Origin of the sequence: Stenotrophomonas sp. NY11291 (assembly GCF_023277365.1) — a bacterium.
Classification (GTDB): Bacteria; Pseudomonadota; Gammaproteobacteria; order Xanthomonadales; family Xanthomonadaceae; genus Stenotrophomonas; species Stenotrophomonas geniculata.
In genome coordinates, this window is the sequence record NZ_CP096975.1 from 4,009,828 (window position 1) to 4,066,067 (window position 56,240).

The 56,240-nt window shown below is 66.0% G+C and carries 53 protein-coding genes (1 of these 53 running past the window's edge); 10 read left to right on the forward strand and 43 right to left on the reverse strand.

Annotated elements, in window-relative coordinates; genetic code table 11:
• Positions 1-621: the end of a glutamate-1-semialdehyde 2,1-aminomutase gene (gene hemL / locus M1L61_RS18705; protein ID WP_191849955.1), read on the forward strand. The gene continues 669 nt to the left of window position 1, outside the view; the window shows 621 of its 1,290 coding nt (coding positions 670-1,290); its start codon lies off the left edge, out of view; it ends in the stop codon at positions 619-621.
• A gap of 141 nt (positions 622-762) precedes the next feature.
• Here the strand turns inward: hemL and azu are convergent, their stop codons facing one another.
• Positions 763-1,212, reverse strand: a complete 450-nt coding sequence (gene azu, locus M1L61_RS18710) for an azurin (RefSeq protein WP_019338772.1) — start codon at positions 1,210-1,212, stop codon at positions 763-765.
• A 123-nt stretch (positions 1,213-1,335) separates the two neighbouring features.
• Here azu and M1L61_RS18715 point away from each other — a divergent pair, with 123 nt between their 5' ends.
• Complete coding sequence (locus tag M1L61_RS18715; protein ID WP_248853905.1) at positions 1,336-1,938, forward strand: HAD-IA family hydrolase; 603 nt, start codon at positions 1,336-1,338, stop codon at positions 1,936-1,938.
• Between the two features lie 93 nt (positions 1,939-2,031).
• Here M1L61_RS18715 and M1L61_RS18720 read toward each other — a convergent pair whose 3' ends face one another.
• The gene (locus M1L61_RS18720) at positions 2,032-3,258 is read right to left on the reverse strand and encodes an acetylornithine transaminase (RefSeq protein WP_049453664.1); all 1,227 of its coding nucleotides are present in this window, start codon (positions 3,256-3,258) and stop codon (positions 2,032-2,034) included.
• 63 nt (positions 3,259-3,321) lie between these two features.
• Here M1L61_RS18720 and M1L61_RS18725 point away from each other — a divergent pair, with 63 nt between their 5' ends.
• Positions 3,322-4,194 carry an ion transporter gene (locus M1L61_RS18725; protein ID WP_010484015.1) on the forward strand — a complete coding sequence of 291 codons (873 nt, stop codon included), beginning with the start codon at positions 3,322-3,324 and terminating at the stop codon, positions 4,192-4,194.
• 55 nt (positions 4,195-4,249) lie between these two features.
• On the opposite strand, the gene M1L61_RS18730 is transcribed toward M1L61_RS18725, so the two are convergent.
• Both M1L61_RS18730 and M1L61_RS18735 read right to left on the reverse strand, forming a co-directional pair.
• Complete coding sequence (locus M1L61_RS18730) at positions 4,250-5,242, reverse strand: YiiG family protein (RefSeq protein WP_049453662.1); 993 nt, start codon at positions 5,240-5,242, stop codon at positions 4,250-4,252.
• Positions 5,243-5,333: 91 nt separating this feature from the next.
• Positions 5,334-6,152 carry an NAD(P)-dependent oxidoreductase gene (locus M1L61_RS18735; protein ID WP_191863593.1) on the reverse strand — a complete coding sequence of 273 codons (819 nt, stop codon included), beginning with the start codon at positions 6,150-6,152 and terminating at the stop codon, positions 5,334-5,336.
• A gap of 108 nt (positions 6,153-6,260) precedes the next feature.
• Between M1L61_RS18735 and M1L61_RS18740 the strand changes: the two genes are divergently transcribed.
• A complete protein-coding gene (locus tag M1L61_RS18740) occupies positions 6,261-6,944 on the forward strand; it encodes a hypothetical protein (RefSeq protein ID WP_054172452.1) in 684 nt (227 codons plus the stop codon).
• A gap of 74 nt (positions 6,945-7,018) precedes the next feature.
• On the opposite strand, the gene M1L61_RS18745 is transcribed toward M1L61_RS18740, so the two are convergent.
• The 3 genes from M1L61_RS18745 to M1L61_RS18755 all read right to left on the reverse strand — a co-directional run bounded on the left by M1L61_RS18745 (position 7,019) and on the right by M1L61_RS18755 (position 8,704).
• Positions 7,019-7,381, reverse strand: coding sequence for a DUF4288 domain-containing protein (locus M1L61_RS18745; RefSeq protein ID WP_043400269.1), 363 nt, complete (start codon positions 7,379-7,381; stop codon positions 7,019-7,021).
• 157 nt (positions 7,382-7,538) lie between these two features.
• Positions 7,539-8,045, reverse strand: coding sequence for a DUF2867 domain-containing protein (locus M1L61_RS18750; protein WP_171954700.1), 507 nt, complete (start codon positions 8,043-8,045; stop codon positions 7,539-7,541).
• A complete protein-coding gene (locus M1L61_RS18755; protein WP_248853906.1) occupies positions 8,042-8,704 on the reverse strand; it encodes a serine/threonine-protein kinase in 663 nt (220 codons plus the stop codon). The genes M1L61_RS18750 and M1L61_RS18755 overlap by 4 nt, the downstream gene beginning before the upstream one ends.
• Before the next feature lie 85 nt (positions 8,705-8,789).
• Between M1L61_RS18755 and M1L61_RS18760 the strand changes: the two genes are divergently transcribed.
• Positions 8,790-10,787: a bifunctional DedA family/phosphatase PAP2 family protein gene (locus tag M1L61_RS18760; RefSeq protein ID WP_248853907.1), complete on the forward strand. Its 1,998-nt coding sequence runs from the start codon at positions 8,790-8,792 to the stop codon at positions 10,785-10,787.
• A gap of 177 nt (positions 10,788-10,964) precedes the next feature.
• On the opposite strand, the gene M1L61_RS18765 is transcribed toward M1L61_RS18760, so the two are convergent.
• From M1L61_RS18765 to M1L61_RS18775, 3 genes are all read right to left on the reverse strand, one after another.
• Complete coding sequence (locus tag M1L61_RS18765) at positions 10,965-11,543, reverse strand: LON peptidase substrate-binding domain-containing protein (RefSeq protein ID WP_010484006.1); 579 nt, start codon at positions 11,541-11,543, stop codon at positions 10,965-10,967.
• The gene (gene mpl / locus M1L61_RS18770; RefSeq protein ID WP_248853908.1) at positions 11,540-12,904 is read right to left on the reverse strand and encodes a UDP-N-acetylmuramate:L-alanyl-gamma-D-glutamyl-meso-diaminopimelate ligase; all 1,365 of its coding nucleotides are present in this window, start codon (positions 12,902-12,904) and stop codon (positions 11,540-11,542) included. The genes M1L61_RS18765 and mpl overlap by 4 nt, the downstream gene beginning before the upstream one ends.
• A 328-nt stretch (positions 12,905-13,232) precedes the next feature.
• Entirely contained in the window at positions 13,233-13,796 is a 564-nt protein-coding gene (locus tag M1L61_RS18775) for an adenylate kinase (protein ID WP_010484004.1), read from the reverse strand.
• Between the two features lie 136 nt (positions 13,797-13,932).
• Between M1L61_RS18775 and M1L61_RS18780 the strand changes: the two genes are divergently transcribed.
• The 3 genes from M1L61_RS18780 to M1L61_RS18790 all read left to right on the forward strand — a co-directional run bounded on the left by M1L61_RS18780 (position 13,933) and on the right by M1L61_RS18790 (position 16,700).
• Positions 13,933-15,189 (forward strand): 6-phosphofructokinase, encoded by a 1,257-nt coding sequence (locus M1L61_RS18780; protein WP_049412081.1) that lies wholly within the window; start codon positions 13,933-13,935, stop codon positions 15,187-15,189.
• A gap of 205 nt (positions 15,190-15,394) precedes the next feature.
• Complete coding sequence (locus M1L61_RS18785; protein WP_010484002.1) at positions 15,395-16,189, forward strand: hypothetical protein; 795 nt, start codon at positions 15,395-15,397, stop codon at positions 16,187-16,189.
• Between the two features lie 121 nt (positions 16,190-16,310).
• The gene (locus tag M1L61_RS18790) at positions 16,311-16,700 is read left to right on the forward strand and encodes a DUF488 family protein (protein ID WP_029550884.1); all 390 of its coding nucleotides are present in this window, start codon (positions 16,311-16,313) and stop codon (positions 16,698-16,700) included.
• Positions 16,701-16,769: 69 nt separating this feature from the next.
• On the opposite strand, the gene M1L61_RS18795 is transcribed toward M1L61_RS18790, so the two are convergent.
• On the reverse strand, positions 16,770-17,273 hold the full coding sequence (locus tag M1L61_RS18795) for a hypothetical protein (RefSeq protein ID WP_010484000.1): 504 nt from the start codon (positions 17,271-17,273) through the stop codon (positions 16,770-16,772).
• 332 nt (positions 17,274-17,605) lie between these two features.
• On the opposite strand from M1L61_RS18795, the gene M1L61_RS18800 reads away from it, so the two are divergent.
• Positions 17,606-19,633: a sodium-translocating pyrophosphatase gene (locus M1L61_RS18800; protein WP_248853909.1), complete on the forward strand. Its 2,028-nt coding sequence runs from the start codon at positions 17,606-17,608 to the stop codon at positions 19,631-19,633.
• Between the two features lie 86 nt (positions 19,634-19,719).
• On the opposite strand, the gene M1L61_RS18805 is transcribed toward M1L61_RS18800, so the two are convergent.
• The 5 genes from M1L61_RS18805 to M1L61_RS18825 are packed head-to-tail and all read right to left on the reverse strand — an operon-like array spanning position 19,720 to position 22,672.
• Positions 19,720-20,439 (reverse strand): energy transducer TonB, encoded by a 720-nt coding sequence (locus tag M1L61_RS18805; protein ID WP_049453647.1) that lies wholly within the window; start codon positions 20,437-20,439, stop codon positions 19,720-19,722.
• Positions 20,436-20,861 (reverse strand): TonB system transport protein ExbD, encoded by a 426-nt coding sequence (exbD, locus tag M1L61_RS18810; RefSeq protein ID WP_043400240.1) that lies wholly within the window; start codon positions 20,859-20,861, stop codon positions 20,436-20,438. Before exbD ends, M1L61_RS18805 begins: the two co-directional genes overlap by 4 nt.
• A 9-nt stretch (positions 20,862-20,870) precedes the next feature.
• A complete protein-coding gene (exbB, locus tag M1L61_RS18815; protein WP_049437203.1) occupies positions 20,871-21,599 on the reverse strand; it encodes a tonB-system energizer ExbB in 729 nt (242 codons plus the stop codon).
• Complete coding sequence (locus M1L61_RS18820; RefSeq protein ID WP_043400233.1) at positions 21,586-22,053, reverse strand: YbaN family protein; 468 nt, start codon at positions 22,051-22,053, stop codon at positions 21,586-21,588. Before M1L61_RS18820 ends, exbB begins: the two co-directional genes overlap by 14 nt.
• 31 nt (positions 22,054-22,084) lie before the next feature.
• Complete coding sequence (locus M1L61_RS18825; RefSeq protein ID WP_053443478.1) at positions 22,085-22,672, reverse strand: biliverdin-producing heme oxygenase; 588 nt, start codon at positions 22,670-22,672, stop codon at positions 22,085-22,087.
• A 106-nt stretch (positions 22,673-22,778) separates the two neighbouring features.
• Here M1L61_RS18825 and M1L61_RS18830 point away from each other — a divergent pair, with 106 nt between their 5' ends.
• Positions 22,779-23,036, forward strand: a complete 258-nt coding sequence (locus M1L61_RS18830; protein ID WP_029550886.1) for a DUF2789 domain-containing protein — start codon at positions 22,779-22,781, stop codon at positions 23,034-23,036.
• Positions 23,037-23,186: 150 nt separating this feature from the next.
• Here M1L61_RS18830 and M1L61_RS18835 read toward each other — a convergent pair whose 3' ends face one another.
• The 27 genes from M1L61_RS18835 to M1L61_RS18965 all read right to left on the reverse strand — a co-directional run bounded on the left by M1L61_RS18835 (position 23,187) and on the right by M1L61_RS18965 (position 56,178).
• The gene (locus M1L61_RS18835; protein ID WP_248853910.1) at positions 23,187-26,105 is read right to left on the reverse strand and encodes a TonB-dependent receptor; all 2,919 of its coding nucleotides are present in this window, start codon (positions 26,103-26,105) and stop codon (positions 23,187-23,189) included.
• A 228-nt stretch (positions 26,106-26,333) separates the two neighbouring features.
• On the reverse strand, positions 26,334-27,269 hold the full coding sequence (locus tag M1L61_RS18840) for a FecR domain-containing protein (RefSeq protein ID WP_248853911.1): 936 nt from the start codon (positions 27,267-27,269) through the stop codon (positions 26,334-26,336).
• Positions 27,270-27,373: 104 nt separating this feature from the next.
• A complete protein-coding gene (locus M1L61_RS18845) occupies positions 27,374-27,874 on the reverse strand; it encodes an RNA polymerase sigma factor (protein WP_248853912.1) in 501 nt (166 codons plus the stop codon).
• A gap of 266 nt (positions 27,875-28,140) precedes the next feature.
• Positions 28,141-28,761 (reverse strand): hypothetical protein, encoded by a 621-nt coding sequence (locus tag M1L61_RS18850; RefSeq protein WP_248853913.1) that lies wholly within the window; start codon positions 28,759-28,761, stop codon positions 28,141-28,143.
• A gap of 187 nt (positions 28,762-28,948) precedes the next feature.
• On the reverse strand, positions 28,949-30,916 hold the full coding sequence (locus M1L61_RS18855; RefSeq protein ID WP_248853914.1) for a hypothetical protein: 1,968 nt from the start codon (positions 30,914-30,916) through the stop codon (positions 28,949-28,951).
• Between the two features lie 6 nt (positions 30,917-30,922).
• Entirely contained in the window at positions 30,923-31,114 is a 192-nt protein-coding gene (locus M1L61_RS18860) for a hypothetical protein (RefSeq protein ID WP_248853915.1), read from the reverse strand.
• Positions 31,115-31,164: 50 nt separating this feature from the next.
• The gene (locus M1L61_RS18865) at positions 31,165-36,804 is read right to left on the reverse strand and encodes a carbohydrate binding domain-containing protein (RefSeq protein WP_248853916.1); all 5,640 of its coding nucleotides are present in this window, start codon (positions 36,802-36,804) and stop codon (positions 31,165-31,167) included.
• Complete coding sequence (locus M1L61_RS18870) at positions 36,801-41,774, reverse strand: tape measure protein (protein WP_248853917.1); 4,974 nt, start codon at positions 41,772-41,774, stop codon at positions 36,801-36,803. Before M1L61_RS18870 ends, M1L61_RS18865 begins: the two co-directional genes overlap by 4 nt.
• Positions 41,771-41,932, reverse strand: a complete 162-nt coding sequence (locus M1L61_RS18875; RefSeq protein WP_345779124.1) for a hypothetical protein — start codon at positions 41,930-41,932, stop codon at positions 41,771-41,773. Before M1L61_RS18875 ends, M1L61_RS18870 begins: the two co-directional genes overlap by 4 nt.
• Before the next feature lie 185 nt (positions 41,933-42,117).
• Positions 42,118-42,477, reverse strand: coding sequence for a hypothetical protein (locus M1L61_RS18880; protein WP_100552836.1), 360 nt, complete (start codon positions 42,475-42,477; stop codon positions 42,118-42,120).
• Positions 42,478-42,633: 156 nt separating this feature from the next.
• Positions 42,634-43,614: a hypothetical protein gene (locus M1L61_RS18885; RefSeq protein WP_248853919.1), complete on the reverse strand. Its 981-nt coding sequence runs from the start codon at positions 43,612-43,614 to the stop codon at positions 42,634-42,636.
• Positions 43,615-43,786: 172 nt separating this feature from the next.
• A complete protein-coding gene (locus tag M1L61_RS18890; RefSeq protein WP_100552834.1) occupies positions 43,787-44,239 on the reverse strand; it encodes a hypothetical protein in 453 nt (150 codons plus the stop codon).
• Positions 44,236-44,742 carry a DUF1320 domain-containing protein gene (locus M1L61_RS18895; protein ID WP_100552833.1) on the reverse strand — a complete coding sequence of 169 codons (507 nt, stop codon included), beginning with the start codon at positions 44,740-44,742 and terminating at the stop codon, positions 44,236-44,238. The genes M1L61_RS18890 and M1L61_RS18895 overlap by 4 nt, the downstream gene beginning before the upstream one ends.
• Positions 44,742-45,098 carry a hypothetical protein gene (locus M1L61_RS18900; protein ID WP_100552832.1) on the reverse strand — a complete coding sequence of 119 codons (357 nt, stop codon included), beginning with the start codon at positions 45,096-45,098 and terminating at the stop codon, positions 44,742-44,744. The genes M1L61_RS18895 and M1L61_RS18900 overlap by 1 nt, the downstream gene beginning before the upstream one ends.
• Before the next feature lie 67 nt (positions 45,099-45,165).
• Positions 45,166-46,059: a Mu-like prophage major head subunit gpT family protein gene (locus M1L61_RS18905; protein WP_248853920.1), complete on the reverse strand. Its 894-nt coding sequence runs from the start codon at positions 46,057-46,059 to the stop codon at positions 45,166-45,168.
• A 37-nt stretch (positions 46,060-46,096) separates the two neighbouring features.
• Entirely contained in the window at positions 46,097-46,504 is a 408-nt protein-coding gene (locus M1L61_RS18910; RefSeq protein WP_100552830.1) for a hypothetical protein, read from the reverse strand.
• A 32-nt stretch (positions 46,505-46,536) separates the two neighbouring features.
• Positions 46,537-47,664, reverse strand: a complete 1,128-nt coding sequence (locus tag M1L61_RS18915) for a phage protease (protein WP_248853921.1) — start codon at positions 47,662-47,664, stop codon at positions 46,537-46,539.
• A 258-nt stretch (positions 47,665-47,922) separates the two neighbouring features.
• Complete coding sequence (locus M1L61_RS18920; protein ID WP_100552828.1) at positions 47,923-48,474, reverse strand: phage virion morphogenesis protein; 552 nt, start codon at positions 48,472-48,474, stop codon at positions 47,923-47,925.
• Between the two features lie 138 nt (positions 48,475-48,612).
• Positions 48,613-49,854: a PBECR2 nuclease fold domain-containing protein gene (locus tag M1L61_RS18925; protein ID WP_248853922.1), complete on the reverse strand. Its 1,242-nt coding sequence runs from the start codon at positions 49,852-49,854 to the stop codon at positions 48,613-48,615.
• The gene (locus tag M1L61_RS18930; RefSeq protein WP_248853923.1) at positions 49,805-51,388 is read right to left on the reverse strand and encodes a DUF935 domain-containing protein; all 1,584 of its coding nucleotides are present in this window, start codon (positions 51,386-51,388) and stop codon (positions 49,805-49,807) included. Before M1L61_RS18930 ends, M1L61_RS18925 begins: the two co-directional genes overlap by 50 nt.
• On the reverse strand, positions 51,382-52,950 hold the full coding sequence (locus M1L61_RS18935; protein WP_248853924.1) for a hypothetical protein: 1,569 nt from the start codon (positions 52,948-52,950) through the stop codon (positions 51,382-51,384). Before M1L61_RS18935 ends, M1L61_RS18930 begins: the two co-directional genes overlap by 7 nt.
• Complete coding sequence (locus tag M1L61_RS18940) at positions 52,947-53,525, reverse strand: phage protein Gp27 family protein (RefSeq protein ID WP_248853925.1); 579 nt, start codon at positions 53,523-53,525, stop codon at positions 52,947-52,949. Before M1L61_RS18940 ends, M1L61_RS18935 begins: the two co-directional genes overlap by 4 nt.
• 5 nt (positions 53,526-53,530) lie before the next feature.
• Positions 53,531-53,836 carry a hypothetical protein gene (locus M1L61_RS18945; RefSeq protein WP_049436663.1) on the reverse strand — a complete coding sequence of 102 codons (306 nt, stop codon included), beginning with the start codon at positions 53,834-53,836 and terminating at the stop codon, positions 53,531-53,533.
• A complete protein-coding gene (locus tag M1L61_RS18950) occupies positions 53,836-54,114 on the reverse strand; it encodes a hypothetical protein (RefSeq protein ID WP_049436662.1) in 279 nt (92 codons plus the stop codon). Before M1L61_RS18950 ends, M1L61_RS18945 begins: the two co-directional genes overlap by 1 nt.
• Positions 54,115-54,515: 401 nt before the next feature.
• Positions 54,516-55,181, reverse strand: coding sequence for a hypothetical protein (locus tag M1L61_RS18955; protein WP_248853926.1), 666 nt, complete (start codon positions 55,179-55,181; stop codon positions 54,516-54,518).
• A complete protein-coding gene (locus M1L61_RS18960) occupies positions 55,172-55,861 on the reverse strand; it encodes a transglycosylase SLT domain-containing protein (protein ID WP_248853927.1) in 690 nt (229 codons plus the stop codon). Before M1L61_RS18960 ends, M1L61_RS18955 begins: the two co-directional genes overlap by 10 nt.
• Positions 55,858-56,178 (reverse strand): hypothetical protein, encoded by a 321-nt coding sequence (locus tag M1L61_RS18965; RefSeq protein WP_049436660.1) that lies wholly within the window; start codon positions 56,176-56,178, stop codon positions 55,858-55,860. The genes M1L61_RS18960 and M1L61_RS18965 overlap by 4 nt, the downstream gene beginning before the upstream one ends.
• Between the last annotated feature and the right edge of the window lie 62 nt (positions 56,179-56,240).

The window sequence follows — 56,240 nt, forward strand, 5'->3', positions numbered from 1 at the left end:
CACCTGCGCGAACTGTGCACGAAGCATGGCGCGCTGCTGATCTTCGACGAAGTGATGACCGGCTTCCGCGTCGCCCTCGGCGGTGCGCAGGCGCACTACGGCATCACCCCGGACCTGACCACCTTCGGCAAGATCATCGGCGGCGGCATGCCGGTGGGCGCCTACGGCGGTCGTCGCGAGCTGATGCAGCAGATCGCCCCGGCCGGCCCGATCTACCAGGCCGGTACGCTGAGCGGCAATCCGGTGGCAATGGCCGCTGGCCTGGCGATGCTGGAGCTGATCCAGCAGCCGGGTTTCCACGCCGACCTGGCCGAGCGCACGGCGCGCCTGTGCGCCGGCCTGGAAGCCGCCGCCGCCGACGCCGGCGTGGCGGTGACCACCACCCGCGTGGGCGCGATGTTCGGGCTGTTCTTCACCAACGAGAAGGTGGAGACCTATGCACAGGCCACCGCCTGTGACATTCCGGCGTTCAACCGCTTCTTCCACGCAATGCTGGACCAGGGCGTGTTCCTGGCACCGTCTGCGTACGAGGCCGGCTTCCTGTCCAGCGCGCACGACGATGCCGTGATCGAAGCAACGCTGGCCGCTGCACGCGTGGCGTTCAAGGCCGCCAAGGGCTGAGCCCTGCTCTGGTAGGTGCCAAGCTTGGTTGGCACTGCCGCATCTGGTGGGTGCCAAGCTTGGTTGGCACTGCCGCATCTGGTGGGTGCCAACCTTGGTTGGCACAGAGCAGTCGAGCATGGCTCGACTCTACAAACGGCATCAACCGAAGACGAACTTGCCCTTCATCATCGCGAAGTGGCCGGGGAACGAGCAGAAGAAGGTGTAGTCACCGCCCTTCTGCAGGCCCTGGGTAGAGAAACGCACGCGCGTGGTCTCACCACCGCCGATCACCTTGGTGTGCGCCAGCACGCGCTTGTCGGCCTTCGGCAGGTAGCTGTCGGCCAGGGTCATGCGCATGCCCGCCATCGCCACCGGCTGATAGTCGGCGGTGCGGGTCAGCACCCAGTTGTGTCCCATCGCGGTAGTGGCCAGCTTGCCCGTGTGGCGCAGGGTCAGGTCCACGGCGGTGCAGTCGGCGGCGACCTTGATCTCGCGGCTGCTGAAGCTCATCTGGTCGGTGCTGTCGATGCTCACCGCACACACCCGCGCCATCGCCGACGGCGCCAGCATCAGCGCGCCCACTCCCACTGCCACCCTCCAAGCCTTCATCGTTGCATCTCCTGCGGATTCAAGCGCCATTCTAGGCAGGCCCCTGTGGCCGCGTCTGCGACCGTCTGTCGCATGGCTGCTCCAGGGTTTCCCGAGTGTTCACTGCAATGGCATGCTCGGCCGATGCGTATCGATCTGTTGCTGTTGGATGTGGATGGCGTGCTGGTGCAGTACCAGCGCGCGCAACGCGTGCTGCACCTGGCCCAGGCGCTGCAGGTTCCGGCGCAGGCCGTGCAGGCCGCGCTGTATGACAGCGGACTGGAAGCGGCGCATGACAATGGCACGCTGGATGGCCCGGCCTATCTGGCGCAGCTGGGGGAGCGTATGGGCACGACGGTCGATGTGGCTGCATGGACCGCGGCGCGGCGGGCCGCCAGCCATCCGCAGGCTGCCGTGCTGCAGCGGCTGCAGGCCCTGCAGCTGCCGATGGCGGTGCTGACCAACAACGGCGCGCTGATGCAGCAGGCCTTGCCCGCCCTGCTGCCGGAACTGTTCCCGGCCCTGCGGGAGCGCGTGTTCTGCAGCGCCGGTTTCGGCCTGCGCAAACCCGCACCGGAAGTCTTCCTGCGCACGCTTGAGGTACTCGGCGTGGCGCCTTCGCACACGCTGTTCATTGATGACCTGTTCGCCAATGTGCGCGGCGCACGCGCTGCCGGCCTGCACGCGGAAACCGTGCGCGATGGCCGGGGATTGGGCAAGGTGTTGAAGCGCTATCGGATCGCATGACGCGCTGTAGAGCCGAGCCCATGCTCGGCTCCTGTTGCCTGACATCGCGATGAGCCGAGCGTAGGCTCGGCTCTACAGATGCCTCTGCAGGCTTCAGCGCGCGGCGATGAAAGCAGCAATCGCTGCGCGCAGGCGCTTGAGGCCTTCGGCCACTTCTTCGTCGGTGATGTTCAGCGACGGCACGAAGCGCAGCACGTCCGGGCCGGCCTGCAGGGTCAGCAGGCCCTGCTCGGCGGCGTGGTCGAGGATCGCACCGGCCTGGCCGGCAAAGTCCTTGCTCAGCACCGCGCCCAGCATCAGGCCACGGCCACGCACGTCGCTGAACACGCCGAATTCTTCGTTGATGCGCGCAAAGCCATCGCGCAGCGCCTTCGACTGGCGGCTGACATTGGCGGCGATCTCCGCAGAGGCCAGCTTGCGCAGCGCAACGCGTGCGACCGCAGCGGCCAACGGGTTGCCACCGAAGGTGGTGCCGTGCGCACCGAACTGCATGGTTTCGGCCACCTTCGGGCCGGCCAGCATCGCACCGATCGGGAAGCCGCCACCCAGCGCCTTGGCCAGGGTGACCATGTCCGGCACCACGTCGTCCTGCCAGTGCGCGAACAGCGTGCCGGTGCGGCCCATGCCGGCCTGGATCTCATCCAGCACCAGCAGCGCGTTGTGCTGGTCGCACAGCTCGCGCACGCGCTTAAGGAAACCGGACTTGGCCGGCATCACGCCGCCCTCGCCCTGGATCGGCTCCAGCATCACCGCTGCCACGTCACCGGCGGCCATCGCAGTTTCCAGCTGCACCTCATCGTTGAAGTCGATGTAGCGGAAGCCACCGGGCAGCGGCTCGTAGCCTTCCTGGTACTTCGGCTGGGCAGTCGCGGTCACTGCGCCCATGGTGCGACCGTGGAAGCTGCCGCGGAAGGTGATGATCACCCGCTTGTCGGCCGGGCGGCCCTGGCTGGAGGCCCACTTGCGGACCATCTTGATCGCCACTTCATTGGCTTCGGCGCCGGAATTGCACAGGAACACGCGCTCGGCGAAGCGGCTGGCCTTCACCAGCTCCTCGGCCAGGTGCAGTGGCGGCGCGCTGTAGAACACGTTGCTGGTATGCCAGAGCTTGCCGGCCTGTTCGACCAGCGCGGTCACCAGGTCCGGGTCGTTGTGGCCCAGGCCGCACACGGCGATGCCGGCGGCCAGGTCGATGAACTCACGGCCCTGGCTGTCCCACACGCGGGCGCCCTGGCCTCGCTCCAGTACCACCTGGCGGGGCTTGTAGACCGGCAGGTAATAGTGCGAAAGGGAGATCAGCGGATCGGTAGCGGCGGTCATGGCAGTCGGCAGGATTCAGGAATCCCCATTCTCGCGCCGGAACCCCTGCGGCACAATGCGCCCATGCGACCGTTTTCCGCCCCCCAGCTGAACCCCGCCACCGAGACCGGCTGGCGCCGCCGGTGGTTCGACATCATCTACCGCCACGACACCCGCCCTTCGCGCAATTTCGACCTGATCCTGGTGGTGGCGATCGTCGCCAGCATCCTGGTGGTGATGATCGACAGCGTGCAGCACCTGCACGCCGAATGGTCCACCGGCCTGTACATCCTGGAATGGGGCTTCACGATCATCTTCACCGCCGAGTACCTGCTGCGGCTGGCGGTGGTCAAGCGCCCGCTGCGGTATGCGGTGAGCGTCTGGGGCATCATCGACCTGCTGTCGATCCTGCCCGCCTACCTGTCGATGTTCATCCCCGGCGCGCAGAGCCTGCTGGTGGTGCGCGCACTGCGCATCCTGCGCGTGTTCCGCATCCTCAAGCTGACCCGCTACATCGAAGAAAGCGGCGTGTTGATGACGTCGCTGTGGCGCAGCCGGCGCAAGGTGCTGGTGTTCCTGTTCACGGTGATCACCATCACCATCATCGCCGGTGCGCTGATGTACGTGATCGAGGGCCCCGAACACGGCTTCACCAATATCCCGGCCAGCATGTACTGGGCGGTGGTGACCATGGCCACGGTCGGCTTCGGTGACATCGTGCCGCAGACCGTGCTCGGCCGCTTCGTCACCTCGGTGCTGATCCTGATCGGCTACAGCATCATCGCCGTGCCCACCGGCATCTACACCGCCGAACTGGCCAGCACCATGCGCGAGGCCGAACAGGCCGCGCGCCGCGATGCGCGTGGCTGCCCGGACTGCGGGCTGGAAGGCCATGAGCCGGATGCACTGCACTGCCGCAAGTGCGGTGGCAAGCTGCCGGACGCGTTCAATCATTGATGCAAGCGCCGGCGATGTACACCGGCGCTCGCCGATCACGCCATGAGCGGGAGCGCTACTGACGGTTGCTCTGGAAAACCAGCGTGTTGTATTCCTGCATCAGCTTGCTGGCCGAACCGCGCGGTGCCATCGAAGGTGAGTCAAGCATGCGGCGTTCAAAATCGGTGTAGGGCGTGTTCTCGCTAACACGCTTCAGCCGCTCCTTGCCTTCGCGACGGAAGTTCTCGGCCTCACGCTCGAAGCTGTTCCAATCCAGCTTGCCCGGCTCCTGGTCGGCCACCTTGGCATGCGCTTCATCGGAAATACGGTTGAACGCATCCAGACGCTCGCGGGCCTTGGCCTGATCGAAATCATCCTCGCTCATCAGATCCATGATGGCCTTGGCTTCCAGCATCATCGCCAGACGGTAGTACTCACGCGTGCGTCCCTCGGCCTGCTCCAGCACCTTGAGCTGCTCGCGCTGGGCAGCATCGTTCTGGCGCTCCAGTTCAGCGTTGAACGTTTCGCTGGCAACCCCGAACGCATTGAAGGCCGCCATCAAGGGCGCGTGCATCTGCTTGCCCTTGGCAAACTGATCGTCCTCGTAGTCCTGCCGATCATAGTAGTCGTGCGCCTCCTTGCTGACCGGCACCAGCGCCTTCAGCGCCTGCTGATAGTGGCCCGCGGCGGCATCGAGATCGGCCAGTGCCGGCTGGGCAGCGATCGCCTCGGTTACCGGGGCGTCACAGCGCTTCATGTCGTAATCGCTGATCTCCGACGGGCCGTATACCTGCGTCTCGCGCCCCGTCGGGCCGGTGTCTACGTCCTTGATCCAGCGCGTGTACGACTCGATGCTGCGATGGGTCTTCGAATCGAGTGCATTGAAGCATTCGATGTAGGCGTTGAGTTTGGCGGTCAGCTGCTGCTGCGTGTCGGACCGCGTCGCGCCGGCGTCCGGCTTGGCGGACGGGCCAGCGTCACCCGTCGTTGCCGGTGCCTTGCCGCCACAGGCAGTCAGGATCAGCGACAGCGAAGCGGCCAGCGCCGCGATGGAAAGCGTACGTGTCATGTGCTCACATCCTTGTTGAAAACGATTACACCCAAATATTCTAGCGCAGCAGGTCGACGACCGCAGCCATCGACCCGGTTCAATCCAGCGCTCAGTCCAGGAACAGATCCGGCAACAACGGACGCGACGGGTCCACCGCATAACCGGACAGATCGGTAATACCGGCCTGCGCCAGCACTTCATCGTCGATCAGGAACCGGCCGTGGAAGCCGGCCGCTTCGCGCACCAGCACCGCGTGTGCGGCATCGGCCATGATCTGTGGCGTGCGGCAGCCAGCCGCATCCACGCCCGGAATCATGTTGATCGCATCGGTGGCGATGACGGTGCGCGGCCACAGCGCATTCACCGCCACGCCCTGCGGGCCGAATTCCGCGGCCAGGCCCAGGGTGACGAAGCTCATGCCCATCTTTGCCAGCGTGTAGCCGGTGTGCGGTGCCCACCACTTCGGCTCCAGGCTCGGCGGCGGTGCCAGGGTCAGGATGTGCGGGTTCGGCGCCTGCAGCAGGTACGGCAGGCAGGCCTGCGCACACAGGAAACTGCCGCGCGCATTGACCTGCTGCATCAGGTCGAAACGCTTCATCGGCGTATCCAGCGTGCCGCGCAACCAGATCGCGCTGGCGTTGTTGATCAGGATGTCGATGCCACCGAAGGTGTCGACCGTGGCCGCCACCGCCGCCTGCACCTGCTCTTCCTCGCGGATGTCGCACTTCAGCGCCAGGCCCTGCCCGCCTGCAGCCGTCACCGCTTCGGCGGCGGTGTGGATGGTGCCCGGCAGCTTCGGATTCGGCACCGACGACTTGGCCGCAATGGCCACATTGGCGCCGTCGCGCGCAGCGCGCAGTGCGATGGCCAGGCCGATGCCACGCGAGGCACCGGTGATGAAAAGCGTTTTGCCCTGCAGACTGCCCACGTTCCACACTCCAGCGTATGCAATGAGCCGCTAGTATGCCGCGCCGACGCGGAGTTCACCCGCCCTTGACGATACTCGGGCCTCCAGACAACGCACGAGGTCCACGCCATGCGCCGTTCCCGCCTGTTGCTGCCTGCCCTGGGGCTTGTCCTGCTGACCGCCTGCCAGGGCCGTTCGCCGGAACCCGGCAAGGAGCCGCCCGCCGGTGACGCGCCCAGTGCGGAGAAGGCCGCCGCCGACGGCAAGATGCGCTGGAGCGAGGCGGTGGTCTGGGATGGCGACCTCAACGCCTGCCGCCAGGGCGAGAACGCGGCCACCCGGGATTGCCTTCGCGACGCGATGCGCGCCGGTGGCGCCAGTGCCGAGGCCATCACCGCCGCCGAGCAGTTGTCCACCGGCGGTGAGTTGGCCTATGTGACCGCCTGGCACGAGAACGAAGGACTGGGCATTGCCACGGTCGAGTATCCGTTCCGCGCCAACACCAATGAAGGCACCCGACTGGTCGATGCCGGTGGCAAGCGCATCGATGTGGATGCCGTGCAGTTGGACGACACCCTGCGTGCCGACCCCACTGTGCAGGAACTGCTGAAGGCCAACCCGCAAGCCACGCCGTTCGCACCGGCGCAGTCGGCCGGCGCCTCGCCGCTGGAGAACGGTGGCATCCGTTTGCTGTACCGCACGCCGCTGCGCGACTGCCACGCCTGCCCGGATGTGGGGCAGTTGCAGATTGCCTATGACTTCGACGCCAAGCGCAACTTCATTGGCCAGCAGGTGGTGCCGGCGACGCCGTAAGGCCACCGCCCCCTGTAGAGCCGAGCCATGCTCGGCTCATTGAATGCAGCCGAGCATGGCTCGGCTCTACATTTCTATTCCTGGTACAGCACTGCCACGCCATCACCACGGGCAAGCCGTTTCACCTGATCCAACGTATCCACCGCCATCACGGAGTACGTGACCTCCACGCCGGAGTGCAGGCGCCCCTCGGCGGTGTCCTGACCAGGCTCCACAGATATCAGCTTGCGGATTCCGGCGAATCGATAAAGGTACGGCCTACCGTCTTCACCCACCAGGCGGCCGGTCAGATCCTCATACCCGGAAGCAAGCGCTTCTGCATTCTCAAGAGCGTGTTCATCGTTGTCGGCACTGATCAGGTACACGTTCTCATGCACCAGGAACGAGCCCTGGCCTGGGCTCTCGTAATAGAAAATTGCGTGCGCGCAATACCACATGCATCACCTCGATCATTCTCTTGCGGATTGTCCCTGGTTTGGATGTCGCGAGCCTTCTGCTGCCGATGGAATCCACATTCATGCGGCACTGGGCAATGAGCCGTTTAGCCGTTGAGCAGCCCGCGGATCACAAACCGCATCCACGCATGGCGTGGATCTACCGGTACGCCTGCACCTGCTTCTCCAGCAGATGCGGCACGATCAGCCGATGCAACGGCGCAACCGGCAGCATGTATACACGCCCGAACGCGTTGTGCGTATGCACCACGGTCGCCACTTCCAGCACGTCGCCCTGCCACTGCAGGGCCAGCTGCACACGCAAGTGGCGGTCGTTGTCCTCCAGCACGATGGCATCGTCATCCATCGACTGCAGGGTGAAGATGCCCAGCCGCTGGCCGGGTTGAGGATCTTCGACAACCTGCACCGCCCGCAACGAGCCCAGATGCTTCATGCCGAGCAGGCGCATGCCGTGGTTGCGCAGCGCCATCAGCCCATCGAACCAGCCGGGAATGGTCGCCGCCATGTCGCGGTAGGCCTGCAGTGCGGTACGCCCGTCGCGCCGGGTGGTGGCCTGACAGGCGTGCACGAAGTCGGCACCAGGCAACTGCGCACGCAACACATTGCCCGCGCTCGGCGGGCCGGTCACTATCCGCGAAGCCTTCACGGCTTGGGCCCCTGCCCTTCGTTGTCTTCCCAATGCAGGATGCGGCGGGTGACGAAGCGGTAGACCGGCTTGCCGGTAGCAAACCACAGTTCGCGCACCCACGAGGTGCGCTTGAGCAACCGCTTCTCCACCGGCGTAAGCAATTCACGGCAGTACATGCGCTTGTGCTTGAGCAGGTGGCGCAGGTCCTCGCGGGCCAGCAGGCGCATCCAGCGCGAGCGAGGGTTGCCGATCACCGCCAGCTGGAAGTCGATCAGCGCCGGCCGTCCATCTTCAGTGACCAGCCAGTTGGCTTCCTTGGCCAGATCGTTGTGGGCCACGCCTTTGCGATGCAGCTGCTGCAGCAGCCGGCCCGCGGCGCGGAACCAGGCCAGGTCGCCGCGCGGCGGACGCTGGTACATGGCGTCGCCGGCCATGAAGCTGCGATCCAGGTGATGGCCATTCCAGGCCAGCAGCTGCGGTACGTCGGCCATGCCGTGAATGTGCTGCAGCGCGCGGGCTTCACCGCGGGCCAGCCACCACGCAGGCAGCCGCAACCACAGCGGCGTGGCGCCCAGATCACGGCGCACGAAGGGGCCATCAGGCCCTTTCACAAGGAGGATCCGGCCGAAGCTGTCGGCCTTCAAAGCATGCGGTTGAGCGTCGGGCGTATGTGGCATGAGCCCATTCTAGGCGATGGCACTGGTTGCAAACGGTCACGAAGCGGCTGGGAACCAGTCACCTTCACGCCCCTATAATCGGGCAATGGACTCTTCATGGATCGACGCCACCCTCGCGTGGATTGCCGCTCATCCCGTGTTGGCGGGTGCGGTCATTTTTCTGATCGCCTTCTGCGATGCGGTGATCATTCTCGGCGCCATCGTGCCGGCGCTGCCGCTGCTGTTCGCGGTGGGTGTGTTCATCGGCCTGGGCCAGATCTCCGGGCCGTACGCGGTGGCGGCGGCGGCGCTGGGTGCGTTCGCCGGTGATGGCATCAGCTACTGGATCGGCCGCCGCTGGGGCGACCGGCTGCGTGGCATCTGGCCGTTCAGCCGCTACCCGCAGCTGCTCGACCGCGGCGAGAACCTGTTCCGCCGCAATGCGTTCAAGAGCATCCTGGTGGCGCGCTACGTCGGCGCGATCCGGCCGTTCGTACCGGCCATCGCCGGCATGATGAAGATGCCCGCCAGCCGCTACGTGCAGGCCAGCGGCATCGCCAGCATTTCCTGGGCGGTACTGTTCCTGGCCCCGGGCTGGATCCTCGGCGAAGCGTATGACGCGGTGGCTGCCGTGGCCGGGCGGCTGGTGGTGGTGGTCGGCCTGCTGGCGGTAATCCTTGGCCTGGTCTGGGCCATCGTGCTGTACGGCTACCGCTGGTCGGCCGCGCGCATGGACAACTGGCTGGCACGCCTGCTGGACTGGTCCAACCGCCACCCGACGCTGGGCCGCTACACCGTCGGCGTGCTTGATCCCAAGCGCCGTGAATCGGTGCCGCTGGCGATGCTGGCGTTGATGCTGCTGGTACTGGGCTGGGGCTGGTTCGCGTTGCTGACCGTGGTGGTCGCGCACGGCGAGCCGCTGGCGATCGACCTGCTGGTGCACCAGGCCATGCTGGCGCTGCGCAACCCGCTGGCCGATTACCCGATGGCCGCGCTGGCGTCGCTGGGCGCCTGGCAGGTACTGCTGCCGGCCACCGCTGCAGCGATGGGCTACCTGATCTGGCGCCGGCGCTGGATGGCGGCCGCACATTGGCTGGCTGCCCTCGCCTTCGGCCTGGCGCTGACCATGCTGCTGGGTGCCACCGTGGATGTGGTGCGCCCGGTCGACGCCAGCAGTGGCTTCGGTTTCCCCTCGGTGTCGGTGACCATGGCCACCATCACCTTCGGCTTCTTCGCGGTGCTGATCGCACGCGAGATGCCCGGCCGCACCCGCGTCTGGCCGTACCTGGTGTCGGGCATCGTGGTCAGCCTGATCGGCTTCTCGCGCCTGTACCTGGGCGCGCATTGGCTGAGCGATGTGGTCGGCGGCATGCTGTTCGGCACGTTCTGGCTGCTGGTGCTGGGCATCGCCTACCGCCGCCGCTTCAACCGCTCGTTCTGGGTGAAGCCGGTGGCGTGGCTGTTCTACGGCGTCTTCGCCGTGGCGGCCATGTGCTATGCGCCGCGCAACATCCCGGTGAAGCTGGAACGCTTCGAACCGACCCTGCCGGCACCACAGGCGATGGACATGCAGGCCTGGTGGCAGCACGACTGGGTGACGCTGCCGGCGCGCCGCAATGAGTTCGACGACGACCAGCGCTGGCCGCTGGACGTGCAGGTGGCCGGGCCGCTGGCACCGCTGCAGGCGCAGCTGGAAGCACGCGGCTGGAAGCGGCAGGAACAGGCGGGCTGGCAACAGGCGCTGCTGATGCTGGACAAGAACACCGGCGCCGACGAACTACCGGTGCTGCCGGCCACGCTGGACACCCGCGTGGAAGCACTGCTGATGGTGCGCCAGGGCGCGCAGCCGGATGAGCGCTATGTGCTGCGCCTGTGGCCGGCGCCCGCGCAGCTGCAGCCGGGCAGCACGCCGCTGTGGCTGGGCAGCGCGCAGACCCTGCGCTACGAGCGCCACTTCGAATGGATCGGCATGTGGCACCCGTTGCGTGGTGTCGACCCGGCATTGAATGCCGTGAAGGACGCCGTGCAGGACCTGCCGCAGCGCGAGGATGTGCACAGCGAAACCGGGTTGCCGGTGCTGCGGTTGAAGACCACCACGCCCTGACCGGTACCGGTGCGCGGCCACCCACTGTAGAGCCGAGCCCATGCTCGGCTGCCCTTCGCGGGATCCATCAAGCCGAGCATGGGCTCGGCTCTACAGCAGATCCACGCCATGCGTGGATGGCATTCCCCGCATACCCCAGCGTGTGCACCAAGGTGCACACCCACCCGGGGCAGGCTGCTACGGCATCCAGCCCAGCAACTGCTGCAACCGCTGGTGCGGGTCGTCCATCTGCAGCAGCTGCAACCGCTGCTGCTCACTCAGCGGCAGCAGCTCGGCCAGCCGCCAGCCGACCCAGCTGGCCTGGTCCAGCAGCGCCGGGTTGGCCGGCGCATAGGCCTCGCCGGCCTGTTCGATGATGTGCCCCAGCACCGTGGCCAGCAGCGCATGCTGCGGCCGCAGTTCGTCGTCGGGGTCTTCATCGCACCAGCGCACATCGGCTACCACCAGCCCGTTGTCACGCACACGGGTGCGCTCGACATGGAAACGGCGGGTGCCGCGCAGACGCAACTGCAGCACGCCGTCGGCGCCGACATCGAAGTCTTCGATGCGCACCTGCACGCCATACGCGGCCGGCGTTGCCGGGGCTCCCACTTCCTGGCCGTCGAGGATCAGGCAGACACCAAAGCCCTCACCACTGCGGCCGCTGTCGCGTACCAGATCCAGGTAGCGCCGTTCGAACACGCGCAGGCCCACCGCCGCACCCGGCACCAGCGTGGTGTGCAGCGGAAACAGCGGCAGCGAACCGTCGACGCTCATCGGGCCTGCAGCGCGGCAAGGAAGCGGCGCGGTGCGCCGTCGAAGCCACCGTTGGACATGAACACCACGTGGTCACCCCTGCGCGCGCTGGCCTGCAATTGCGCCAGCAGCGCGTCGGTATCGGGCACCGCGTGTGCTTCGCCACGCACTGCGGCGATCACCGCAGCAGCATCCCAGGCCAGTTCCGGGCGATGCAGGAACACCACTTCATCGGCCAGCGCCAGCGAGGGGGCCAGCGCCTGCGCGTGTGCGCCCAGCCGCATCGAATTGCTGCGCGGCTCCATCGCGACCACGATGCGCGCATCGCCCACCTTGGCGCGCAGCCCTTCCAGCGTGGTGGCGATTGCGGTCGGGTGGTGGGCGAAATCGTCGTAGACGGTGATGCCCTCGTGGCTGCCGATCACTTCCATGCGGCGCTTGACGCTGCGGAAGCGCGCCAGCGCCGGGATCACCTCGGCCGGCGCAACACCCACCGCATGTGCGGCTGCCAGCGCCGCCAGGCCGTTGAGCACGTTGTGGCGGCCCAGCAACGACCACTGCACATCACCCAGTGCCTGCCCGCGGTGGTGCACGCGGAACGCGCTGCCATCGGCAGCGAGCAGTTCCGCATGCCACTCCAGCGATGGATCGAAGCCGAAGCGCTCGACCGGGGTCCAGCAGCCCATCGCCAGCACTTCGGCCAGATGCTGATCCTCGCCATTGACGATCAGTCGGCCACGCGCCGGCACCGTGCGCACCAGGTGGTGGAACTGGCGCTGGATCGCGGCCACGTCCGGGAAGATGTCGGCGTGGTCGTATTCAAGGTTGTTGAGGATGGCCACCAGCGGCCGGTAGTGCACGAACTTGCTGCGCTTGTCGAAGAAGGCGGTGTCGTACTCGTCGGCCTCGACCACGAACTCGCGGCCCTGGCCCAGGCGGGCGGAGACGCCGAAATCCTCGGCGACGCCGCCGATCAGGAAACCGGGAGAACGACGGGCGCTTTCCAGCAGCCAGGTGAGGATGGTGGTGGTGGTGGTCTTGCCATGGGTACCGGCCACGGCCAGCGTGTCGCGGCCCGGCAGCACCTGTTCGGACAGCCACTGGGCACCGGAAATGTAGCGCTGGCCGGCGTCGAGCACGGCCTCAACGGCGGCATTGCCGCGCGAGAGTGCGTTGCCGATCACCACCTCGTCGGTGCCCGGTGGCACGCTGTCGGCGCGGTAGCCCTGGTCCAGGGTGATACCCAGCTGCTCGAGCTGGGTCGACATCGGCGGATAGATGGCCTGGTCGCTGCCACTGACCGTATGGCCCAGTTTCCGCGCCAGGGCGGCCACGCCGCCCATGAAGGTGCCTGCGATTGCAAGGATATGTACGCTGCTCATGACCGAGGATTGTGACCGATGACGGCTGTATAGGGCCAATGTCCGATCCGGGGTAAGACAAGTCCTACACAGGATGTGAGAAAACTCCAATCTTCTGTCAGGGAAATCCCGATAGCGATGTTCTGTGAACCCGGACACAATTCGAACTGCCAGCCGCAGTACCCGAACCGGTCCTACTCCCCAAGAGGCCATCCCCAAGGGAGCTCATGCTGCGGGGCCCTGAGCAAGCCCTCTGCTGGCGCCTATCAAACGACACAGGCCTGGTCCTCGCGGACCAGGCCTGTGTTTTTTGCGCCCGAAGGGCCGGCAGTGCACCGGCCCTGCAGGATCAACCCTTGATCGCCGCCAGGATGCGGGCTTCGATCTCGTCCAGCTCGCCGACGCCATCGACGCGGGCCAGGGTGCCACGGCCGGCGTAGAAGTCCACCACCGGGGCAGTCTGGTCGTTGTAGACCTGCAGGCGCTGGCGCACCGCTTCCGGCGTGTCATCGGCGCGGCCCTGCTCCTTGGCGCGACCGGCGATGCGGTCGACCAGCAGCTCGGTGGCCACGTCCAGCTGCACCACGGCATCCAGCGGCTGGCCGATCTTGGCCAGCAGGCCGTCCATCGCATTGGCCTGGGCCACATTGCGCGGGTAACCATCGAGGATGAAGCCCTTGGCGACATCGGCCTGGGTCAGGCGCGACTCCAGCATGCCCAGCAGGATGTCGTCCGACACCAGGTTGCCGGCATCCATCACCGTCTTGGCCTGCTTGCCCAGCTCCGTGCCGGCGGCGATTTCCGCGCGCAGCATGTCACCGGTCGAAATGTGGGCGATCCCCAGCTTTTCCTTCAGGCGCGTCGCCTGTGTCCCCTTGCCCGAACCGGGCGGTCCCAACAGAACCAATCGCATTGACCTGACTCCAACGTGTTGAAAACAAAGAAGGTTCGCGTCCCGGACGGACCGGTATCGCTGCACCGCAATAGCGCCACTTTACCGCATCCGGGTAATGTCCCTGCAATGTCCCCTCCCCCGAGCAGGTAGAAGCATGCGCAACGGTACTCTCCTCTACGCCCAGTCCGGCGGTGTCACCGCGGTCATCAATGCCACGGCGGCAGCGGTGATCGAGCAGGCCCGGGCCAAGGGCATCAAGGTCCTTGCCGCCCGCAACGGCATCCTCGGCGCGCTGCGCGAGGAGCTGATCGACACCAGCAAGGAGAGCGCCGCCGCGATCCGCGCCCTGGCCCATACCCCGGGTGGCGCCTTCGGCTCGTGCCGGGTGAAGCTGAAATCGCTGGACGCCGACCGCGCCCGCTACGACCGCCTGCTGGAGGTGCTGCGCGCGCACGACGTGCGCTGGTTCCTCTACAACGGCGGCAACGACTCGGCCGATACCGCGCTGAAAGTCTCGCAGCTGGCCAAGGCCTCCGGCTACGACCTGACCTGCATCGGCGTGCCCAAGACCATCGACAACGACCTGGCAGTGACCGACACCTGCCCCGGCTTCGGCTCGGCGGCCAAGTACACCGCCGTCTCGGTGCGCGAAGCGGCGCTGGACGTGGCGGCGATGGCCGAGACCTCCACCCGCGTTTTCATCTACGAGGCCATGGGCCGCCACGCGGGCTGGCTGGCTGCGGCCGCCGGCCTTGCCGGCAACGGCGATGACGAAGCGCCGCACATCATCCTGCTGCCCGAACGCGCCTATGACGAGGCGGCGTTCCTGGCCAAGGTCAAGGCCGTGGTCGACCGCGTCGGCTACTGCGTGGTGGTGGCGTCGGAAGGCATCGCCACCGCCGATGGCCGCTTCGTCGCCGATGCCGGTGGCGGCAAGGACTCGTTCGGGCACTCGCAGCTGGGCGGCGTGGCCGCGCACCTGGCTGGCCGGGTCAAGGACCAGCTGGGCCTGAAGGTCCATTGGGCGCTGCCCGATTACCTGCAGCGCTCGGCCCGCCACCTGGCCAGCAGGACCGACTGGGAGCAGGCGCAGGCGGTCGGCAAGGCCGCGGTGCAGCTGGCGCTGAAGGGCCAGAACGGGGTGATGCCGGTGATCGTGCGCAGCAGCGACGCACCGTACCGCTGGAAGATCGAAGCGGCGCCGCTGTCGAAGATCGCCAACCATGAAAAGAAGATGCCCGCCGGCTTCATCCGCCGCGACGGCTTCGGTATCACCGCCAAGGCGCGCGCCTACCTGTCACCGCTGATCAAGGGCGAAGCCCCGCTGCCGTATGGCACCGATGGACTGCCCAGGTACGTCACCCTCAAGAACGTGGCGGTGAAGCAGAAACTGCCGGCCTTCGAAGGCTGAGCCGAAAAAGGGGACGGAGGGGATTAAGTCGTATACGCCCCTCTGTGCTGAGCCCTGTGCGGAGCGCAGGGCACATTGCGGCGGCCGCCGAAGCACCCCACAATCGGGCTCCGGCCCGGGGCAAAGGGGCCGCCGCAAGCCAGATTCGACGCTGCCCGGCCTTCAAGGCCCGGGCCTGTGCTGCCATTTCACAAGGACTGTAACCATGAAGCACCCGATCCTGATCGCCGCGCTGCTGTGCGGTGCCGCCGCACCCGCCTTCGCTGCGACCTGCGAAAGCAACTTCCAGAAGAAGGGCAATCCCTTCGTCGGCACGACCTTCACTTCATCGGTCACCCATCCGGACCTGACCGTGGCGAGTGCCATCGGCCAGATGCGGGTGATCGCCAAGAACGCCAACATGGATGTCCTCAGCGAGGACGTGGAAGGCGGCTCGATGCTGATCGAAGAGCCGGAATCCATGGCCCACAAGCCGATCCCGATGATCATCAGCGCCACTTCCGAAGGCGGCCAGGGCACGGTCGGCATGGTGGTGAAGGTCAACAAGGGCGCCATTGCCTCGGCCGACGGCGTGCGCGAAGAAATGTGCAAGCTGCTCAACCAGGTCAAGCCGGGCAAGGCTGGCGAACAGGCAGCCAAGGCCACTCCGCAGGCGTCGGTGGTAACGATTGCCGCCGACCGCTTCGGCTTCCAGCTGCGCAACCAGAACAAGGACAACCCGGCCGCGGTCGAGCCGCGCTACAAGGGCAAGACCTACGCCATCACCGGTCGCATCACCACCGTGCTGCGCAGTGGCGGCACCTACAACACCAGCTTCGACCTGCCCAGCGATGGCAGCATCGACTTTGAGCGCGTGGCTATTTCCTGCTCGTTCGCAGCCAACCAGGCCGCGTATGCGCTGGCCCTGCGACCGCGCGAGAAAGTGACGCTGACCGGCGTGGTCGACAGCTACGACCAGATTGGTCGTGTGCTGTGGCTGAAGGACTGCCGCGGCAACTGATCCGCTGCCGGCATTGGAAAAGGCCCGGGTGCGCAGGCGCCCGGGCCTTTTCGTTTCCACAGCGGTTCACGCCTGGCGCACGTGCATCGCTGGATGATGGATGCGCCGCCTGGAGATCATCATGGCATTGCGTGTTGTTCGACTGGGTATGCCGCGCCACCCCAGCGAGGGGCTGCGTATCGGTACCGTGCGGCGCCCGCCGCGTGGCGTGCCGCGCAGCGAGTTCGCCCGGCAGGACTGGTATGACGTCTGGTTCCCGACCCTGTCACCCAGCGCCGAGCTGGTGAAGCAGGCGCATGAGGCGAAGTCGGCCGCCGACTGGACTGCGTTCTTCCGCCACTACAAGGCCGAGATGAGGGCGCCGGATGCGGCCCACGCGCTGGACCTGCTGGCCGCGATGTCACGGCACAGCGACATCAGCGTAGGGTGCTACTGCGAGGATGAAGCGCATTGCCATCGCAAGGCATTGCGCGAGTTGCTGGTAGCGCGGGGAGCAATGCTGGCGGAGTGATCACCCAGATGCCGGCCAGCGGCCGGCACTACCGGGGGATGACTGCGTGGGTGCACCGCCCACGCAACTTCAATTGCAGGCCTTGCCTTCCATCTGCAGCTGCGCGGCGAACATGGTCACCTGCGGAATCTGGCCGGCCGCGGCCTGCTTCTTGGCTTCTTCCAGATAGATGCGCGACTGGCCCTGACCGTCCAGCTCGACCTTGTTGCTCGACGGCAGTCGCCACACGCGCACCACCGCCTGCTGTGCCGGGCATGCTGCGCTGGGCACGCGGATCACATCATTGAGCTTCCAGCCCTTGTCGGCACTTGGCTGTGCCTTGGCGTAGTCGACGAAGCGCGCGCGTGGCTGGCACTGCTCGCTGGTCCGCACCGGCGCAAAGCGGTACGGCTCGGCCGCCTGGCCGGTGAAGGCACCTTCCAGGCGCGCGCAGGCCTCGGGGATCTGCCGCAGGGTGTGCACTGCGCCCACTGCCTGGGGAGCGCCCACGGCGCGCTGCAGCTCCGGGGTTTCCGCGGCGAGTGCCGGTACGGCCGGGACCAGGGCGGCAAGCATCAACAGGGACAGGCGCATGGGGAATCTCCTACGGGACTGTGCGCAGGCTTGCAGAGGCTGGCTTAACGGGGTGCAAAGGCCTGCGGTTCTCGAATCACGCCCATGGACTGGCGGCATGCGCCGCAGCTCGCAGCAGCCCGTCGAGCATGGCCTCTGGAAGCCAGTCGAGCACGGCTCGACTCTACAGTGCGCCGAACGCATACTGCGGGTACCAGGGAATGCTGAACACCGCCATACGTCGGACGACCACCTAGGTCGGTACGGGTTGGTTCCAGGCTGCAGCCCGTCGTCCCCCTCGTGGTGCCGTTCATCGCCACTGGATGCCTACATCCATTCTGCGGAGGGGTCTAATGCTGGAACGTCACGGGCTTTCATTGGCGCTGGGCTGCGCCATTCTCGCGATCCTGTTCGGAATCGTCTCGGCGCGCTGGATCCTGCGCCAACCCACCGGCAATGAACGCATGATCGCGATCGCCACCGCGATCCAGGAAGGCGCGCGTGCCTACCTCAACCGCCAGTACCTGACCATCGGCGTGGCCGGCGTGGTGCTGTTCGTGCTGGTCGGTGTGTTCCTCAGCTGGTACACCGCGATCGGCTTCGCGGTCGGCGCGGTGCTGTCCGGCGCGGCCGGCTACATCGGCATGAACGTGTCGGTACGCGCCAACGTGCGCACCGCCGAGGCCGCACGCCATGGCATCAGTGCGGCGATGGACGTCGCCTTCCGCGGCGGTGCGATCACCGGCATGCTGGTGGTCGGCCTGGGCCTGCTGGGTGTGGCCGGCTATTACGCACTGCTGCTGCGGATGGGCCTGCCGATGGAACAGGCGCTGCACGCGCTGGTCGGTCTGGCGTTCGGTTCGTCGCTGATCTCGATCTTCGCGCGTCTGGGCGGTGGCATCTTCACCAAGGGCGCCGACGTCGGCGCCGATCTGGTCGGCAAGGTGGAAGCCGGCATTCCCGAGGATGACCCGCGCAACCCGGCGGTGATCGCCGACAACGTCGGTGACAACGTCGGCGACTGTGCCGGCATGGCCGCCGATCTGTTCGAGACCTATGCGGTCACCGTGATCGCCACCATGCTGCTGGGCAGCCTGATGCTGGCCGAGGCAGGCGCCAATGCCGTGCTGTATCCGCTGGTGCTGGGCGGTGTGTCGATCATCGCCTCGATCATCGGTGCGCTGTTCGTCAAGGTGAAGCCTGGCGGCTCGATCATGGGCGCGCTGTACAAGGGCGTGATCGTCTCCGGCGTGCTGGCCGCGATCGCGTTCTACCCGATCACCACCGGGCTGATGGCCGACAATGTGCATGGTCCCATCGCGCTGTATGGATGCGCGCTGATCGGCCTGGTCCTGACCGGTCTGATCGTGTGGATCACCGAGTACTACACCGGCACCCAGTACAAGCCGGTGCAGCACGTGGCGCAGGCGTCGACCACCGGCCACGGCACCAACATCATCGCCGGCCTCGGCATCTCGATGAAGTCCACTGCACTGCCGGTCGTGGCGGTGTGTGCGGCGATCTGGGGCGCGTTCGCGCTGGGCGGCCTGTACGGCATCGCCATCGCCGCCACCGCGATGCTGTCGATGGCCGGCATGATCGTCGCCCTCGATGCCTATGGACCGATCACCGACAACGCTGGCGGCATCGCCGAGATGGCCGAGCTGCCCTCGGAGATCCGCGACATCACCGATCCACTGGATGCGGTGGGCAACACCACCAAGGCGGTGACCAAGGGCTATGCGATCGGCTCGGCGGCGCTGGCCGCACTGGTGCTGTTCGCCGACTACACGCACAACCTGCAGGCCGCGCATCCCGGCCAGGAGTTCCGCTTCGATCTCAGCGACCACACGGTGATCATCGGCCTGCTGATCGGTGGCCTGATCCCCTACCTGTTCGGTGCGATGGCGATGGAAGCGGTCGGTCGTGCGGCTGGCGCGGTGGTAGAGGAAGTGCGGCGCCAGTTCCGCGAGATCCCCGGAATCATGCATGGCACCGGCAAGCCGCAGTACGACAAAGCGGTGGACATGCTGACCCGTTCGGCGATCCGCGAAATGATCGTGCCGTCGCTGTTGCCGGTGGCGGTACCGGTGGTGGTCGGCCTGCTGCTGGGGCCGCGCGCACTGGGCGGCCTGTTGATCGGTACGATCGTGACCGGCCTGTTCGTGGCCATCTCGATGACCACCGGCGGCGGCGCCTGGGACAACGCCAAGAAGTACATCGAGGATGGCCACTTCGGTGGCAAGGGGAGCGAAGCGCACAAGGCAGCGGTGACCGGTGATACCGTCGGTGACCCGTACAAGGACACCGCCGGCCCGGCGATCAATCCGCTGATCAAGATCATCAACATCGTGGCGTTGCTGCTGGTGCCGTTGCTGTAAAGGCCTTCTGTAGAGCCGAGCCCATGCTCGGCTCAACGGCTTCGCGGGATCGGAGAACAGCCAGGCAGCGGCTCAGCTCTACAACGTCACCGGCCGCGCAGGAAGAAGGACACCGGCACCATCACTTCCACCGGGTCGCCGGCCACTTCGGCTGGCGGCGCCGGTACCGGGCTGGCCCGCTGCACGGTGTCCAGCGTCTCCTGGTCGAGCAGCGCGAAGCCACTGCTGCGGCCCAGTTTCAAACCTGAGACCGCGCCATCGCGGGCTACTGCGAAGCGCACGTAGACCACACCCTGCTGACGCAGCCGCTCGGCCTGGCGCGGATAGCGCCGATGCTTCTGCAGATGCCCGAGCAGGCGCCCTTCCCAGGTTGCCTCGGCGCGACTGCGTTCGCCGGCCGTGGTCTGCGGTGCGGTGTAGCGTGCGGCCGCGGCGGCCGCCACCTGCGGCGGCGCGCTGGTCTGCGTGACGTTGGTCTCGGCGGTGTCCGGCGAGGGCGTCGGCTCAGGTGTGCGCGGCGGCGGCAGGTCACCCTGTGGCTGCACCGGTGCCTTGGGTTGCTCGCGCAGGGCCGGCTTCGGCGCCTGTCGCTGCTGTTGCTGCTGCAGGGGCCCGGTTGCCACCTCGCGCGGCGGCACCGGCGGTGCCTGTGCCATCGGCGCAAGTTCCAGCATCAGCGCGGCGGGCGGCGCCGTCGCAGCCAGCACCGGTGCACGCGTCGCCCACCAGCAGGCCGCAACGATCAGCAGCGCATGCACCAGCAGCACGATCGCCAGGCTGGTCGCCCAGCGCCGCAGTCCACTCATCGTGCGCCCTGCTCCAGGCCAACCAGCGCCACCTTCAGGTAACCGGCCGCACGCAATGCATCCAGCGTCGCCATCAGTTCGCCGTAGGGCACGTGGGTATCGGCGCGCAGGTAGATGCGCTGCGCGGTGTCGCCGTGGGTGGCCGCCTGCAATGCAGCGGCCAGCCCGTCACGCGCCACGGACTGTTCGCCAACACGCAGCGACAGATCGGCCTGCACGGTCACATACACCGGTGCCTGGTCCGGCGGCGTGGCCCTGGCGCTGCTGGCCGGCAGCTGCACCGGCACTGATACGGTGGCCAGCGGTGCGGCCACCATGAAGATGATCAACAGCACCAGCATCACGTCGATGAAGGGCGTGACATTGATCTCGTGCGCTTCTTCCGGCGTGTCGTCGCGGTCGGACGCGGTCCTGATCGCCATCGCCGGGCCTCAGTGCACCGCGCGCAGCGGCGTCGCTGCGCTACGCGGCACAGCACGATCAAGATCGCGCGAGACCAGCTGCTGAACGGCGGCCGACAGATCACCAAGCAGCCCTCGCAGGCCGGCCAGCACACGGCTGAAGTGGTTGTAGACCAGCACTGCGGGAATCGCCGCGACCAGGCCGAGTGCCGTCGCCAGCAGCGCCTCGGCGATGCCGGGCGCAACTACCGCCAGGTGGGTGGTGTTGCTGTGCGCGATGCCGATGAAACTGTTCATGATGCCCCACACCGTGCCGAACAGGCCGACAAAGGGCGCCACCGCGCCGATGCTGGCGAGCACACCGATGCCGCGCCGCTGCACGCGCGCGGTCTCCAGCTCGATACGGTCCAGGCGCGAGGCGATGCGTTCCTTGATGCCGTCGCGCCCTTCCAGATCCTGCGACAGGCGCAGTTCGGTACGGGCCGCATCCAGCATCGCCCCTGCGATGCCCTGCTGCACATTGGCGTCAGCGCTCTCGCCGGGCAGGCTCGGCGCCTGCAGCAACAGCGCGCGCGCCGCCCGCAGCTGCCGGGCCTGGCGAGCCAGCTCCCAGCCCTTTGCCAGCAGCACGGTCCAGGTGGCCAGCGACGCCAATGCCAGCGCGATCATCACGGCTTTCACCACCACGTCGGCGGCCAGGTACATGCCCCACGGGGTCAGTGCAGGGGCGGCCACAGGGGCCAGGTCAGCAGGCAGCATCGTCTCGGTTTCCATCAGCATCAGAGGTCGCTGCGCGACGACGGGCCGCGCGCGGATCATTGGCGTCGTCCACTTCCACGACCGGATTGGGCTCCAGCCGCGGTGCGGGTCGACTGAGCACGTAGCCGGCGCTGACGGCGAAGAACAGGCCCACGCCCAGCAGCAGGCGCCACGACGGGTGCGCGCCCCAACAGAACAGGGCAAAGCCCACCGCCATGCCGGCACTGGCGAACGCCTTGCCCTTGCGCGACACCGCCCCCTGCTCACGCCACAGCCGCAGTGACGGGCCGTAGCGCGGATGCGCCAGCAGGCGCTGCTCGAACTTCGGCGAGCTGCGTGCGAAGCAACCCACGGCCAGGATCAGGAAGATGGTGGTCGGCATCACCGGCAGCAACGCGCCGATTACCCCGAGGCCGACCATCAACCAGCCCAGCGCGAACCAGAGCCAGCGCATCAGCGTTGCGCCTGCGGGCGCGCGCCGTGCATCAGGCGAATTCCACTTCGACGTGGCCGTGCACGCTGCGGAACGCGGCATCGGCTGCGTCGATCACCTGCTGCTCCTGCTCGGCACTCAGCGGCACCGCGTCCAGCGCGGCGGTGAACTCACGCCAGTGGCGTGCCGCACCATCCGGGTGCGCGGCCAGGTGGCGGGCGCCGAAGTCACGGTCCAGCCCGAGCTTGGCGGCCATCTTGTAGAGAATGGTGCCGCCGAGGTTGGAGCCTTCGGCTACGTACAGCCAGCCAAGGGCGGCCGGCAGCGCCAGGTCCGAGGGCAGCGCGTCGATGTCCGCGCCTGGCAGGGTCTGCTCCAGGTCCTGCAGGTCGCGCGCGACCTGGGTCAGGCGGCGGCGCTCACCGAGATCGGGCAGCAGTGCGTCCAGCGCAGGGTTGGCATACAGCGCATCGATGCTGCGGTGGAACCGATACTGCACGCGCAGGAAACGGGCGAAATTACTGCGGTCGGCGAAGATGTCGCCGGCCATGATGCGCTTGTCCAGGGCACCGTGGCTGTCGCGGGTGGCGGCCTTGAGCCGCAGGCTGCGGCTGTCTTCGGGAGCGATGTGTGCGTTCATGGGGGATGCCAAGGGGGTCGTCGTGCTGTAGACGTTCGCCGCGGGGCTTTCCCCAAGGCCGTGTGCGCCGATAATGGACCATCCCTTCTTCCAGCAGGAACCGATGATGATCACCACCGAACCGCGCATGACCAACCTGTTCCTGCAGCTGGGCCTGGACGCCAGCGCCGAGGCCATCGCCCGTTTCATCCGCGAGCACCAGCTGGCCACCGACGTTGAAGTGGTCGAGGCCCCCTACTGGAACGATGCCCAGCGCCAGTTCCTGTCCGAATCGCTGCAGGCCGATGCGGCATGGAGCACGGTGGTGGATGAGCTGAACGAGTCGCTGCACGAAGATGCGGTGAAGGCTTCGACCGGGCTGTAAACAGACGCCGGGCATGGCCCGGCGCTGGCGATCACACGGCGGAAGCGGTGCGAACCAAGGTCCGCACCCACCGAGGGCGGTCGGAGCCCGATGGGGTCAGAGCCCTTTCCTCAGGAAAGGGATCCAACCCCACCGCCCATCCACGATCGGTCAGTACTTCCAGGTCAACGCCAGCCGCGCGGTGCGGCCCGGTGCCGGCATCACGCCCAGCGCCAGCGGGTCCAGGTAATAGCGGTCGGTCAGGTTGTCCACGCCTGCTTCCACCGACAGCTGGTCGTTGAAGCTCCAGCTGGCAAACAGGTCCACCAGCGTGGTTGGCCGGTACAGCTGCTGGATCGCCGACAGGCCCACGTTCCAGTCCTTGTCCAGCTTGCTGATCGGGCCGGCGTTGTGGACCACGCGGGTGCCGAAGGTCAGGCGCTCGTCGAACAGGCGCGAGCCCAGGGTCAGGTTGACCATGTAGCGCGGCGGATTCTGTGTATTGGTGTACGAACCCTCGAAGCCGCCGTCCACGCAGTTGGGCGTGTTGGCCAGTTCATCGTTCTTGCGCTGTGCACCATAGGCGCGGCGCTCTGCGGCGATGTCCGGCGCGCAGGTCTTGGCGTTGAAGTAGTAGTGCGCGGAAAGATCGGCAAACACCTTGCCGCTGTCATAGCTGGACTGGAACTCCATGCCCGAGACCTTGAACTGGTCGACGTTGCGGATCAGGCCCGCCGACAGCGTGCGGTAGTCACGGGTGATCAGGTCGTCGATGCGGGTATCGAAGTACGCCAGCTTCAGCGCCAGGCGGTCGCCGGCGGTGAACAGGTCGTAGCGGAGGGTGCTGGCACCGATTTCCCAGCTGCGCGCACGCTCCGGCTTCAGCTCGCCCACCGGCTTGGCGGCGGTGAACAGGCCCAGCGTGGTCTCGAACAGGCTCGGCAGCTTGGTGCCTTCGGCGTACTTCACGTAGACCATGGTGTCTTCGCTGAAGCGATAGGCCACGCTGGCCGTCGGCGAGAACGCGGTGTCACGACGGCGGATCGGCTGCGACCACGTCCAGCTGACCGGCACTTCCAGGTCCTGCGGCTTGCCGGCGTCGTAGAAGTTCCAGCCACCGATGTCGCCCACCGTGCCCTTCTTGTACGGTGAGGCCAGCAGTGATTCCTGGGTGAAGTTGCCGTTGGCGTCCGGGTACCAGTTCAGCAGCGCGATGCGCTTGGCCCGCCACGACGGCAGCGCCGGGTTGCCATTGAGCAGTTCGGTGTAACGGTACTGGCCCTGTACCTCATAGGCGTCGGGCGTGGCCAGGCGGTTGCGGTCATGCACATCCACGCGGTTCCAGCGTCCGCCGGCCAGCAGTTCCCAATGCTCATCGGGCTGCCACTTCAGCGAGGCCACGGCACTGTATTCCTTGCGCTCGGCGTTGCGCAGGAAGCGGTTGTTGACCAGATCGTCGTGCATGACCGGCCCCGAACTGCCCGGCGCGATGTCTTCGTCGCTGTAGGACAGGCCGTAGTCGAAGGTGAACGCACCAGCACGAGTGTCGAACTTCGAGGTGTTGCTGGCATCCAGGCCGAAGCGCTTCTGTCGCAGCGGATTGCGGTAGGCATCCTTGTAGCCGGGGTCGCCGCTGAAGCTGGGCGCGTCATACCACTCGGTGCGGCGGTCGAAGTACCACGGGGTGATGCCGGTCAGGCTGTTGTACATCACGCTGTCGGTATCGGTGTATGTGGCGTTGACACGCAGGTCGACCAGATCGCTGTCCGGATTGAAGCGGTAGCGCAGGGTGTAGCTGTCCATGTCGACATGGCCCGGGTCCCACTGCGGAATGCGATCGCGGTCGACGCGGATGATCTGCGAGGCCATGATCTCGCCGGCGGTGCCTTCGTAGCGGCGGTAGCCCGCTTCCAGCGTCTGCGCATCGTCGATGCGCCAGGTGCCCTTGAGCAGCGCCGACTTCGAGCGCGCCGAGGTATTGAAGACCTCGGTACGCGGCGGGTTCAGCGGCGCCAGCGTACGCCGGGTCTGCGGGAAGTCGTCGTAACCGTGCTTGCCGGAGAAATAGTTGCCGTTGTCGCGGTAAGCATAGGCGGCGACCAGATCGAAGCGGTCCCAGTGACCGGCTGCGGCCACGTTGAAGAACTGGCTGCCGGTGGCGCTGCGATCGGAACGCGGCGCGGCGCTGTAGGACGGCAGGTTGTTGGCGCTGGCGTTGGCCAGGCCGCCACGCACGCGTACGCCGAAGTCACGGCCTTCGCGCAGCACGTCACCGATCTTCAGCGTCTCCATCTCGACCACGCCACCGATGCCACCGGAGGCGTTGGCCTGCAGGCTCGGGCCCTTGGTGATGGTCAGGCTGGAGATCAGGTCCGGGTCGAGGTAGGTGCGCTGTGACTGGCCGGCATAGCCGCGGTAGGTATCCATGCTGGACTGGCCGCCATCGATGATCACCGGCACGCGGCCCTGGCCCTGGATGCCGCGGATGTTGACGTCGAAGCCGTTGCCCACGCGCGGATCGCCAGCGGTGACGCCGGCCACGCCCTTGATGATGTCGCCATTGGAGGTGCCGCGGAAGCGTTCCAGGTGCGTGCGGTTGAGCGTGGTGGTGGAACCGACGCTGCGATAGCTGTCGAGCAGGCGCGCCTCATCGCTGGTCGCGCCACTGTCGACGCGGTCGCCGGCCACGCTGAGCGTGTCGGTGACGATCACACCGCTGTCGGCCTGCACCGGCGTCGCCGCTTCCAGAGTGACTGCATCTGCGCTGACCCGGCGCACCGCCAGGCCACTGCCCTGCAACAGCTGCTGCAGCGCCTCGTTGGCCGGCAGGCTGCCCTTGACCGCACGCGAGGTTACGCCCTGGGCCAGGGTGGCCGGATACACGACCTGCACGCCGGACTGGCGCATATAGCTGCGCAGCGCTTCATCCAGCGGCTGCGCTGGAATGTCGAAGCGCTGCACGGCAGCGTGGTTGCCGGTGGCGTCCTGTGCCAGCACGGACGGTGCGGCGCTGGCCAGGCCGGCGGCCAGCAGGGCGATGCACAGGCGGGACGGGCGCAGCGCGCGGCCCGGGCGGTGGGAGTAGAACATGGGGAACCTGTCAGGTAATCGGTGCCGCAGGCGCGGCGTCATCCGCAACACGGGCGGACACGGCGACGTACGTGGCGGCGGCGGGTACGTTCGCGGGGTAAGACGGTTGGGCGCGCGGCAACCCCAAGAGCGATTTGCGGTCGCGGCAGGTGCCGACCGGCCGGTGATCGTGGTGGGTGCCGACCGTTGGTCGGCACACTGGGACCTTCATCCACGCATGGCGTGGATCTACTGGTGAACGATGGCGACGCCGAGCGGCAGGCGGGTGACCTGCAGACCTGCTGTTGCGGCCAGTGCATCCAGCGCCTGCTCCGGGCGATCGATGCGCAATGCGGCACTCACTGCGGGTAGTCGCGACAGATCGCCGCGCACGAAGGTCGGGCCGGCGCGGTAACGCCCCACCCATTGCACGGCGTCGGCGACGCTGGCCTGCTCCAGCAGCAGCTCGCCCTGCCGCCACGCGCCGACGCTGTCGGCAGCCACATCCCGCAGACGCGTCACGCCGCTGTGCTCGCCATAGACCGCACGCTGGCCCACCTGCAGATAGGTCCAGCCACCGTCGGCCGGGCTGGCCACGCGCACCCTGCCCTGCCCGACCTGGGTTTCAACCAGGTCATCGCCGCGCGCGACGGTGAACGCGGTCGAGATGTCCTCGATCACGCCGTTGCCCGCACGCACGCTGAAACGTCGCTGCGCATCCGGGCTGACCTCGAACCAGGCACGCCCACGCAGCAGCTCGATCTCGCGTGCATGTGCATTGAAGCGCACGGCAATCGCACTGTCCGCATCCAGCACTGCGCGGCTGCCATCGGGCAATTGCACGTTCTGCACGACGTGCGTGCTGCGATGGTCGGCCTGCAGCCGCAACCAGGCCTCCGGCCATGCCACCAGCATCGCCAGCGCGGCTGCAGCGGCCATTGCCCAGCGCATTCGATGCGGCCGCGGGCGTTCGGCGGGCCGGACCTGCGGGCGTGGCCCGACACTGCGCCACAGCGCGCGCTCGTGTTCGAAGGCGCGTCGGTGCCCCGGTTGTGCCAGCCAGCGCTCGAACTCGTGCATGCGCCCTTCGCCGATGTCACCCGAGGCCAGCCACGCGATCCAGCCCCGGGCCTGTTCGGCCAGGGCATCGTCATTGGCGGCGGGCAGCGTGTTCGGCGGGCTCATCGGCTGGCGGACAGGCGCATTCAAGCGCGGGCGGAGGAACTAGACCGCATCCACGGTCCAGTGATCAAGACGTTTCAGCGAGGGCCAGCCCCAAGCCGGGGCCATCATCGGCCGCTGCGTGCCCAGGCCAGGCGCTGCAGGGCGGTGCGCACATGGTTTTCGACGGTCGTCACCGACACCCCGAGACGGCGGGCGATCTCGGCCTGGGTCAGGCCCCGCAGGCGGTTGAGCCGGAAGATGGTGCGGGTCGGCTCCGGCAGGTGCCCCGCCGCATCGAGCACCCGCTGCAGTTCGTCCTGTGCCATGGCCTGTTCCTCGGTCGAGATGACCTCGTCCGGCCCCCACAGGTAGTGGTCGGCCAGCAGGCGGTTGCGCCGGGTCGATTCGCGGCCGTGGTCGGTGGCCAGGTTGGCGGCCAGACGGTACAGATAGGCCCGCGGGTTGTCGATGGCCTGGCTGTCGTCGACCCCACGGGCCTTGAACCATACGGCCTGGATCACGTCCTCGGCACCGTTGTCTCCGCCGAGGATGCGCTGCACCCGGCGCAGCAGTGCCGGCCGCTCACGGATCAGCAGTTCGGTAAGGGAGGCGGCATTGGAGGACATGCGCGGAACCGGGACGACAGACGGAAGGCGCCGCGCATGCTACTCCGTTAATGAGAATCAGTCACGTTCGCATCAGTGGATGCAGCCGGTCAGCCCGTCATAGACGCTCTCCGATGTAAGCGGACAGTCCCTCTGCGAAATTGGGACACGGGGTTTGCAGAATCCCCAGTCCCCGGCCGGCAAGGGCCAAATTAGCCCTGTGAGCCCCTTTCCCTGACCGTTCGATAGCCCCTCAAACGGGGTTAGAACCAGGCCTCAACCGGGGCTCAAATCGGGGGGAGCTCATCGGCGACCCATCCGCCGCTGCGGAACTGGTTGCCGCCAGCGTGCCCAGCGGACCCGGCCACCACCGTGCCATACAGTGCCGTCCGATGGAGCTCCTCCGTGTCCAGGGCGCCATCCCTTCCCCAGCGCGGCACCAGCGACATCCGCGCGCCACCTGCAGCCGCCATAGCCAGCCGCTCCCAGTCCATCCCGCCCCCCAGGCCGCCCTGGCGGGCGACCTGTAGACGGTCGGTCTGAGGGGTAAAGCGGAGGCGCCGGTAGGTGCGCCGAACCACCACATTGACGCCTGCGCCCAGGGTGCGCTCCACAATGCTTGGATCGATGCGCTCAGTCTCTGAGCCGGGCTCAATGGGTAGGTCTACCGCCTGGTGGGCGAACAGCTCGCCCACGTCTAGGCCCGCCACTCCAATTTCGACCTGGATACCCACCAGGGCCACGGTGCCCGCTGGAAGCACCCACCAGGCCGCCCGGCTTCCGTCCACCAGCTCGACCACCCGTTGAGTGAGCGAGGCCCCGCCGAGGGCTTGGCCATACGTAGCGTCACCAGCCTTGCGTCCCGTGAGCTTGAGGGTGGTGCCGACCGGGCAGGACAAGCCGAGCATGCCAACGACACGGACGCCAGCGGCTGCAGGCCAGGTCAACCGCAGACGGACGGCTGATGCACTACCGCTGAGGCGGGCAATGCTTGTGGGCCGCCCATCGACCAGTGCGGCAATGTTCGCGGCAGTAGCACCGTCAGCGGCAGCGGTAACACCCGCAGGGGAGAATCCGATAAGCATGTGGCAGTCCTTATGCGCCCCAGAATTTCAGGGTCTGTTCGCCAGTGATGGGGTTGCTGGTCACCGCCGTGACGATCACCTTTCGACCGGCTGCGAGGCCATAGCGCGGGTAGCGGATGCGCCCGACCTGGCCCGGTCGCAGCTGCAGGTCAGGCCGCGCGGTCATCCGGCCGGCATAGAAGTTGCGGGGCACTGCGTAGAGCTTCACGACGCGGTCAATCTCCGCCTGAGCGTCAGCGCGGCTATCGAAACAAGACTCCACCGCTGGCGCCGCCTCCGCGTGCTGGTAGCAAGCAGGCAGATCCCCGGTGGCATAGACCTGACCACGGTGGCCGGCGGACAGTTCCTTGCGGATGCTGGGCGGCACCTGGTCCAGGCCCGTGGCCATATCGCCGTCGGCCAGGATTACCGCGTTGGGCCGATAGCCCATGCGCCGGGTAAGGCCGGGGGCCAGATCCGGCATCACAACAAGCGGAGCGGCGAGCTCGACCAGGTCGAGCTCGAATGCCAGGCTCGCATCGGCAACGCTCTCGGGGTCGATCAATCGCGCCAGACGCAGCACGCCATCCCCATCCTGCCACCAGTCGGCGCAGTAGCTGCCCAGGATCGCAGCCAAGGCCTCACGCGGCGTGCTGCTGCCGTCCGCAAAGTAGCCCACCCCGGCATAGCCCGTAGCCTGGTCGATGGCCAGCGCGTCGGCGCTCTGCCATGCAGCTTTCCCAATGCGGCCGAACACGTCTGAAAGTGCCTGTTGAAGCGTTGCCGGCCGGTCCGCTCCGATGGTCGAAACGTCAGCCGTCAGCGGCCCGAGAGGCGGCGACTGCAGGGAGAGCTGCTGTCCACCAGCAGCCAGGCTGTACGCGGTGCCGGCAACCAGTTCCACTGCGCGGTCGCGGACACTCATCACTGATTGCAGGCGCGAATCGCAGATCCATTGCAGCGAACCATCACTGTTTACCGCCGTGGTCGGCACGCTTCGCACCAGCCCGATCACCACGGGCTGCGGCTGCCAGGCAATGCTCTCGCCGTGGGTCGGGAGAAATACGGCCCTGCTCAGCGGCTCATCCAGGTCACTGTGTGCGTCCTTGAACGTCAGGCGCTTGTAACTGTCATCCTCGACCTCGATTCGATCCAGCACATAGCGGGCGACGGGCACCGCACTGGCCATCGACTGTCCTTGCTCGACCTGGCGCACCGTAACTGCCACGTCACGAATAGCGGACAGCGCAGCGGCATCCAGCATCCCTGCCGCGTCCTGCACGCGGACCTGGGCGCTGCCAGCACGCGACTCATTGCCCCACATCCAGAACGAAACTGCGCTGATCGTGCTCAGGCCCTCGGTGGCGATGACTCCGGCGAACGCGGTGTTCGCTGGCGAGTCGCTGGCAGCGCTCATGTAGTCCTCACTTGCGACCCGAATTGTGGGGGGCGGAACGGCAGCCTGGGCCCATCCCGCCAGTGCGGCCGGACTGAGCCCCTGCCACTGCCCAGCGTTCACGACACAGCGTAGGCCGCGCGCTTTGGTAGCGGCGATGGACACGGCGAAGTAATACGGGCCACCCGCCGAGGCATCGACGCTGGCCACCTGCTGGCCGTCACGATAGAACTGGACCTGTGCGGGCGTGCCAGGCAGCACGCGCACACCCAGTGCCTCTCCCTTGATGGGGATTGGCAGGCCACTGGCAATCACAGCACCGTTGCGAACCACTTGGCCAGTGTGCAATTTCCAGCCCACCCCATTGGATGCGCCCAGCTCAGATGATAAAGGCGCTGCCGCATTGCACAGGCCGATGATCGCAGTGAGAGGATCGTCACCCCACAGCATGAACTCAGCGCCGGCAGGACCGGCAAGCGGAAAGGTGCTCCTGGCGATGCGGGCAATAACAACCGCGCCAGGCGAGGACACGGTCAGGCCGCCATCCTCTACCAGCAGCCCAGCACCGAGCGGAGACGCCGCCCAACGGCCAAAGGTGCGCACGACGGGTCAACCTTCCTGGGGGATTTCAGTTGCCTCAAAGCGGTAGACCGCACCGACCTTGAGCGCGGCGGCGTCGGCCGTATCGACCGTGAGATTGATCTGCGGCATGTTCGGCTGACTGACCGGACGGAACTGCAACGTCACGCCGGGCTGGTCAGCAGACTCGGTGCGAAGGTACAGGCGAGCATCAAAGCGCATGGGTGTTTCCTCTTGATGGATGAGCGGCATTGCCCGGCCGCCCGGACGGGTCACTCCTCAATGGAGACGATGGAAAGGCTGGCGGTGATGTCTAGGCCGGTGAAACTTCCAGTCTGATGGCTAACGTCCTGTTCGCTGAAGCCAACGATCTCCGCACGGTAGGTGCGGTCCTGCGTGCCTTCGCTGTCGTTCAATGTCACCGAACCAGACCAGAACGAAATCGCCATATCCGGGCCATCAGACTCGTTCGTGATTGACACGCCGCCGCTGGCTTCAAAGCTCGTCCAGAACTGCTCCGCGTTGCTGCCTAGTTTTCTGTAGACATTCACCGCGCAGGCGTTCCTGTTTCCGCCTGCGACGAAGCCCTGGCGGTCCATTCGGTTGTTGGTTCGCACGACCGTTCGCTGGTAGCTGACAACGACGTTCTTGTTCCGGCCGCTTGTGCTGAACGGGCCAACGACGATGGAGGCGCCAATGGTCTGCGTAGTAGTTGTCTGCATTGCGTTGCGGCGGATGCCGGCCGCAATGGCACCACCCCAGTACGCACCACCATTCACGTCCATCCACACGGTTGCGTTGCGCTTCGTTGCACCCGCAGCGCCGACATTAGGGCCGAAGTAGTCGATCAGGCCATCAGGCCCGAAGCCGTTACCGATGATGCGTTGTACGTTGCCTCGCCAGACGCGCAGGTAGCCGTCCTGGATCTCCATGCCGTCTGGTGTGCCTGGACTGATGAGGCGCAGGATCTTGGAGAGAATTTTCAGCTCACTCTTTGCCCCGGTTGCCTCCATCTCCATGCCGGAGACATTTCCATTCACGTCCAGCGCAAAACCCCACTTGGCACTGCTCTCTGAACCACCGGCATTCCACGGGGGCGGCTGCGTCGCATCCGGTTCAACCCGCGAGAACATTGGGCGGAACATCCAGAAATACGGCCACGCCTCACCGTTGGGCTTGACGATGATCCTGAACCGAGCGAGGGCAGCTCCAGGAGGTGCGACAGTCTTGATGCTCGGGCGTGGCATTTCGGAAAGCAATGGCGGGCCACTGTTCCCCGTATGCCCGGTTTCCGGCGAGCCCCATTGCGCCAGCCATTTCCCTGTCTTGTCCCAGTAGCTAATCTCGATGTAGCAAGAGCAGCGGTGAGTGTTGAACCAGGCGGAGGCCATATAGGTTTGACCGGCCTCGACGGGGATTCCGTACTCGGTTCCCCACCAGACAATCTGCTTAGAAGTGGTGCCGCCGGAGGTTGAGCCGATTCCATAGATGCCAGGTGGGTGGAAGCTGTCATTTCCGGGCGTCGGATCGCCAAGCTCTACCCATGCGGCACCGGGATTCTCGCCCCAGCCCCAGCCGTTGCGCTGATACTTTGGGAACGTCGAGTTGATGAGCAGGTTCCCACCGCTGCCCTGGTTGCTGACCTTTGCTTCAAGCATCTGAACGACAGAGGCGCTGGCTTTTCCCTTCACCTCGGCCTGGACGCCAGTCACCGACTGACCCAGCGCCGTGATCTGCTGCCCCTGCTGGGTAACCGTCGAAGTAAGGCCCGCCGTCGCTGCAGCGTTTGCCATGGCCGCTGCAGCAGATTCCATGCTGCTTGGGGCGTACTCGGTAGCGACTAGACCGCGCTGAAACTGCACGTTGTCGATTTCGATGGCGTGCGGGCCAGGTTGCTGCGCGAACAGGCGGCCCACGTAAACACGGGCGAGCACGGCATCGCCGCGAGAGCGAGCAGGGAGGAGCAGGCGCTGCCACTTGCCGGTCATGGTCACCTCCGGCAGGGTCACAGTGCCCAATACCGTGCCACCAGTGGCATTCATCCACTGCACGTAGAGCTGCGCCCGCGCGTCAGGCGTACCGCGCACCCAGGAGGACAAGGTGTAGTCGGTGTTAGGGTCCACCTTTACATAGTTGGAGCCCGGACCTGCTCGATTCAGGCCTACCCAATCCTTCGCATTGATGGCATTCCAGTCGATGCGCACCGCTTTCCCGCCACCGCTCAGCGGGGACTCTATGAAGGAGAAAGTGCCTCCCACGTCGCTTCGGATGCGCTCCAGGTTCCAGCCGGTTGGTGCTGCGGTAGCCACGGGGGCGTCTTCCATACTGCTGTTCCACAGCAGATTGTCACCACCGATTGCGTCGATCCTCGCATTGACGCTGGTGAGTGACTGACCCAACGAGGTAACGCTGCTTTCGTTGGCCAGGGTGCGTGCTTCCAGGCTGGAATTCGCAGCCGCATTTGCCTGTGTGGCCCGCTCCAACGCGGACACGTCCAGGCTGCCCTGCGGCCGCCCATTGACGAACTCCACGATGAGCTCAACCCATTGGTCGGCGCGTCCAGTGGAGGCCGGAGGCGACAGCCGCTGCATTCCGGCACCCTCTCCAGCGCGTTTGCGCCCGACCAGGATGAACATGCGCGTTCCGGTTAATGCTTCCACGTTGCGACGGGTGGCGCCGGCATCAACGAGGCGGTCCCTGGTCCCGACGGTGTCCGTGCCGGTGTCGCTATTTAGTGAGCCGGTGTGGTCACTGGTGAACAGGATGAAATACTGATTGTCTGCCAGAGCGTTGTCGTACCAATCGTTGAAGCTGGCGCAGGCTGACCGACCGTTGCCATACGTGTCAAAGGTCTGCCGCTGGCCAAGAGTGCTGTCGGCGTTGACTACCTGCACATTGAGGCTGCGCCCGGCACCACCCACAGCCGCGCCCGCCGCGTTTCGTGCTCCAGACGAGCGCGGCCCTCCGGTGGGCTGACTGGTGATGATCGCGTTGGCGGTGATTTCGTAGACCGTAGCGTTACCGATGCCGGCACGAACGGCAGTGAGTGCCGTGCCCTGGGACAGCAGCTGTCCCTCCGCGTTGGTGATGCGCGTATTGAGGGCGCTGTTCGCCTCGGCGTTTGCATTGGACTGCGCGGCCGTCTCCTCCAGGGAGGGCGCGTAGCCCGTGGCGGCGGCACCGGTCTGCAGCTGCGCGTTGTCCACCTCAATCCACTGGTCCGCCGAACCATCGCCGTATACCCGGAGGTAGAGGGCGGCACCGGTCGCGCTGGCGAGGATCTGCGACGCCGGGAAGGTGTACGTCTTACGCTCCCATGCTTCCGTGACGACCATGCCCGCACCAGCAGCTGGCCCGCCAGGCCAGCCGACAGATGCACCGGCCGCATCCTTCAGCCCAAGCTGGAAGAAGAAGCGCGCCCCTGGTTTGCCACGCACGTTGCAGGACACCGTGACGGGCTGCTGGGGATCGATGCGGTACACCGACGAGTAGCACTCTGCATAGGCGGTGGCAGGGATGCCCGCCATTTCCCAGCGCCAGGCCTTGGTGCTACCTGGCAGCACGGAGTCCACCAGCTTGCGAGTGGTCTTGTTCGCCGCGTCGGTGGATGACGATGAAGGCGCCCAATACTGAGGAACGCCGTTGGGCAGCAGAACCTCAAAGCTGCTGTTGCGCAGGCGATTGTCACCGCCCAGGCTGTTGATGGCGGCCTGAACGCTGGTGAGCGCTCCACCCTGGCTGGTGATCGTGTTCCCCTGGAGCGTTACCTGGGACTGCAGGGCCTGGAGAGCGCCGTTGGTTGCCTTGCCGTCCACGTCGGTGCGCAGGGCGCTGATGAGGCCTGACTGTGCATTGATGAGGCCAGCCTGCTGGGTGACGGTCCCGCTCAACGAGCTCAGGCCATCGGCGACGGCCAGGATTTCAGTGACCTCCTCAATAGCAACGTCATCCACCCACAACGTGCCTGCTGTGTGATCCACGTTGATGTTGAGCTTCAGGCCAGTGATGGACGTGTTTTCTGGAATGGCATAAACCGCGCCCAGGTAGGTCCACGTTCCCTGGTTCGCAGAGAAATACGTGGCACCTCCAATCAGCGCATTGTCCTGCGTGGCCAAGCGGAGCTTTCCGTTGTTCGCGCTCCCGTTGTAGTCCGCCGTTGTCTTGTACCAGCAGCCATATCGGTACTTCTTTCCAGGTGCGACAGGGATAGGCACGCCGCCGTTGGCGGTTGCGCCACGCACAACGGTGGTTCCGCCGTCCACCCGCAGGCACGCGCCTCCTGCACGGCCCTCGGTGGCTGCCACGCCGAGCGACGCATGGTTGTAGGTCCAGGCCACGTCCCGGCCGGATTGCCATCCTCCGTTGAGCACCATGTTGGCGCCCTGGGCAGCAATCACCGGTAGCGTGGCGTTCACCTGGTCAATGCGCTGTCCAATGGCTTGGTCGCGGGTGACGCTCGCCTGCTCGACCGTGTTGACCTTGGCCTCAGACGCGAGCGCACCTGTCCCAGCAGGCAGACGGACCTCCACTGCTGACTGGCGCTGGCTGAGCGCTTCGTCCGCGCCGACACGGGCCTTCATTTCGTTATAGGCCAGGCCGCCTGTCAGCTGCGCAGGATCGTTGCCGGTGTAGTTGCCGCGCATCTGCACGGCCAGCGTGTTGCGCTGGCCAGCCTCAGCCGCCAGGGCGGCGGTGCGCGCGTCGCTCTCTTGCTGGACCATGGCGACGGATGCGCCAGGCGACGGGCGGCCCACGGCAATCCAGTCGTATTCGATGTAGGCGCTGGCGGTCTGCGCACCCGTCAGTGCCAGGCGAATGGCACGCAGTGGTGAGGGGCCGTTCCAGGGCAGACGATCAACGTCCAGGACGGCGATGCCGTTGGCGTCGAATGCCGGCACGGGGATGGAAAGCGACTTCGCTTCGTTCCACTCCTGGTCGGCGGCGGTGATCCAACGAATCAACCCCATCCAGGCGGGATTGCCCACCTTGCGCATGCGCAGCTTGATGAAGCGATAGGCGGCGCCGTCGATGTTGAGCGGCGCCGGGGACTGGATGCCGGAGTTGTTGGTGGTGTTGATCGGCCGCAGCATGCCGTCGGCGATAGTCGGGGCGCCGTACACACCCGTCCAGCCTTCCAGTCCTGCGTTGAAATGCCAGATGCCGGCAGAGTCGAACTGCGTGCCGCTGCCTGCGGCGACCTCGGCCAGAGAGCGCGCCATCGAATCCAGTCCGTTCTGGACTTTCGTGTTGACGGCACTGATGTCTGCGGTGCGCTCGGTCTTTTCGTTGAGCACGCTCTGGATTCGGGCACGCTCCTCATTGGCCAGGTTGGTGGCCAGATCCTCGGCGCGCCTGGCCACTTCGCCCACTGCGGCCGCGCTCTTCTGACTCTCTACCAGGATCTGCGCCTGTGCAGCCTGGAAGTCTGCCAAACGCTGCTGTGCCTCGGCAGCATCTGCCAGTGCCAGGTCACGCAGGCCCTGGTCCACCTTGCCCTGCAGCTGGACCAGCTCCGCCGTAGTCGGCGGCACCACGGGGGCCTGAGCCTTGGGCGTGGAGTCTGCAGACGACACGCCGTTGACCTGGACAGTGACCTTCCACCAGCTCACAACACCGCTGGCTTCGGTGTAGGTGTAGCGCGTGTCTGAGGTTTTGGTGACGTACTTCCATTCGCCCGGCTTTCCGCCCGCATCCGCCGCGCGCCAGAGCACATAGACAGCGCCAGCCAGCGGCGAAGCGTTCCAGGTAATGGTCACGCTATCTGCTGCCGGCTTGGTCTCCACACCTTCGGCCGGAGGAACTACGACAGCAGGCTTGGCCGACGCCACCCAGTTGGAGGGCTGCCGGGTCACGGGCGTGACGGCAGGCAGGCCCTGGCCTCCGATTTCAACGAGCAATACTTTCCGGTTCATAGCGCCATCAAAGCGTTGTGTTCACCCTGGCGTGCCAGGGACTGGATGCCGTCGCGGACCTGCAGCAGCACCTCGTAAGAGGGATCGACGTAGCCACGTCCCGGTGCGACCGGCGCAGCTGGTGCTGTAGGCGTGTTGCCACCGCCAGGCGCGGCCGACGCCGGGACTGGAACGCGGCTGTCGGTCAGCACCGTGACCATCTCCTGGGCGATGCGCTTGGGCAGATCGAACAGGATCTCTGCCAGGTCGGTGATGTCGGTCTGCTGGTTCTGCAGGTACTTGGCCAGCTCGTCCGTGGTCAGGCCCAGATCCTTGGCCAGCGCCTCAGCGCTGATGCCAGTGACGTTGCGCAGGATCTCCAGCGGATCGCCGCCACGGGCGCCAGCCAGATCGGCCACGCCCTGGGCGATGCGCTGAGCGCGCTCCAGGCGGGCGGCGGCTTCCTGCTGCTGTTCCAAGGCAGCCTTTTGCGCGTACAGCTGCTGCAGCGACGCGGCGGTGCCATCACCGCCAAAGCGCTTGGCGAGCTCCAGAACCTGGGCATAGTCCACCTGATAGCCCTGGCCGCTGGCATTGAGTTTGCGGCTGACTTCCAGGAACTGCTGGGCGTATTGGGTGAAGCTCTCCAGGTTGCCGGCGCTGGCTGCGCTCTGCATCAGATCCGATGCCGTGGAGCGCTTCTGCGTGTCGGTGTCCGGTGACAGGGTGCTGCTCAGCTTGAGCGAGTTGATGAAGTCCTGCAGCTTGCTGCTGGTCCCGTCGATGGAACCGCCCAGGCGTTCGATTTCATCGTTGACGCGGTTGAGCGCCAGACCTACCAGCTCCGACTCCAGCGACCTGGCCAGCGCGTCGGCCTTGAGCTGGGCGGCCTGACGGACGGTGGCCAGATCCTGCTCGCGTGCGGCCAGGCCGCCCAGGGCCTTGGCCTGCTGCTGCAGCGTGCGGATGCGTTCCTGCTCCTCCTGGCGTACAGCCAAGAGCGACTTGGCGAAGCCACTGAAGCCATCCGTTGCGATCTCCTGCTGTGCGTTGCCCACTACGCTGCCGTAGGAGGAGGCGGCAGTAGTTATCGCCTTGACCTGTTCCTCCATGGTGGTGCCGGCAGCCTTGGCCATCTGCTGGAACATGGTTGTCGTGCGCTTGACCAGGTCGATTTCCTGGGCATTGAGCGCACGGCCCAGCTCCTGGGCGTTGCCGGTCATCAGCTCGATGGACGCCGCCAGGCTGTTCATCACGTCGCCGGCTTCAAACCCCTTGTTGAGGAAGTCGCCGAAACCGAGGATCGACACACCGCGCCCGGTCAGGTTCTTGGCCGCGCCGGTAATCAGTTGCTCCAGCTGCGCCTGGGCCTTGTCCGGGTCCGCATCGAGCTGAACCTTGCCAAGGTCTACGCGGACGGAGGACAGCTGGCTGTTGATGTCCACGCCCAGTTGCTCGGCCAGGCTGATGACGCCTGCACGCGCGCGCCCAGTGGCCTGGCTGAAAGCGTCGGTGATCGTGGTATCGACCTGGCCATACTCGGTCCATTTCTTGTCGCTGCGGAACAGGCCGCCCTTGGCCTTGATGTCGGCATAGGACTGGCCAGCGAACCCGTCGAAGCCATACGAGCCAGTCAGGCCCTGCGCCTGGATCTGCGGCTTCTTGCGGCCGAACAGGGCAGCATGGATCGAGGAGCCAGACAGAATGGAGGCGGCTTTGGCGTTGAGGCCGAGCTTGCGCGCCATCTTATCGACGTGGCCCACGGCGCCCATGGTGGCGATCTTGCCCGCCCAGCTTTCGCCATTGGCGATGTCCCAGCCCTGATCGAACAGCTCGGCATTCTTCATCATGGCCGCGACCACCCAGCCGATGATCGGCACGGCCATCGATGCGGTCGCCGCGCCGCCACCAGCAGCCCCGGTGCCAATGAAACCGCCGACGTTGTTGCCAAAGCCCATCATCTTGCCTGGCGCAGCCACCCCGGCACGCCAGCCGCCACCGGCCAGCATGGCGTTGGTGCCAGTGAGGTTGCGGCCGCCACCGATCATGTTGGCCAGGCTGCTCATCCAGCCTGAGCCCGCGCCGCCCTGGTTGCCGCCACCGAACATGCCGGCGATCTTCGACAACCAGTTGCCATCAGCTTGGCCACGCGACACACCAGCCAGCGCGCCATTCATGGCGTTAGTGAGCGCATCCTGGAACGGGCGCACCAGGTTCTGCTCAAGCATGGTGCGCACGATGTCGCGCCAACCACGCTTGAAGATGTCCTTGAGGCGGCTGAAGAAGCTCTCAGACTTGTCCAGCCCGCCGCTGAACATATCGGCCAGCATATCGGCCACATCCGCGACACCGCGCGTTCCGACGTTGGCCCATTCCTCCAGGTCGGCGGTCTGCTGTTCGATGCGAATGGAGGCGTTGGCCCACGCCCGTGCCTGGGCCATCAGGCCTGCGGTTGCCTCTGCGTTGATGCCCGCTCCGGCCTTGTTGGCCTCGTTGATCGCCTGGAGCATGTCCTGCTCGTTGCGCAGCTGGCGGGCGCGGCGCTCGCGCTCGATCCCGACCACGCCCAGCAGTTGCACCTCGCCGCTCAGCGTATCGAGCAATGCCCTGGGCGCCTGCTGCTGCTTGGTGACCTCGGCGGCATTCTTGGCCAACTCGGCCGCTGACGACTTCACCAGGCTGGCGTAGGCCTCTTGGGTGATGAGGTGCTTGGCCAGTTCGCGGTCGAGCTCGGCAATACGCTGCTTGTGCTGCTCCTGGGCAGCCGCCATCGGCCCGGAGAGCTCGGCAGCAGCCAGCGCCGCCTGGCGGGTGTACTTGGCCTGGGAGTCGGCCTGCTGCTCTGCCAGGCGCGCGGCCTGCTCGCCGGAGCGCTTGGCCTCGGTCTGGGTGCGCGTCAGATCACGGGTGGCCGCATTCTGCTTGTCCAGCGTCAGGGTGAGCTGGATGAGCTGTTCGTTCTTGGCCCGGGCCAGCTGATAGTCGGCGCTGGTCGGGTCCAGACCCTTCTGCGCGCCTTCCGTGATGAACTGCGCGCGCATGCGGGCTGCCTTGCCCTGGGTCTTCTCGATCAGGTCCAGCTGGACGCTCTGGATCTGCTTATCCAGACCTTCGTTGACCGACTGAAGGGCAGCCTTGATCGCGGCGCCAGCGTTCTTTGCTGATGCTCCCAGCGCGTCAAAACTCGCAACGTTGAGTCGGTTGCGCTGCTCTACGTTGAGCTGCTCATCTGCCCAACGCTGCAGTAATGGACGAGTCTGCTCCAGTGTTTGCCCTTGGTCCGCCTGCCGACGCAGCAGCTGCTCCAACGAGCTGCGCTGTGCGTTGGTTGCGTTGGTAACTCCTGCGGCGCTGAGCACCATGTTGGCCGAGACCGAAATGGCCTTGTCATAGCCCTTGCTCAGGTTGTCCAGCCGGAGCCGCGCGGACTCAATGGCTTCCGACGCGCGCCCCAGCTCCTTGTCGAATCCAAACGGCAGAGCCCGATCACGCGCCTCAAACGAGCGGCGCGTTGCCGCAAGGCGTTCGTACTCATCGCCCAGGCTCTTGATCTCTTTGCGAGCTGCCTCAATGGTTTCAACTGTGCTTGAAAGCTCCGCGAATGATGTGTTCGCGGTCTGCTGATTGAACTCCTGCAGGACCCGCATGGCTGGCTGGAAACCGGCCGTGACGGTCTTGGACAGCTCCTGTGCCTTCTGGTTGCTGTTCATCGCCCACGCGACGAATAGCGACAGCGCGGTAATCGCAAGGCCTGCAGGACCACCAAACGCACCCATTGCCACGTTGAGGCCTCGCATGGCGGCAGCCTTTGCGCTGAGCGCAACGGATGCGGCCTGGGCTGCAGCGGCGGTGCGCAGCTGGGCGGCGGCCAGAGCCTGCTCAGCCGCGGCTACGCCACCTGCCACGCTCATGCCGGCGCGAGCGGCCGATAGACGGCCTGCCGCCTGCTGCTCGGCGATACGGGCTGCAGCCAGCTCCTCGCGGGCCAGCGCTCGCGAGGCAGCGGCGGCCGTGATCTTCTCGGCGGTCGCTCTGGCCAGGCTGACCACCAGGCGGCTTCCCAGGGCGACAGCCAGGACGCCGGCAATCTGGTCCAGGTGCTGCATGTTGTTGGCCAGGAACGCGATGCCCTGGGCGATCCCGCCGCTGGCGCCCAGCTCCTGGGAGGACTCGCCGACAAACTTCGTGACGCTGTTGCGCAGCAGCTCCATGGCGCGCCCGACCGTGAGCGGGATCTGCTCAAACTCGGCGGCGATGACGGAGGACTGGTTCTCAAGCGCGGCCACCATCTGATCGACGGTCACCTTGCCGTCGTTGACGTGCTTGCGCAGCTCGCCCATCGACAGGCCCATACCGTCGGCCAGCGCTTTGGCCAGACGCGGCGAGTTTTCCACGACAGAGTTGAATTCCTCTGCGCGCAGCACGCCCCCAGCCAGGGCCTGGCTGAGCTGGACAATGGTGTTGGCGGTGGCGACGTTGCTGGCGCCTGAGATAGCGAACGTCTTGTTGATGGACTCGGTGAGCGCCAGCTGCCGTTGCTGGGTGATCCCATACTCGGCGGTGGACTGCGACAAGCGCGCGTAGAGGGTGGCGGTACTGTCGAGCGCGGTGGCGGTGCGCTGGGAGATGTTGAACACCTGGGCCGATGCGGTGGCATAGGCCTTGTGTCCATCTGTTGCCAGCTTGAGCCGCGCTGAAATGTTGGCGTAGTTGTCCGCAACGGAAATGAGGGCACCGGCCGTCTGCGCGCCAATGTAGGTGGCCACCGTCGCCCGCGCCGATGCCAGTGCGCTGGACACAGCAGAGACACGGCGAGCAGTGGAATCCGCCGCCGTGCCGATGCTGGAAATGCCGGCAGCACCACGCCGTGCCTGGTCGCCGGTTGTGCCCGCCGTCGCGCCCAGTCGCTTGAGCTCCGCATCCGATGCCCGAACGGCTGGCACCAGGCGGCTGTTGTCGGCATCGAGGCGGAGGGTGACGGTTGGGTTCACGGGCTATCCGAGGCTTCGCGATGGGCCATAGCCGTGGTGCCAATCAGCACGTCCAGCGATGGCATCAGGTCTGGCAATAGGTGCGGGGCAATGCCCTTGAGGCAGGCAGCGGCTTGGATCTCGCGGGCTTCAATGCCGTCGTAAACCGGTGCGTGCATGCCGGTGATCCAGCGGGCCTTGCAGCGCACGAACAGTTGGACGACTTCCCAGTTCTCATCCAGGACCGGGATAACGCTCGGCGGCTCCTCGCCGCCGCCCCCGTCGCGCAGAAAGTCCGCCGCGCTGACGGCGCCGTCAGGTTCATGGTTCCTGTCAGCGCCGTCAGTGCGTGGACCCTTCCTAATCAGCGCCCGCGCGACGGCTTCGAGTTTTTTACGTGCGCCCGGCCGAACTGGTCGAAGTAGGCGCCGATGATGGCCGGCTGCAGGAAGGCGAAGAACGGGCCATTGAAGACTTCTTCCAGGGCGGCATCGCCCTCGATGGCCTTGCCGTCCGCGTCACCCAGGCCAGCGACGCTGACCAGGATCTTGCGCAGGTATTCCTCATCCTCAACGGGGTTGTCCTGGATGGCTTTGATTTCTTCGCGTGCCAGGATCTTGACCTGGCACTGGATGGTGCCGGTTGCGAAAACGTCGGGCTGGTCGGTGGGGATGCGCAGTTCCACCGGCAGGTGCACGGTGTTGGTTCGGGCGAGACGGAGCATGGGAAAGTCCTTGGGAAGTGGTTTAACTGCCCCTTGATCGGGGACAGGTCCACTTTGCCCAGGCACAGCTGCCGTTCGGGACTAAAGCGCTTCACTGAAAAAGAAAGGCCCCGCACAGAGGCGGGGCCGTTGGGAGTGTAACGCAGTGCTTGCGAGTTACGGCGGCGTGCTGTCGCCGAACTCGATGTATAGCTCGTCGCCGCCGGCATCGCTGGCCACGCAGGGGCCAGTGAGCTCCCAGCCGTAGTCGCCATCAATCTCGACTTCGTTGATGTTCTCGATCTGGCCACGAATGCCCAGCTCGCTATAGAGCTTGCTCTTTTCGGTCAGGCGCAGCGCAACCTCCAGGACGCCGGCCGAGTCGCGCACTGCCCACGGATTGAAGTCAGCCAGGGCCGTCTTGGCCAGGCGCAGCGTCCAGGTCGGGGCGCGGTCGCTGATGCCGCTTTCCTTGTGGCTGGTGTACTCCTTCGACGTGATCGTGTTGCCCACGTCCACCGAGAGGGACTTGGCCCACACGACCAGGCCTGCTCCGCCATCAACCGTGATCGTGGTGCGGGTGTTGTCCGCGCGCGCCACGGTCGGAACCACGGTGCTGGTGGTGATGTTGGGCAGATTGTCCTCGGCGATGGTGTCGTAGTCGCCCTGGATGCGGATGTTGCCCTTGAAGCGCTCGCCGACGGCCAGCGCCAGGTTGGTGAGGTTTTGGCGTGCAGCGCCGATCTGCTTGACCGTGCCTGCATGCCAGAACTTGGCATCGGAGATCGGGATATTGGCGCTGATCGGGTTGTAGCGCGTGGTTTTCGCATCAGCGTCCTTGACGGCGGTCATGCCGGCGGGCAGCAGCAGCGGTGCACAGACGGCATCGGAGTCAGCAGCTGCACCCGGCTTGGTCGGCGGGAACAGCTCAAACTCGCCCTCAATGAAGGCCCGCCGGGCGCCCACTGCGAAGGGCTGGCCGGTCAGGAACGGTCGATCCACCGGGCGTTCGATCTTGTCGAACTCGGTGCCGCTGCTGCCGTTGAACAGCAGCACGCCGTTGGCGGCGGCCGTGGGGACAATCGGCACCGAGGCCGATGCGCGCAGCGCCAGGGCCAGGCCGCGACGCTTGAAGGATTCCAGGTTGGGCTGGGCCATGGTCAGTTCTCGGGTGAGGTTGCGGAGGAGCGGCGCGAGCGGTTCTGGCTCGATGCCGGCGGTGGCGGCGTCTCGGGTGCTGGAGCGGGTTCGGCGGGCAGTACGGACTCATCCACGAGCTGGCCATCGATCACGCGCCAGGCACCACCGCTGGTAGGGGTGTGCTTGGTGGTCATGGGGTCGGTGTGTGTTGCATGCGGTAGTTGGTGACGAATACCTGCTGGCTGACCAGCCAACCGGCGCGGAACTTCTCATCACGGCCAGCCTGGAAGCTGAGCGCATCGAACGCATCGACAGGGGTCCACCCGGCCAGTGCTTTGCGGACGCCTGGAATGACTTGCTCATCCATCTGGCGGCGTGCGCCGCTGCCACTGGCCTGGCCGCTGAAGTTGCGCACCATGAGGACCACGCGCAACGTGACATCCACGTTCTGGATGTGCTGATCGCCCGTGTACCGAGGCCGGCCGCCCATCTCGGCGGCCGTCACGTAGGCGGCACAGTCCTTGGCTGGTTGCTGGTCCAGGGCCGTATCCAGGTCGGCGGCATCACCGACCAGGAGCAGTGCCTGCACGTGGTCCCGCAGACGCTCCAGGACGGGGGTGATCGGGAACGGCCCAACGGTCACGGCCGGCCCTCGCGCCCGAATACCTTGTTGCCGGCATGGAAGATGAATTCCCCTGCAGAGCCGGTGGACGTAGTCGGATCTTCGATGCCCAGGTGGAATTTTTCCTGTGCCGTCTCCTGTAGCAGGCGAATCGCGTCACGGTAGTCACGCACGATGGGATCGGTGCGCTCGTCCGTCTGGCGATCAGGGTGCAGCAGGTAGCGCGTGATGCTGCGCGACCAAACGGCCAGCAGCGGCACGGCCTTGCCCAGCGGCAATCTGTAGCGCCGTGCCAGGTAGCCGTCGATGATCGCATCTGCCTGACGGGTGGCCTCCTGGATGCGCTCCAGGGCCGCATCCGCCTTGGCCACCTCGCTTGGCGGAAAGGCGCTGCGATCACCCCCACGCAACGTGGCATCCATCAGCTCGGAGGCAACCGGGCGCTCATCGCGCCCACCCGCCACCTGGGACAGTTCCAGCGCCCCTGGGAGCTCGGCCAGTTGCGTGAGGGTGACGTAGGCCATTACGCGCCGACCTCCAGCGCTGCCTCGATCAAGCTCACGCGATCAGCTGCCGGCTGGTTCGCCCAGGCTTCCTCGGCCAGGCCAGAGGCGGTGCGTGCGCGGGCCTCGGCTTCTGCCCACTTGCGCTTGGCATTGCCGGACTTGGTTGCCTTGCGTTCGCGAGCCAGTGCCAGTTCGTTGGGATCGTCCGACGCTGGCAGCTCCGTCACGATCAGCTCGGGGTCGCTGTTGATCGCCTCCAGCTGTTTCTCCTTCAGGACATCGACAAGCACGATCCGGCCCTGCCGGGTGAAGTGCATGCCGGCACGCCAGCGGCCACGCTCCAGGCGGGCCTTTACCAGGATCTGTTCGGCCATGTGCCGCTCCTTCTGTGTTCGGGGAAGTTGCGACCGGCACCCTGCGGTGCCGGTCAGTGGTCGAGGGTCAGAGCAACCAGGCGCTGTCCATCGCCTCAACAACGCCCTTCATCACGTTGTCAGTGCCGGCGATCTGGTTGGCGGTGAGGATCTTGGCGGCCTTGAACTTGTCGTTCGGCACGCACACCAGCAGATCCGGTACCAGGCCCAGCGGACGGCCGTGGTCGCCCGTGCGCGAGGTGAAGGCGGTATAGGCTGCCTGCAGGTTCTCCTCGGTCAGCGGCTTGTTGCTGGCGAAGGCCATCTGCCAGAAACCGAAACCGACGTTGCGGCGGCAATCGGCGCCGTAGCGGAATTCCTTCTTGTTGAACACGCCCTCATCGGTATCGGTGTCCATGGAAACGAACTGCGGCGGCTTGCGGTTCTGGAAGATGATCGGCTTGAGGGCGCGCTTGGTGCACAGCAGATACCAGTAGGCACCATTGCCGCCCGAGTCCACGTTGCTCTGGACCGTCTCCTTGCCTTCCTTGTCCAGCACCGGATGATCGGTGTCGAAGAAGTTCTGCCCGTCGTAGCAGGCGGTGGAGATGCCGTTCTTCAACAGCTCGAACGTCAGCTGGTCCGGCTGCGCGCCGACCGACTCGCCCATGCTCTGCATGAGCGGGCTGTAGATGCCGAGGTTGTCATCCTCGATGTCATCCTTGTCCACGCCCACAGTCAGCTCATACGGCTTGTTCTTGATGGTGTAGCCGTGGTTCTGCAGGCCATGCACGACACGTTCGCCGATCCATTCGCGCACGTTGGGCAGCTTGCCCAGCCAGCCGTACTCGTTGGACTTGGTGGTGGACGGCACCACCGTGGCAATGCGCTGGAACTGGGATGGTGCCTGGCCGAGGCCGGCGTTGAATGCTGCGTTGAAGGCGACGTACAGCGTCGAAAGATTGCCGCGATTGACGATCATGGGATTGTCCTGGTGATAGGGGAACGGATGGGCCGGCTCAGCCGACCACGATCCACACGCCGGCTGCATCCACGTCCAGGACGACACCAGCGCGCTTGCGGGCGCCGCTGTTGTCGGTCTTGGCCACGGTCTGGTCATCGACGATGTAGGCAGTTGCGCCGATGTCGGCGCGGGCGATGGCATCAGCGCCGGCACTGTTGTCAAAACGGAAGCCAGTGCCGCGCTCGCATTCGACCGGCTCGCCTGCCGAGGTTCCGGCGACGGAGCGAAGTGCAACGCCGACGGCGTCACCGGAACCGGCAGTGCCTGCCGGCACCGCGTTGCCGTTGGTGGCCAGCAGCGCAATCAGCGTGCCCGCGTGCAGGGCGGTGCCGGGGTTGGAGGGATGGCCGACACGATGTGCGTCCCGGCGCGGGGTGTTGCGAGCCTGGGTGGCTGCGCTCATAGCAGACTCCGGTGAGAGGTGGGGGGTAGTGCTCAGGCCTGCGCCTGGGCGGTGTCCTTCTTGGATTTCGCGAAGGCTTCGGGGGTGACGCCGGTAGCGCTGCAGACGGCCATTTCAGCCGCGTCCAGGCCATGCTCGTTGGTCGCGCCGGCCGGCTTCTGGCCGCCGGTCTGCGTACCGCCCAGGGCAGCGATCGGAGCGGCCTTGTCCAGGTAGGACGACAGCGCGGCCAGATTCTGCTTGCCCAGGTCGGTGGCCCAGTCCCTCATGCTCGGCAGGATGCGGCCATCAGCCAGGCCGGCCTCGACCAGCGCACTGACCTTGTCAGCGGTGCGCTCGGCGGACAGAGCGGCGACCTGGCCGCGCACTTCCTCCAGGGCGGCGATGGGGACGAACTTGGTCGGGTCCGGGGTGGCGGTGGCCTGGGTCTTGAGGGCACTGCAGGCTGCAACGGCCGGCTCGCCCTCGGCGCCCAGCTCGGCCTGCAGTCGGCGCAGCACGCCCAGGCTGGTGGTGAGGGAGCTGCAGGCGGCGATGGCATCTGCTTCGGTGGTGGTTTCGGGCAGGCCCAGGGCAGCCAGGAAGGCTTTGAGCAACGGGTTCATGGAGGTTTCCTTGTCAGGATCGATGTCGTGGGCAAAGCAAGCCGCTGCGCGTAGCTCCATGGCCTGCATGCCGTCGATGGCGGGGTCATTGGTGAAGGCGGCCATCTGCATGGCCAGCACCTCGCCGGTGGTCTTGTCGTAGAGGAACACCGGGGAGACGTAGCGATAGGCGCCGGTTCGGATCTGCTCTGCAGCCTGGGGAGTCAGCTCGGTGGTGGCCCAGAGGCCAGATCCCTCGCGCCATTGCAGCGCACGCATCCAGGCAGCGGCCGGCGCGGGCTGCCCGTTGGTTTCTTTGTGCAGGGTCTGGTGTTCGTAATCGACCACTGCCGGGTTGGCGCGAGCGTTGAAACGCTCGATCACGCGGGCCGCCACCGAGGCGTCGATGTACCAGGCGGGGACATCCATCTTTCGCCCGTCGCTGGGCTTGAAGTGACCGGCGGGGGTCAGCTGGATGGAAATGAGGCGGTCATCGCCCACGGCGTCGGCCTGCAGCAGGAAGCTGCAGGCAGCCAGGGCAACGGCGGTATGGAGGTGGCGGGCGGGCTGATTCATCCCCGCCAGATTCGCCGCCATCGATCAGGCGGCGGGACTAAAGCCCTTCACTGCTTTTCGGGCGTGGCCCGATGGGCGTGTTGTCGGCAGGGACTCTACACCGGCCGGGGTGATTTTTGTCCTTCGCCGGGGTGGTCACTTGAACTGGCGTCTTCAAGGGCGTTTGAAAGGCGTTTAAATCGACCGCCGCTGCCCGTTGGGGGTGGACCATGGACGGTGGCCGCGCCCAGGGGGCCTCCACGGGCCGCACAGGCCGTTTTAGGCGCGGCCCAATCCGGCGGGGTCTGCGTCCAGTTCCAGCCATGCGACGGCCAGGCGCTCGATGCTCTGCTCATCCTCGGCGCTTAGGCCCATGAAGGGGCGGGCCGGCAAGCCAGGATGATTCACCTTGGCCACAAACGCGGGCCCCTCCTGGCCATCCTTTCCTGGACGCGTCTGCATGCCGGGCCAGTAGAGCGCTTTTCCGTTCTTTGCGCGGATCTCGTATGGCTTGGTGCCTTCCTGGTGCCAGCGCGCCTGCTTGGAGTCGGCGCGGATCTCCACCCAGTCAGGGCCCGACAACGGGTGGATACCGTCACGGGTGCGGCGGGTATCGTTGAGCGGCGTTCGGCCTGACCCATCGGCCAACGGCTGCCAGGCAACGCCATCCGGTCCAATGCCGGTATCGAATCGGGCCTGGGTGCTTTCGGTCAGATCCTCGCCAACTTGGGCCATCAGGCCCGACAGGTTGACGCTGCGCTCCAGGAGACGGGCGAACCACTGTTCGGCCTGGCGCGCATCGATAGTGAGGATCAGGGGTTCATTGGCCATGGTATTCTCCGCAAACGGGCCGGGGCAAAGCCGCCCCCGGCGTAGCGGCCAAGCCGCAATCCTTCCACAGGGTGGGCCAGCCCCCGAGGCCCTGCAGGAAGCGCCGCAGAGCGGTCTGGCGCGTCTGTAGGCAAAGGCTCATTCTTCCGGCCGCCCCCATACCAGCAGCCCTTGCCGCGAACGCGGCTGAGCCTTGCTGCCACGGAAGAAGTCGAACGATCCCCACACCCCGCCAGGCAGCACCTCGGCAATCACTGTCAGGGCGTAGCGCTTTTGCGTGCCGCCTTCGGACTCGGTGACTTCGATCCGCTTGACGTAGTAGCGGCGCAGGCCGAGCTGGCCAGCCTCATTGCGGGCGAAGTTGGCCCACACCTCAAACGGGCTCTGGATCGTCTCAGCCAACAGCGGCAGATACTTCTCCCGACCATCCAGGCGTGACGGCTTCTCCAGCCAGTGCTCAATCACCTGGTCGGTAAGCAGCACCTCGGCCCCGGATGGATCGGTGAGCGTGGCGGTGCGGCCGTACAGCTCCTGCCAGGCCAGGCGCACCTGTTGAGGATCACGAATACCCGTGGGCAGAGGCCGCGCAATCGCAGCGTCCAGCGGAACCTGGGCGGGACGCCCGTAGTCCTCGGCGCTTCGCCCTGGCACCTCCGACCACTTGGCCGCAGCATCCTTTGCCAGCGCGCTGTCGGCGATGTGTCGGCCGCTGGCGGCATGGCCGACGTGATACGCCCACTCCGGTGGCGGGTCACCCTGGATGGGCGTGGGTGGCTCGCTGACCTTCCAGCCCATGGCTTTCATCTTGGCGGCCGATACGCCCAGCACCGTGCAGCGACAGCCCCAGCCATTGGGCGTGTAGTGGGTATCCCACCAGGGATGGTCGGACGGCAGGATGACGCCATCCCAAGCCTTGTGCTGCTCGCGTGGGTTGCGCACGGTGTTGTGCTTGTAGCGCAGGAACGGGAAATTCTTGAGCGTCTCCCAGCGTCCGGCCTGGTAGGCCGTTCGCAGATTGGTGTGGTAGATGGTCGCCGTGCGCCAGGCCTGCCCGCCGGGGCTGCCTTCGCCGGTCCAGCCATGCCATCCATTGCGCTGGACGATGTCCTGGAAGCGAGCGCGGAAGTCCTCTAGCGTCTCGCCCTGAGTGATGGCTGCATCCACTGCTTCGCGCAGGTCGGTCAACAGCGCATCGCGCGTGGCGCCGGCAACTACAAACGCCCGCGCATGCTGCCCGTGCATCAGGTCATCCCACCGTCGCGTGGGAAGGTTCACCTTCCCGCGAAAGTAGCGCTCCGCCTCGGGCATGCTCCCGAAGTTGCCCCGGATCTCAGCCACGGCTTTCGTCCAGGGCATCGAGCATGCCCGCTGCGCCCGCAATAGCCAGGGCGTGCTGCATGGCCTGGCCGAACTGCGCCGCGCTCAGGGTTGGCAGGAGCGCCAGCAGGCCGTCGCGGATCTGCTCCAGATCCTGAGCGCCATCCACGAGCTCGCGGATCGCGTCCACCCATTCGGCCACAACCGGATCGACCTCGGTGGCCACCAGTCGCGCCAATTGGTCCTCGCGCTCCCGCGACGACACCGAGACCGGCTGTGCGGCAGCCGTCGCAGTCCGCACACTGCTCAACGCCACCTGATCCGTTACTGCGGGAACCTGCCCCAGCACCGGCTCATCCTCTCCGGCTTCGGGGATGCCCAGCTCGGTGTGTGCCCAGGCGCGGGGGATCTGCATGCCCATGGCGACCATCGCGGGCAGCGCTGTGGCATAGGTGCCGATGTCCTTGATCTCGGCCAGGTCGAACACCAGGCGCGGGCAGCGACGATAGTCACCCGGTCGCACCAGCCCATTGAGGACCGCCAACGGGTAAATCAGGTCACGGGACAGCGTGCTGGCCAACTGGCCAGCATCGGCGTCCTTGATTTCCTTGCGCACTTCGTTGTGCACGTTGCCCAGCGCATTGGTGCTGCTTTTACCATCGGCCTGACTGGTCAGCGTGCCGCCCAGGATGGCCTTGCTCTGGCTGCGCTCGCACCAGTTCATCATCAGCTCGAAGGCCTTGGGATCACCCTCGGCGACAGCGGGGAAGTCCATGCTCATCCCCTCCGGGATGATGCCGGCAGCGTTGTGGCCGATCTCCATCAACGCACGTAGCAGCGACATTTTCTCGCGGTCGGATGCGCCTGGCGGGTATTTGCCGATCCGCATTGGAATGCCGTAAATCTCCAGGAACTCGGCCAGATCACCGACGCTGTAGTTCTTGAACAGGTACGGCCACACCAGTACCCGGAACAGCGCAGCGCGCTCCAGATAGCCGCTCTTGGCCTTGTGCGTGTGAGTGATCCAACCAAACGGGCGCAGGGTTTCCCCTTCGCCAGTGCCGTTGCGCAGACGGATCTCCTGGCGATAGCCGCGGTGCAGCTGGAACCAGGACTGCGGCCGATGGGTGATGGACTTCGGCAGCCACTCTTGGGCGCTGCGATCCCATTCGATTTCCAGGTTGGCGAAACCCTTGCCGATGGCGTCGGTGGTATCGAACACGATCCCATCGAAGTCATCGATAGCCAGCACCATCGCCTGCAGCTGCTCGGTCGCCTTCTTCTCCGCCGCACTGGGATTGGGCGGCGCACTGATCTTGAACGGCAACCCGGAGACAGCGCGGCGGCGCTTGGACATCTCCGAGAAAATGTGGGCGTCGCGCTCCTCGATGTCCTCAAACAGCTCGTATTGGCGGATCAAATCGCCCTGTTCGGCCGCCAGCAGGATCGAGGCCAAACGGCTGGGCGTGAGGCCGCGCGAGGGGTGTCCCTGGAACTCGCGCTGCAGTGAGTTGGCGTGCGCAGTCTGGGGCTGTGCCAGGTCGGTCACGGTGAAGGGCTGGCCATCGGGGCCGAGAATGCGGGTTTTGGTCACCATGCTTGCGGTTCCGGCAGATTGAAATCGTGGTCCTCGGGACGCTCGTGCCCGTGGCTGGCCACGGAATCAAAGCCGCGCACAGAGCGCGGCACGGGGGTCCAGTCCATCTCGGCACCTGGATGGCGACTGGCGTAGTACATAAGGGCAACCGCGATAGCCGAGTCGCCGTGGCGTTGGCCACCGTCGCGCCCGGTGGTGCGCTCGGGCACCCTGGCCACGCCCTTGATGACTCGCACCACGCGCAGGTCTGCCATCGTGTCCTTGTCACGCGGCAGGGAAATGGTGTCGTCCTCAAATGCCTTCTTGACTGGCGGCATGTGCTCTCGATACCAGCCCTCGGTGGCCATGACCAACTCGACACGGCTATAGCCGAACTCCTGGGCGAGGAACTCTGCGAGTGCATGACCATTACCGCGCGCATCCACCGCAGCTTTCACGAACCGAGGCAAACGGTGGATAACGTACTTGGCTACCTGTTCCTGCTGGCGGTGCGGCATGTTCCGCAATTCCAGGATGAACGGCGCTTTGCGCTTGAGCGTCTGGGTGATCTGCGCTGGCACCATCACCGACAAGTCACCTGAGCGGCCGAAGTCCTGGCCATAGACGCTCTGTAGATCAGGGTCCAGCTTGTCCAGGTGCGGTCCGACTTCGTCATCCAACCAGGTCTGCACGGCCTCCCATCGGACGTGGTCGCTTTGCTGCTCAAAGCCATTGGGACAGGTGTAGCGCAGCACCGGGGCATCGGTCATGCGCGCCTCGATCAACGCTGCACTGAGCCATGCGCCACTGCCCTGCGACGGAATGCAGTCCAGCTCCTCGGCGGCGGCATCGCCATAGGTGCCGTACACCTCGGCGATAAACTCCTCTTCGGCTTCCTGCGACCAGGTCTTGCCCAGGCGCATGCAGACACGGCGGTAAAGGCCTTCTTCGACCGCCTCACGGAAAGGCACGCGGTGGATCGATCCGCGACGACCACCCGCACGGATCTCCTCGATCAGCTCATTGAATGCGTTGTCATGGCCGTCATGGGTGGAGATGAGGCGAACCTTTCCGCCCCACACCAGGAATGCAACAGCTGCCTTGAGCAACTCCTGCAGGTCGTCAACGAATGCAGCTTCGTCGCCCACCAGCACGCCCTGGCGACCACGCAACTTGCGCGGCCGGCTGGCCAGTGCCGTGATCTTGAAGCCACTTTCCGGAAAGCGAATGGTGAAGGTCTTGATGTGCTTGTCATCTTCCTCCTCATCCCAAAAGCCTTCCTCCACCAGCCCGGCCGCGTAGTTGAAGGCCTTGGCCCACATGGCGCAGGCCTGGATGTATTCCTCGGTCATTTCCTTGTCGGTGCCGAGGTAGTACACGTTCTGACCGCCCGCGCCCTTTGCACTGGCGGCAATCAGCACGTCGTCGGCAGCCTCCGCCCAGGTGATGCCGGTACGGCGTCCCTTCTCCATAACCTTGAGGTTGGCGGTGTCAGCGATCCAGCGCTGCTGATACGGCATCAGTGCCGCAGGCACGTCGGCGGCGGCAGTGTTCGGAACAAGCTGGCGGGCGTTCTCAGTCATTCGGTGCGGATTCCCAGGATCTGAGAGCGAATGTGGGCGGCGGCAGCGGCGGACAGGCCGCCGCTCTTGACGACCTTCTCCAGCTTGGCGGCCTGCTCGCGCACCATGGCATCGCGCGCTTCCTGCATGATGGCGCGCCGCACATTGACGCTCACGCGCTGGGTGTCCATCGCGTCCTTGGCAGCGCGGGCCAGTTTGCGGATCTCATCAATGCTCACGTCCTCCTTTTCGTGAGCCCGCAGCGCCGCATTGGTGGCCAGGGTGGTGATGGCTTGGCCGAGGAGCGCGCCGGCCTTCTCGCCCACACCTTCGCCGAGCTCGCCCACCACAGCCTGGGACACGGCCTCAATCTCCCGCATGCGAGCCGTCAGCTCAGCAAACCCCGCACCATAGCGATGCAGGGCGGAGCGCGAGATGTCGGCCGCAGGCTGTCCTGGGAACTGCTGTTGCAGTGCCTCGATCATCTCGGCCAGCGTGAGGCGATCTTCGCGCAACAGTTTCTCGATGAACGTGCGTTGTTCTGTAGGCAGGCGCTGAATGCTGGACTTGCCGCGACGGCGTGGTGTGGTGCTCATCGTCGTTACCGGGGGCTGGGGCGGCTGACACCGGGCACACTGGCCATGCCGCGCGAAACGTCGTGACCGCGAGCGCTCAGCTCAGCAACCATCACGCCCGGCACGGGCTCATCAACGCGCACCAGCGATTGCTCGCTCAGCCAGGTCAGGTCGGTCAGCACGTCATCGCGGCTGGCAGCAACGGCCAGGACGTTGAGGCCGGCATGCAGGACCGAACTGTTGGCGCGGTAGCCGTTCTGTTCCGAGAGCAGCCGCAGCAACACCAGGCGGCGGTCCTCGCGGTGGCGCTCCGCAAAGGTCTTGTGGGACATCAGTCTTTCTCCATGAGGTGTTCTTGGACGGTTTCGAGCATGCGATTGGTGGCGGCTGCCATGCCCTCCAACCGGGCAATTCGGTCAAACAGTTCGCCGGTTTCCTTGTGGGTCAGGTGGTGTGCGTGCTGAACCTCCAGTTTCGTGACTCGATCAGCCAGACCGGAGTGGCGCCACCACAGCACTACGCCGACCAGGAGGTTGAGCGCGACCAGTCCAGCAACCAGGACCAACAGCCCAATGACGATGGACGCATCCCATGCGGCGGCGGCGATCATGGGCGGAACCCTGCGCCTGCGCAGGCGGTGCAGTGGCGGGTGCCTGGCACTGCCTGCAGGCGATCGACTGGGACGATGGCGCCGCACTCCTCGCATTCGGCATCGCACATTGGCTTGGGCACTGGTTGAGGGTTGAACTGCGGGCGGCTGTGCCTGAATCGATCCCAGGCGCGTTCGGTTACTACGTCGGCCTGGTCAGCGTCGTCTGCCACTCGGGTGCCTCTTGCCTTGAATGATTTCAGTCAGGTCCACCGCCACGGCGCGAAGCGTGGCCACGCGCCCTCGGTTGATGAGCCCTGCGTTGCCTGGCTGCCTGCTGCCGCTTTCGGCTTCGCGAGCCATCTGCTCGTACTCGTTCCGCAAGCGGGTCAGGTCAGCGACCTTGATCGTGGGTTCTGCCTTCACGGGCACAGGCCTCCACGGGCAGCTGCAGCTGGGTGACCGCTGTGCAGTACCAGCCCCAGACGGTCGCCTCCCAGTCCGCCACTGCCTGCGTCAGCCTTCGCTGCTGGTTGCGGCAGTCGTGGTACAGCGCCGCGACCTGGTCGTGATTCCCCAGCAGGGTTTCCCAGAGATCGTTCTTGGCTGCCGGCAGCTCCGGGCACTCGGCCTTGAGCGCTGCCGGCATCGGCGGGGCGGGCGGCTGGGGCAGCGGCGCCTGCGTTACTGCGGTTCCAGTGCTGCAGGACATCAGCCCCGGCGCGACCAGTGCGCAGATCAGGGCGATTACGCAGGAGCGAAGCGAGCGCCTCTTGCTGCTGCAGGTTGAATTGACGTTGGTTCTCACGGTCCAGCTCCTGGAGCTCGGCAATGTGGTTGAGGCGCTGGGTTGCGCGGTAGTAATTGGCGGTTGCCTGGGCCGATTGGGTCTGCAGCGTCTTGGCCGACTGCTGCAGTTGGCGCAGCTGCAGCTCCAGGCCCTCGCGCTGCTCGATGGCCGCCGATCCGGCTGCCCAGCGATGCCCCGTCGCAAACCCGATGCCGAGCAACGCGGCAACGGTCAGGCACAGCACCAACAGCAACGAGAGGAAGCGATACGGGCGGGTCAGGTCTGCGATCAGGGGCATGTGGCCACCCCCGTCCAACCGGCTGCGAGATACGCCGGCTCCAGTGTCAGTAGGATGCGTTTCGGATAGCCGGTGTTCTCTCTGTGCGCCCACTCTGCTCGGGCGCGGTACGGCTCGACAGCCCGCCAGTCGTTTGCATCCGCTCCCTTGGTGTACGCCAGCGCTCGCTCGCGATTGAGCGCCTTTTCACCGCCGTTGTACGCGCGGAAGGTAAAGGCCCACCGGCTGCAGCTGCTCATACGCCCCTGGCTGTACTCGGCGACGCGGTCGAACAGCCAGCGGTCATACAGCGCGGCAGCCAGGATGGCCTGCTGCGGGTTCCAGGGATCGAATCCCGCCAGATCGGTCGGATAGATCGTGGCGATCCAGCGGGCCGTGGACGGCATGAACTGAGCGATTCCCTGGGCACCCACAGGGGAGCGCGCATCTGCCCGGAATGCGGACTCCTGGTGTAGCTGTGCGGCCAGGCGCGCCGAGCTCGCGTTGACGCCCCATGCGCGGGACGCTGCCTGTTCCACGCGATGTCGATACAAGGCGGATGCCGGGGCAACCTTGACGGTGGCGCGGGCGGTTGCAGCTTCTGCCTTGCCGCAGATGGCCCACGTTACGATGGCCACGAGCACCAGACAGACCGCGATGGCCAGGCGCAGGCCGGGATCGGGGCGGCCGTGCCGGGTCATCCGATCAGCCCTGCCGCAATCATGGCCGCAGCGATCAGGGTCACGCGCCGGGTCTGCGCCATGGATTTCTCGATGCCATCGAGATACCTGGGATCAGCGCCACGGAACAGGGTCAGGTCAACGCCGTGGCCGATCACCGCTGCCATCGTCAGCTTGGCGGCCGCCCAGGCGTAGGACGCCACCAGGATGGGATTGAGGATGGCCACGCTGGCCAGCAGGAAAAGGCTCAGTGCCAGCCACAGCCAGATGTAGCCGATACGGTCGAACAGCGAGCCAAGGTAAGCGATGGCTCGGGTACGGCGATTGTTGGGTTCCATGTGCACTCCGCTGTATGGGTAAGCGGGGTGCGTCCGTGCTGCGCACGTTGACCGTCCCCCGG

Bases quoted from the DNA above. Each gene is read 5' to 3' on its own strand.
- azu (WP_019338772.1), bottom strand. From the start codon at position 1,212: ATGAAGGCTTGGAGGGTGGCAGTGGGAGTGGGCGCGCTGATGCTGGCG.
- M1L61_RS18715 (WP_248853905.1), top strand. From the start codon at position 1,336: ATGCGTATCGATCTGTTGCTGTTGGATGTGGATGGCGTGCTGGTGCAG.
- M1L61_RS18720 (WP_049453664.1), bottom strand. From the start codon at position 3,258: ATGACCGCCGCTACCGATCCGCTGATCTCCCTTTCGCACTATTACCTG.
- M1L61_RS18725 (WP_010484015.1), top strand. From the start codon at position 3,322: ATGCGACCGTTTTCCGCCCCCCAGCTGAACCCCGCCACCGAGACCGGC.
- M1L61_RS18730 (WP_049453662.1), bottom strand. From the start codon at position 5,242: ATGACACGTACGCTTTCCATCGCGGCGCTGGCCGCTTCGCTGTCGCTG.
- M1L61_RS18740 (WP_054172452.1), top strand. From the start codon at position 6,261: ATGCGCCGTTCCCGCCTGTTGCTGCCTGCCCTGGGGCTTGTCCTGCTG.
- M1L61_RS18745 (WP_043400269.1), bottom strand. From the start codon at position 7,381: ATGTGGTATTGCGCGCACGCAATTTTCTATTACGAGAGCCCAGGCCAG.
- M1L61_RS18755 (WP_248853906.1), bottom strand. From the start codon at position 8,704: ATGCCACATACGCCCGACGCTCAACCGCATGCTTTGAAGGCCGACAGC.
- M1L61_RS18760 (WP_248853907.1), top strand. From the start codon at position 8,790: ATGGACTCTTCATGGATCGACGCCACCCTCGCGTGGATTGCCGCTCAT.
- M1L61_RS18765 (WP_010484006.1), bottom strand. From the start codon at position 11,543: ATGAGCGTCGACGGTTCGCTGCCGCTGTTTCCGCTGCACACCACGCTG.
- mpl (WP_248853908.1), bottom strand. From the start codon at position 12,904: ATGAGCAGCGTACATATCCTTGCAATCGCAGGCACCTTCATGGGCGGC.
- M1L61_RS18775 (WP_010484004.1), bottom strand. From the start codon at position 13,796: ATGCGATTGGTTCTGTTGGGACCGCCCGGTTCGGGCAAGGGGACACAG.
- M1L61_RS18780 (WP_049412081.1), top strand. From the start codon at position 13,933: ATGCGCAACGGTACTCTCCTCTACGCCCAGTCCGGCGGTGTCACCGCG.
- M1L61_RS18785 (WP_010484002.1), top strand. From the start codon at position 15,395: ATGAAGCACCCGATCCTGATCGCCGCGCTGCTGTGCGGTGCCGCCGCA.
- M1L61_RS18790 (WP_029550884.1), top strand. From the start codon at position 16,311: ATGGCATTGCGTGTTGTTCGACTGGGTATGCCGCGCCACCCCAGCGAG.
- M1L61_RS18795 (WP_010484000.1), bottom strand. From the start codon at position 17,273: ATGCGCCTGTCCCTGTTGATGCTTGCCGCCCTGGTCCCGGCCGTACCG.
- M1L61_RS18800 (WP_248853909.1), top strand. From the start codon at position 17,606: ATGCTGGAACGTCACGGGCTTTCATTGGCGCTGGGCTGCGCCATTCTC.
- M1L61_RS18805 (WP_049453647.1), bottom strand. From the start codon at position 20,439: ATGAGTGGACTGCGGCGCTGGGCGACCAGCCTGGCGATCGTGCTGCTG.
- exbD (WP_043400240.1), bottom strand. From the start codon at position 20,861: ATGGCGATCAGGACCGCGTCCGACCGCGACGACACGCCGGAAGAAGCG.
- exbB (WP_049437203.1), bottom strand. From the start codon at position 21,599: ATGCTGCCTGCTGACCTGGCCCCTGTGGCCGCCCCTGCACTGACCCCG.
- M1L61_RS18820 (WP_043400233.1), bottom strand. From the start codon at position 22,053: ATGCGCTGGCTCTGGTTCGCGCTGGGCTGGTTGATGGTCGGCCTCGGG.
- M1L61_RS18825 (WP_053443478.1), bottom strand. From the start codon at position 22,672: ATGAACGCACACATCGCTCCCGAAGACAGCCGCAGCCTGCGGCTCAAG.
- M1L61_RS18830 (WP_029550886.1), top strand. From the start codon at position 22,779: ATGATCACCACCGAACCGCGCATGACCAACCTGTTCCTGCAGCTGGGC.
- M1L61_RS18835 (WP_248853910.1), bottom strand. From the start codon at position 26,105: ATGTTCTACTCCCACCGCCCGGGCCGCGCGCTGCGCCCGTCCCGCCTG.
- M1L61_RS18840 (WP_248853911.1), bottom strand. From the start codon at position 27,269: ATGAGCCCGCCGAACACGCTGCCCGCCGCCAATGACGATGCCCTGGCC.
- M1L61_RS18845 (WP_248853912.1), bottom strand. From the start codon at position 27,874: ATGTCCTCCAATGCCGCCTCCCTTACCGAACTGCTGATCCGTGAGCGG.
- M1L61_RS18850 (WP_248853913.1), bottom strand. From the start codon at position 28,761: ATGCTCGGCTTGTCCTGCCCGGTCGGCACCACCCTCAAGCTCACGGGA.
- M1L61_RS18860 (WP_248853915.1), bottom strand. From the start codon at position 31,114: ATGCGCTTTGATGCTCGCCTGTACCTTCGCACCGAGTCTGCTGACCAG.
- M1L61_RS18865 (WP_248853916.1), bottom strand. From the start codon at position 36,804: ATGAACCGGAAAGTATTGCTCGTTGAAATCGGAGGCCAGGGCCTGCCT.
- M1L61_RS18875 (WP_345779124.1), bottom strand. From the start codon at position 41,932: ATGCACGCACCGGTTTACGACGGCATTGAAGCCCGCGAGATCCAAGCC.
- M1L61_RS18880 (WP_100552836.1), bottom strand. From the start codon at position 42,477: ATGCTCCGTCTCGCCCGAACCAACACCGTGCACCTGCCGGTGGAACTG.
- M1L61_RS18885 (WP_248853919.1), bottom strand. From the start codon at position 43,614: ATGGCCCAGCCCAACCTGGAATCCTTCAAGCGTCGCGGCCTGGCCCTG.
- M1L61_RS18895 (WP_100552833.1), bottom strand. From the start codon at position 44,742: ATGGCCTACGTCACCCTCACGCAACTGGCCGAGCTCCCAGGGGCGCTG.
- M1L61_RS18900 (WP_100552832.1), bottom strand. From the start codon at position 45,098: ATGGCCGAACAGATCCTGGTAAAGGCCCGCCTGGAGCGTGGCCGCTGG.
- M1L61_RS18905 (WP_248853920.1), bottom strand. From the start codon at position 46,059: ATGATCGTCAATCGCGGCAATCTTTCGACGCTGTACGTCGCCTTCAAC.
- M1L61_RS18910 (WP_100552830.1), bottom strand. From the start codon at position 46,504: ATGAGCGCAGCCACCCAGGCTCGCAACACCCCGCGCCGGGACGCACAT.
- M1L61_RS18915 (WP_248853921.1), bottom strand. From the start codon at position 47,664: ATGAATCAGCCCGCCCGCCACCTCCATACCGCCGTTGCCCTGGCTGCC.
- M1L61_RS18920 (WP_100552828.1), bottom strand. From the start codon at position 48,474: ATGGCCAATGAACCCCTGATCCTCACTATCGATGCGCGCCAGGCCGAA.
- M1L61_RS18930 (WP_248853923.1), bottom strand. From the start codon at position 51,388: ATGGTGACCAAAACCCGCATTCTCGGCCCCGATGGCCAGCCCTTCACC.
- M1L61_RS18935 (WP_248853924.1), bottom strand. From the start codon at position 52,950: ATGACTGAGAACGCCCGCCAGCTTGTTCCGAACACTGCCGCCGCCGAC.
- M1L61_RS18940 (WP_248853925.1), bottom strand. From the start codon at position 53,525: ATGAGCACCACACCACGCCGTCGCGGCAAGTCCAGCATTCAGCGCCTG.
- M1L61_RS18945 (WP_049436663.1), bottom strand. From the start codon at position 53,836: ATGTCCCACAAGACCTTTGCGGAGCGCCACCGCGAGGACCGCCGCCTG.
- M1L61_RS18950 (WP_049436662.1), bottom strand. From the start codon at position 54,114: ATGATCGCCGCCGCCGCATGGGATGCGTCCATCGTCATTGGGCTGTTG.
- M1L61_RS18955 (WP_248853926.1), bottom strand. From the start codon at position 55,181: ATGCCCCTGATCGCAGACCTGACCCGCCCGTATCGCTTCCTCTCGTTG.
- M1L61_RS18960 (WP_248853927.1), bottom strand. From the start codon at position 55,861: ATGACCCGGCACGGCCGCCCCGATCCCGGCCTGCGCCTGGCCATCGCG.
- M1L61_RS18965 (WP_049436660.1), bottom strand. From the start codon at position 56,178: ATGGAACCCAACAATCGCCGTACCCGAGCCATCGCTTACCTTGGCTCG.